Source organism: Shinella sp. BE166, from assembly GCF_051201095.1.
GTDB classification, from domain to species: Bacteria; Pseudomonadota; Alphaproteobacteria; order Rhizobiales; family Rhizobiaceae; genus Shinella; species Shinella lacus.
On sequence record NZ_JBPEHL010000015.1, the window covers coordinates 110,633 to 153,290 of the forward strand.

At 60.6% G+C, this 42,658-nt stretch carries 38 protein-coding genes and 3 pseudogenes (1 of these 41 only partly in view); 26 read left to right on the forward strand and 15 right to left on the reverse strand.

The genetic code is table 11. From position 1 onward, the window contains the following. From J2Y63_RS27775 to J2Y63_RS27805, 7 genes are all read left to right on the forward strand, one after another. Positions 1-934, forward strand: partial view of an ABC transporter permease gene (locus J2Y63_RS27775; RefSeq protein ID WP_435268747.1) — the 3' portion only. It extends 23 nt beyond the left edge of the window; 934 of the gene's 957 nt are visible here — the last part of the coding sequence; its start codon lies beyond the left edge, outside the window; it ends in the stop codon at positions 932-934. A 17-nt stretch (positions 935-951) separates the two neighbouring features. Further along, the gene (locus J2Y63_RS27780; protein WP_435268748.1) at positions 952-1,725 is read left to right on the forward strand and encodes an ATP-binding cassette domain-containing protein; all 774 of its coding nucleotides are present in this window, start codon (positions 952-954) and stop codon (positions 1,723-1,725) included. A 137-nt stretch (positions 1,726-1,862) separates the two neighbouring features. Further along, positions 1,863-2,699: an ABC transporter permease gene (locus J2Y63_RS27785; protein ID WP_435268749.1), complete on the forward strand. Its 837-nt coding sequence runs from the start codon at positions 1,863-1,865 to the stop codon at positions 2,697-2,699. Positions 2,700-2,959: 260 nt separating this feature from the next. Then, positions 2,960-4,069, forward strand: coding sequence for a phytanoyl-CoA dioxygenase family protein (locus J2Y63_RS27790; protein WP_435268750.1), 1,110 nt, complete (start codon positions 2,960-2,962; stop codon positions 4,067-4,069). A 64-nt stretch (positions 4,070-4,133) separates the two neighbouring features. Beyond that, entirely contained in the window at positions 4,134-5,078 is a 945-nt protein-coding gene (locus J2Y63_RS27795) for a sugar ABC transporter substrate-binding protein (protein WP_435268751.1), read from the forward strand. A gap of 76 nt (positions 5,079-5,154) precedes the next feature. Next, positions 5,155-6,276 (forward strand): ABC transporter permease, encoded by a 1,122-nt coding sequence (locus J2Y63_RS27800; RefSeq protein ID WP_435268752.1) that lies wholly within the window; start codon positions 5,155-5,157, stop codon positions 6,274-6,276. After that, entirely contained in the window at positions 6,276-7,052 is a 777-nt protein-coding gene (locus tag J2Y63_RS27805) for an ATP-binding cassette domain-containing protein (RefSeq protein ID WP_435268753.1), read from the forward strand. Before J2Y63_RS27800 ends, J2Y63_RS27805 begins: the two co-directional genes overlap by 1 nt. 41 nt (positions 7,053-7,093) lie before the next feature. Here J2Y63_RS27805 and iolE read toward each other — a convergent pair whose 3' ends face one another. After that, positions 7,094-7,993: a myo-inosose-2 dehydratase gene (iolE, locus tag J2Y63_RS27810; protein ID WP_435268754.1), complete on the reverse strand. Its 900-nt coding sequence runs from the start codon at positions 7,991-7,993 to the stop codon at positions 7,094-7,096. A gap of 114 nt (positions 7,994-8,107) precedes the next feature. Here iolE and J2Y63_RS27815 point away from each other — a divergent pair, with 114 nt between their 5' ends. From J2Y63_RS27815 to J2Y63_RS27850, 8 genes are all read left to right on the forward strand, one after another. Further along, entirely contained in the window at positions 8,108-9,229 is a 1,122-nt protein-coding gene (locus J2Y63_RS27815; protein ID WP_435268755.1) for a Gfo/Idh/MocA family protein, read from the forward strand. A 210-nt stretch (positions 9,230-9,439) separates the two neighbouring features. Then, positions 9,440-10,876: an NAD-dependent succinate-semialdehyde dehydrogenase gene (locus J2Y63_RS27820; RefSeq protein WP_435268756.1), complete on the forward strand. Its 1,437-nt coding sequence runs from the start codon at positions 9,440-9,442 to the stop codon at positions 10,874-10,876. Positions 10,877-10,886: 10 nt separating this feature from the next. Further along, a complete protein-coding gene (locus J2Y63_RS27825) occupies positions 10,887-11,702 on the forward strand; it encodes an HpcH/HpaI aldolase family protein (protein ID WP_435268757.1) in 816 nt (271 codons plus the stop codon). Further along, positions 11,703-12,689 (forward strand): hydroxyacid dehydrogenase, encoded by a 987-nt coding sequence (locus J2Y63_RS27830; RefSeq protein ID WP_435268758.1) that lies wholly within the window; start codon positions 11,703-11,705, stop codon positions 12,687-12,689. It abuts the gene before it with no gap. A 2-nt stretch (positions 12,690-12,691) separates the two neighbouring features. Further along, the gene (locus J2Y63_RS27835) at positions 12,692-14,200 is read left to right on the forward strand and encodes a sugar ABC transporter ATP-binding protein (protein WP_435268759.1); all 1,509 of its coding nucleotides are present in this window, start codon (positions 12,692-12,694) and stop codon (positions 14,198-14,200) included. A 5-nt stretch (positions 14,201-14,205) separates the two neighbouring features. Then, on the forward strand, positions 14,206-15,213 hold the full coding sequence (locus J2Y63_RS27840; protein WP_435268783.1) for an ABC transporter permease: 1,008 nt from the start codon (positions 14,206-14,208) through the stop codon (positions 15,211-15,213). Positions 15,214-15,247: 34 nt separating this feature from the next. Beyond that, positions 15,248-16,195, forward strand: a complete 948-nt coding sequence (locus J2Y63_RS27845; protein ID WP_435268760.1) for a substrate-binding domain-containing protein — start codon at positions 15,248-15,250, stop codon at positions 16,193-16,195. Positions 16,196-16,391: 196 nt separating this feature from the next. Next, positions 16,392-17,303, forward strand: coding sequence for a MurR/RpiR family transcriptional regulator (locus J2Y63_RS27850; RefSeq protein WP_435268761.1), 912 nt, complete (start codon positions 16,392-16,394; stop codon positions 17,301-17,303). 45 nt (positions 17,304-17,348) lie between these two features. On the opposite strand, the gene iolG is transcribed toward J2Y63_RS27850, so the two are convergent. Further along, entirely contained in the window at positions 17,349-18,350 is a 1,002-nt protein-coding gene (iolG, locus tag J2Y63_RS27855) for an inositol 2-dehydrogenase (RefSeq protein WP_435268762.1), read from the reverse strand. A 108-nt stretch (positions 18,351-18,458) separates the two neighbouring features. Here iolG and J2Y63_RS27860 point away from each other — a divergent pair, with 108 nt between their 5' ends. From J2Y63_RS27860 to J2Y63_RS27880, 5 genes are all read left to right on the forward strand, one after another. Next, complete coding sequence (locus tag J2Y63_RS27860) at positions 18,459-19,652, forward strand: Gfo/Idh/MocA family protein (RefSeq protein ID WP_435268763.1); 1,194 nt, start codon at positions 18,459-18,461, stop codon at positions 19,650-19,652. A gap of 93 nt (positions 19,653-19,745) precedes the next feature. Further along, positions 19,746-21,587: a 3D-(3,5/4)-trihydroxycyclohexane-1,2-dione acylhydrolase (decyclizing) gene (gene iolD / locus J2Y63_RS27865; RefSeq protein ID WP_435268764.1), complete on the forward strand. Its 1,842-nt coding sequence runs from the start codon at positions 19,746-19,748 to the stop codon at positions 21,585-21,587. Positions 21,588-21,632: 45 nt separating this feature from the next. Beyond that, positions 21,633-22,685 (forward strand): sugar phosphate isomerase/epimerase family protein, encoded by a 1,053-nt coding sequence (locus J2Y63_RS27870; protein WP_435268765.1) that lies wholly within the window; start codon positions 21,633-21,635, stop codon positions 22,683-22,685. Between the two features lie 53 nt (positions 22,686-22,738). Next, on the forward strand, positions 22,739-23,872 hold the full coding sequence (locus J2Y63_RS27875; RefSeq protein ID WP_435268784.1) for a Gfo/Idh/MocA family protein: 1,134 nt from the start codon (positions 22,739-22,741) through the stop codon (positions 23,870-23,872). Positions 23,873-23,931: 59 nt separating this feature from the next. Beyond that, positions 23,932-24,738, forward strand: a complete 807-nt coding sequence (locus J2Y63_RS27880) for an SDR family oxidoreductase (protein WP_435268766.1) — start codon at positions 23,932-23,934, stop codon at positions 24,736-24,738. Positions 24,739-25,100: 362 nt separating this feature from the next. Here J2Y63_RS27880 and J2Y63_RS27885 read toward each other — a convergent pair whose 3' ends face one another. Further along, positions 25,101-26,654: a hypothetical protein gene (locus J2Y63_RS27885; RefSeq protein WP_435268767.1), complete on the reverse strand. Its 1,554-nt coding sequence runs from the start codon at positions 26,652-26,654 to the stop codon at positions 25,101-25,103. 409 nt (positions 26,655-27,063) lie between these two features. Next, a pseudogene (locus J2Y63_RS27890) lies at positions 27,064-27,559 on the reverse strand (recombinase family protein); the annotation flags it as partial. A 135-nt stretch (positions 27,560-27,694) separates the two neighbouring features. On the opposite strand from J2Y63_RS27890, the gene J2Y63_RS27895 reads away from it, so the two are divergent. Further along, positions 27,695-30,670 carry a Tn3 family transposase gene (locus tag J2Y63_RS27895; RefSeq protein ID WP_435268768.1) on the forward strand — a complete coding sequence of 992 codons (2,976 nt, stop codon included), beginning with the start codon at positions 27,695-27,697 and terminating at the stop codon, positions 30,668-30,670. Positions 30,671-30,690: 20 nt separating this feature from the next. Here J2Y63_RS27895 and J2Y63_RS27900 read toward each other — a convergent pair whose 3' ends face one another. From J2Y63_RS27900 to J2Y63_RS27915, 4 genes are all read right to left on the reverse strand, one after another. Then, positions 30,691-31,038: a hypothetical protein gene (locus J2Y63_RS27900; protein ID WP_435268769.1), complete on the reverse strand. Its 348-nt coding sequence runs from the start codon at positions 31,036-31,038 to the stop codon at positions 30,691-30,693. 50 nt (positions 31,039-31,088) lie between these two features. Continuing rightward, positions 31,089-31,412, reverse strand: a complete 324-nt coding sequence (locus tag J2Y63_RS27905; protein WP_435268770.1) for a helix-turn-helix domain-containing protein — start codon at positions 31,410-31,412, stop codon at positions 31,089-31,091. Then, positions 31,402-31,761 carry a type II toxin-antitoxin system RelE/ParE family toxin gene (locus J2Y63_RS27910; protein ID WP_435268771.1) on the reverse strand — a complete coding sequence of 120 codons (360 nt, stop codon included), beginning with the start codon at positions 31,759-31,761 and terminating at the stop codon, positions 31,402-31,404. Before J2Y63_RS27910 ends, J2Y63_RS27905 begins: the two co-directional genes overlap by 11 nt. A gap of 174 nt (positions 31,762-31,935) precedes the next feature. Beyond that, positions 31,936-32,382: an erythromycin esterase family protein gene (locus J2Y63_RS27915; protein WP_435268785.1), complete on the reverse strand. Its 447-nt coding sequence runs from the start codon at positions 32,380-32,382 to the stop codon at positions 31,936-31,938. 263 nt (positions 32,383-32,645) lie between these two features. Between J2Y63_RS27915 and J2Y63_RS27920 the strand changes: the two genes are divergently transcribed. Then, positions 32,646-32,900 carry a FitA-like ribbon-helix-helix domain-containing protein gene (locus tag J2Y63_RS27920; RefSeq protein WP_435268772.1) on the forward strand — a complete coding sequence of 85 codons (255 nt, stop codon included), beginning with the start codon at positions 32,646-32,648 and terminating at the stop codon, positions 32,898-32,900. Then, positions 32,897-33,316, forward strand: a complete 420-nt coding sequence (locus J2Y63_RS27925; protein ID WP_435268773.1) for a type II toxin-antitoxin system VapC family toxin — start codon at positions 32,897-32,899, stop codon at positions 33,314-33,316. Before J2Y63_RS27920 ends, J2Y63_RS27925 begins: the two co-directional genes overlap by 4 nt. A 145-nt stretch (positions 33,317-33,461) precedes the next feature. Here J2Y63_RS27925 and J2Y63_RS27930 read toward each other — a convergent pair whose 3' ends face one another. From J2Y63_RS27930 to J2Y63_RS27950, 5 genes and pseudogenes are all read right to left on the reverse strand, one after another. After that, positions 33,462-34,385, reverse strand: a complete 924-nt coding sequence (locus J2Y63_RS27930) for an ABC transporter ATP-binding protein (RefSeq protein ID WP_435268786.1) — start codon at positions 34,383-34,385, stop codon at positions 33,462-33,464. Next, positions 34,382-34,756 (reverse strand): oligopeptide/dipeptide ABC transporter ATP-binding protein, encoded by a 375-nt coding sequence (locus tag J2Y63_RS27935; RefSeq protein WP_435268787.1) that lies wholly within the window; start codon positions 34,754-34,756, stop codon positions 34,382-34,384. The genes J2Y63_RS27930 and J2Y63_RS27935 overlap by 4 nt, the downstream gene beginning before the upstream one ends. Before the next feature lie 25 nt (positions 34,757-34,781). Beyond that, positions 34,782-34,877, reverse strand: a pseudogene (gene tnpB, locus J2Y63_RS27940) (IS66 family insertion sequence element accessory protein TnpB); the annotation flags it as partial. Beyond that, on the reverse strand, positions 34,874-35,260 hold the full coding sequence (gene tnpA / locus J2Y63_RS27945) for an IS66-like element accessory protein TnpA (RefSeq protein ID WP_435268774.1): 387 nt from the start codon (positions 35,258-35,260) through the stop codon (positions 34,874-34,876). The pseudogene tnpB and the gene tnpA, both read right to left, overlap by 4 nt. A 264-nt stretch (positions 35,261-35,524) precedes the next feature. After that, a complete protein-coding gene (locus tag J2Y63_RS27950) occupies positions 35,525-35,692 on the reverse strand; it encodes a hypothetical protein (RefSeq protein ID WP_435268775.1) in 168 nt (55 codons plus the stop codon). Positions 35,693-35,955: 263 nt separating this feature from the next. Here J2Y63_RS27950 and J2Y63_RS27955 point away from each other — a divergent pair, with 263 nt between their 5' ends. Beyond that, a complete protein-coding gene (locus J2Y63_RS27955) occupies positions 35,956-36,318 on the forward strand; it encodes a DUF6641 family protein (RefSeq protein ID WP_435268776.1) in 363 nt (120 codons plus the stop codon). Positions 36,319-36,931: 613 nt separating this feature from the next. Here the strand turns inward: J2Y63_RS27955 and J2Y63_RS27960 are convergent. Continuing rightward, positions 36,932-37,324, reverse strand: coding sequence for a FliM/FliN family flagellar motor switch protein (locus J2Y63_RS27960; RefSeq protein WP_230640152.1), 393 nt, complete (start codon positions 37,322-37,324; stop codon positions 36,932-36,934). A gap of 377 nt (positions 37,325-37,701) precedes the next feature. Between J2Y63_RS27960 and J2Y63_RS27965 the strand changes: the two genes are divergently transcribed. Beyond that, positions 37,702-38,133, forward strand: a complete 432-nt coding sequence (locus tag J2Y63_RS27965; protein WP_435268777.1) for a hypothetical protein — start codon at positions 37,702-37,704, stop codon at positions 38,131-38,133. Positions 38,134-38,557: 424 nt separating this feature from the next. Here the strand turns inward: J2Y63_RS27965 and J2Y63_RS27970 are convergent, their stop codons facing one another. Then, positions 38,558-40,786: a bifunctional diguanylate cyclase/phosphodiesterase gene (locus J2Y63_RS27970; RefSeq protein WP_435268778.1), complete on the reverse strand. Its 2,229-nt coding sequence runs from the start codon at positions 40,784-40,786 to the stop codon at positions 38,558-38,560. A 684-nt stretch (positions 40,787-41,470) separates the two neighbouring features. Here J2Y63_RS27970 and J2Y63_RS27975 point away from each other — a divergent pair. Continuing rightward, positions 41,471-42,574 (forward strand): annotated as a pseudogene (locus tag J2Y63_RS27975) (IS256 family transposase); the annotation flags it as partial. Positions 42,575-42,658 lie beyond the last annotated feature (84 nt).

Genomic DNA, 42,658 nt, shown 5'->3' on the forward strand with positions numbered 1-42,658 from the left:
GGGTTTTGGCGCGACCGTCGGCGTCATCGCCATGTTGGCCGTCTTCACTGTTATCGATTTTTCCGGATGGTGGACGGCACAGACCTTGTCCAACGTCACGCAGTTCACAGCCATTCTCGCTTTGGTGGCCTTGGGGCAGGCTCTCGTGATCATGACGAAGGAGATCGATCTGTCCGTCGGGTCGATCTACGGGCTGACCGGCGTGGCCTTCATAACGCTGGAGCCGTCCCTCGGCGTGCCCGGCTCTCTGGTCGTGGCTCTGCTCATGGCGGCGGCGGCCGGGTTTATTCAGGGAACCGCTGTCGTCAAAGGTGAGCTTCCATCGATGATCGTCACACTTGGCGGCCTGTTTGCAGCGCGTGGCATCATCTACGTCTGGACGGGCGGATCCGTTCACAATTTCTCCCCCGATGCCCGCACCCACGCCCTGACCCGCCTGCTGGGCGGAGAGCTCTTCGGTGTGGCAGCGGCCGTCTACTGGGTCGGTGTCATTTCCGTCCTGCTGGCAATCATGCTCTGGGGCACCCGCTTCGGAAATCGGTTGCTAGCGACCGGCGGCAGTCGGGAAAGTGCTGAATCGCGTGGTGTCCGCACTGACCGCGTCAAGACGGCAGCCTTCGTCCTCTGCTCGCTGCTTGCGGGCTTTGCCGGCATCCTGACGCTGTGCAACCAGCCGCAGACCCATGTGACACTCGGCGAGAACATGGAACTCGAGGCCATCTCGGCGGCAGTGATCGGTGGTTGCCTGCTGACCGGCGGGCGAGGGTCGATCCTCGGGGTCATCCTCGGCGCCTTGATCGTTGTCAGTTTCCGTTACGAGCTGATCGCGCTCGGCGCACCATCGTCGTGGTACATCACATTCGTCGGCGCCGTTCTCATCGTGGCGGTTATTTTCAATCAGAAGCTTGCCCGCTTTCTCGGGCACAGCGTTTGACGCGGGAGGACGCTCAAATGACCCAGCAACCCCTGATCCAGGTGAAAAACCTCGACCTCTATTTCGGTGCCTTCCACGCTCTGAAGAACGTTTCGGTCGATTTCAACGCCGGCGAGCTGATCGGCTTGGTCGGCGACAACGGCGCCGGCAAGACCACGCTGATCCGCGTCCTCTGCGGCATTCACGCCCCAACGAAAGGGGAGGTGTTCTTCGACAGCAAGAAGGTCGAAAAATTCCACCCGAAGCTCGCCATCGACCAGGGCATCGAGACCATCCAGCAGTCGGTTGGCCTTTGCGACAACCTTTCGATCGCGCGGAATTTCTATCTCGGCCGGGAGCCGGTCAAACGCATCCTCGGCATACCCTTTCTCGATTTCGCCAAGATGCGCGAGAAGTCCAGCCGCGTCATCCGCCAGTTCGGCCTTCGCGAAAACGTGTCGGCCGATGACGAGGTGGAGCGGCTGTCGGGCGGTGAACGCCAATCGGTCAAGATCGGCCGGGCCGTCGAGTTCAAGAACCGCGTCGTCATCATGGACGAACCGACGAACCACCTCTCGGTGCGCGAACGCGAACACGTCAATGAACTGGCGGTGCAGTTGAAGGAGCAGGGCCTGCTCGTCATCTACATCACGCACGACATCTTCCAGGTCCACAAGCTCGCCGATCGTATCGTCATCATGGAGAATGGCGAAAAGGTTGCCGATGCATCGACCGACAGCATGTCGGCGGAAGCGCTCGAAGATGTCATCCGCCAGGGTGGTCGTGTGGTCGAGAAGCAGGAGGCGGTCTGATGGCGCTCTCCGCGGCAAAACCCCTCATTCGGCGCCACACGGAAATTGGCATCTTCCTGATCGGCGCCATCCTGATCGTGATTTTCGCATCGACCTCGGACGGGCGATGGGCCAACCTCTATAACATCGGCACGATCATGCAGGTCACGGCAACGCTCGGGCTGATGAGCCTGGGTGTCGCGATCGTGATCGGGACCGGTGAAATCGACATCTCGGTCGGCTCGACCTTCGGCATGGGCGCGCTCGCTCATCTGTGGCTTGCCGCCCGCATCGATCCCGTGTTTGCAGCTTTGGCCGCCATCGTCGTTGGTGCGGCGATCGGCTACGTGAATGGCTGGCTTGTAACGAGGACCAAGACGCCGTCGCTGATCATCACGCTTGGCACGTTGATGATTTTCCGTGGCATCGCGATCGCGCTGACGGACGGCTTTTCCTTTTCCATTCCCTATGCCGCGCGAAACGGCTGGACGTACTTTCTTCTCGGCGGGGGCGATTTTCTCGGCTTCAATACCGCCCTGTTCTGGTTGATCGCAGTCTTTGCGGTTCTCATCGTCGTCCTGAAGGCCATGCCATTTGGCAACCGGCTGCTGGCCGTTGGCGGCTCGGCCGATAGTGCGCATTCGCGAGGTGTGCGTGTCGATCGCATCAAGCTGTCCGCATTCGTCATTTGCGGAATGCTTGCCGCCTTTGCTGGCGCGCTTGAGGCCGGAAAGCTCGGTTTCGCGGATGGTTCCATGGGGCGGCTGATGGAATTGCAGGCCATCGCGTCCTGTGTTCTGGGCGGTTGCCTGTTGGCCGGCGGACGGATTTCGCTGATCGGCGCTTTGATGGGCGCGTTCGTCCTGTCCTCCATCCAATCCTATCTGGTCGTAACCGGTGTTCAGCCGCAGTGGTTCATCCTTATTCTGGGGCTCATCGTCGTGGGGGCGGCCTATGGCGACAAGTCTCTGCGGAACTGGGCGATCCGAAAGTAGCGACGTTCTCTTCTTGCCTGATCGCATCGGCGCCGCTCACCGGCGCCGATTTTTTTGGGGTCGTTCCGCAGCGTTTTGCCCTTTCTGCGCCATCGGCGCGAAGTGTGTTGACATTCCGTTATCTGCAATTAATGTTGCTCCTTGAGGATAAATGCAATTATTCAATCCGGGCAGTGACTTGCAGCGCGCGAACAGCGGCGTTGCGAGAGCGTCGAGTGCTGTCTTGCGCGGGATTAAATTCAGATCGGGAGGAGAATCTTATGGGTGACATTGCAACGGTGATCGATCTTGCGCAGTTCCGGCGTGAGGTCGAAACCGAAACCACGAAGGCGATGTGCCCGACGGCCGTTGCCATCGAGAAGAATATCCCGATCTATGACGGCGCGTCCGTCAGCGATGCCATCGGTCCGGAATGGGCCTCGGTCATCGGCGAGGGGCCGGGTGTCTTCGTGGTCAAGCGCGCTTTCACCGATCCGGGCGCCATTGATGCGGCAAGCGACGTCTTTCGCCAGATCATCGCCGACGAGCGCGCGGCGGGCACGGCGGCGGGTGACCACTTTGCAAAGGCCGGCGCCAATGACCGTATCTGGAACAGCCTGCAGAAGCTGTGCCTGCGCAATCCCGCCGTCTACGCCCGCTACATGGCCAATCCCGTGATCGATATTGCCTGCCGCGCCTGGCTCGGTCCGGGATACCAGATCGCCACGCAGGTCAATCAGGTCCGTCCCGGTGGCAAGGCGCAGGCGCCGCACCGCGACTACCATCTCGGCTTCATGAAGCCGGAGCAGATGGCGGAGTATCCGACCCACATCCACGCCACCGGTCCTACCCTTATCCTGCAAGGTGGCGTCGCCCATTGCGACATGCCCGTCGAGAGCGGCACGACAAAACTGTTGCCGCATTCGCAACGCTACCTGCCGGGCTACGTCGCCGCCACGCGGCCGGAATTCCGCGACTATTTCGAGGCGCATTGCGTCCAGCTTCCCCTGGAAAAGGGCGACGCCATCTTCTTCAGCCCGGCGCTGTTTCATGCCGCGGGCGAGAACCGGACGACGGATGTCGTGCGCATGGTCAACCTCATCCAGACGGCGTCGGCCTTCGCCCGCCACATGGAAAATCTCGACCGCACGGCCATGGCCCGCGCCGTCTATCCGCATCTGGCGGCGCTTTCGCCTGAGGGACGGCGTGCGGTGATTGCCGCGACCGCTGACGGCTATCCGTTCCCGACCAATCTCGACACCGATCCGCCGCTTGGCGGTCTCGCACCGGAAAGCCAGCAGGAGCTGCTTGCCCGGGCTGTCGCGGAAGGTTGGGGCGAGGCGCAGCTCGACGCGGCCCTCGCGGCACAGGGTGCCAAGCGCGCTGCTTGATAACTACCCGCAATGGCTTCGGGCGGGGAGGAAACAGGAAGCCAATTTCGGGAGGACGTCACTTATGAAGAAACTTCTGCAATCCTTGGCCCTTGGCGCGCTGCTCGCCACGTCGGCATTTGCCGGTGTCGCCAATGCGGACGGCGAGAAATTCGTCTGGATCAGCCATGGCCCGGATAGCGACAGCTGGTTCAACGTCATCAAGAATGCGATCAAGGTCACGAACGAGCAGATGGGTGTTACGACCGAGTACCGAAACCCGCCGAGCGGTGATCTTGCAGATATGGCGCGTCTCGTCCAGCAGAGCTCGGCGGCCGGCGTCGATGGCATCATCGTCACGATCGCCGATTTCAACGTGCTGGAAGGGCCGATCAAGGATGCCGTCGCCAAGGGCATTCCAGTCGTCACCGTCAATTCGGGCACGGTGGAAGAAAGCCAGAAACTCGGTGCGCTGATGCATGTCGGCCAGCCGGAATATGAAGCGGGTCTCGGTGCGGGCAAGCGCGCGAAGGAAGCGGGCATCAAGAGCTTCCTCTGCGTCAACCACTACATCACCAACCCCGCGTCCGTTGAGCGGTGCCGCGGTTTTGCCGAGGGCATCGGTGTCGAACTCGGTAACCAGATGGTCGATTCCGGCATCGACCCCTCGGAAGTGCAGAACAAGGTGAAAGCCTATCTCACCGCCAATCCCGATACCGGCGCGATCCTGACGCTTGGCCCCAATTCGGCCGAACCGTCGATCCGGGCGGTGAAGGAGATGGGGCTCGACGGCGACATCTATTTCGGCACGTTCGACCTCTCGGCTGAAATTTCGGCAGCCATCAAGGATGGCACCATCAACTTCGCGATCGACCAGCAGCCGTTCCTGCAGGGTTCGATTCCGATCCAGGTGCTGACGAACTTCGTTCGCTATGGCGTGACGCCCTCGAACTCGATCTTCACCGGCCCAGGCTTCGTGACGAAGGACAATATCGCACTCGTCGAGTCGCTGGCAGGCCAGTACCGCTGATCCGACGGATTTTTGGCGCGCACCGGGCCGCCGCCCGTGCGCGCCAAAAAATGTTTCTGAGGGAGGAAATGCATTCATGACGGACGTCATTCCGGACGCGCTGAAGGACGAGCGCATCAAACCCGTCTCGCCGCTCAGGCGCGCGCTGATCCGGCCCGAGCTCGGCGGTATCTGCGGCACCATCGTGGTCTTCCTGCTGTTTGCGGTGATTGCCGGCGATAGTGGCATGTTCGCCGCCGAGGGCGTGATGAACTGGACGGTGGTTTCGGCCCAGTTCATGGTCATTGCGGTCGGCGCCTGCCTTTTGATGATCGCCGGCGAGTTCGATCTTTCCACCGGCTCGATGATCGGCTTTTCCGGCGTCATGATGGCCATCCTGTCGGTTCATCTCGGCGTGCCGCTCTGGCTTGCCATCGTCGCGACCTTCGTCTTCTGCGTCCTGCTTGGCGGTGTGAATGGCTGGCTTGTTATCCGCACCGGCTTGCCGTCCTTCATCGTGACACTTGCCTTCCTCTATATCCTGCGTGGACTGACCATCTGGAGCTCGGTCTACTTTACCCGGCAGACGATTATCGGCGGCGTTGCCGAAAAGGCGGCAAATGACTGGCTCGCGCCGATCTTCGGCGGCAAGGTTTTGGGCTGGCTCTTCACCTGGATGGGCGAGGCGGGCTGGATCGCCACCTTCACGCGCGGCAACCGCGCCGGGCAGCCGGTCATCGACGGCATCCCGATGCTCGTCATCTGGGCGATCGTGCTTGTGGTCTTCGGCCACTGGCTGCTCACCCGCACCAAGTTCGGCAACTGGATCTTTGCCGCCGGCGGCGATGCGCTTGCCGCGCGCTACGTCGGCGTGCCGGTCAATCGCGTAAAGATCCTGATGTTCATGTTCTCCGCCTTCTGCGCCGTCGTCTTTGCCACTTGCCAGGTCATGGAGTTCGGCTCGGCGGCGGCCGACCGCGGCCTGTTGAAGGAGTTTGAGGCGATCATCTGCGTGGTGATCGGCGGCGCGCTGCTCACTGGCGGCTACGGTTCCGTCATCGGGGCCGCTCTCGGGGCGATTATCTTCGGCGTGGTGCAGCAGGGCCTGTTCTTTGCCAATGCGGAAAGCTCGCTCTTCCGGGTGTTTCTCGGCGTCATCCTGCTGACGGCCGTGATCATGAACACCTACATCCGCCGCATCATCACGGGAGAACGCTGATGTCCGCCATCGTGGAGATGAGAAACATCACGAAGCATTTCGGCCATGTCATCGCGCTGGCCGGTGTTTCCTTCGACGTGAAGGCCGGCGAATGCCACTGCCTGCTCGGCGACAACGGTGCCGGCAAATCGACCTTCATCAAGATCATGTCCGGCGTTTACAAGCCTAGCGGCGGCGAGGTTCTGGTTGAGGGCGCGCCGACGCAGTTCCAGAGCCCACGCGACGCCATGACGGCAGGCATCGCCACGGTCTATCAGGACCTTGCGATGATCCCGCTGATGAGCGTCAGCCGCAATTTCTGGATGGGGCGCGAGCCGGAGCGGGGCGTCTGGCCGTTCAAGACCTTCGATACGGCCAAGGCCGATGACATCACCGTCAAGGAAATGCGCAAGATGGGCATCAGCCTGCGCGGGCCGGACCAGGCGGTCGGCACGCTCTCCGGCGGCGAGCGCCAGACGGTGGCGATTGCCCGTGCGGTCTATTTCGGCGCCAAGGTGCTGATCCTCGACGAACCGACCTCCGCGCTCGGCGTGCGCCAGACGGCGAATGTGCTGAGCACGATCGATCGGGTGCGCAAGCAGGGCATCGGCGTCGTCTTCATCACCCACAACGTTCGCCACGCTCTCGCTGTCGGTGATCGCTTCACGGTGCTGAACCGCGGCCAGACGCTGGGCACCGCCGAACGCGGCACGGTGGATGCGGCAGCTTTGCAGGACATGATGGCCGGCGGCCAGGAACTGGCGCTGCTGGAATCCTCGCTCGGCGGGACGATCTAAACGGGACCCGCCGGCTTTGGGCCGGCAGGTCCGACCCTAGGTTAGCGGACCACCGCGTAACCGACGGCCGCCATGACGCGCAGGAGTTCCTTATGGCCGATCTTCGCCATGTTGAGCGGCGGGTTGTGGGTGGGGTCCTGCTCCGCCTCGACGACGAACCAGCCTTCATAGCCATAGGAAGCAAGGCGTTTGACGATCGCCTCGAAATCCAGGCTGCCATCTCCGGGAACCGTGAAGGCACCCTTGATGACGGCGTCGAGGAAGCTCTCCCTCGTGCGGTCGAGCGCGTCGATCACCGGCAGGCGAACGTCCTTGGTGTGCACATGGGTGATGCGGCGGTGATGCTTGTCGATGACGCGCAGGACATCGCCGCCTGCAAAGGCCATGTGGCCGGCATCGAAGAGCAGCGGCAAGCCTTCGCCGGAATGTTTCATCAGGAGGTCGAGTTCCTCCTCCGTCTCGATCGGTGCCGCCATGTGGTGGTGGTAGGAGATCGGCATGCCCTGCTCGGAGCACCATTCGCCGAAGGCGGTCATCTTGCGGCCGTAGGCCTTGATTTCGTCCTCGGAGAGATTGCGCTTGGTGGCAAGCGGCGCGCTGCGGTCGCCCTGAATGGTGCCGGCCGTCTCGCCATAGACGATGCAGGGAGCGTCGACCGCCTTGAACAGCGCCATCTGCTCGGCGATCCGGTCTTTCTCGGCTTCGATGTCGCCATCGAGCAGCAGGCCGGAGAACCAGCCGCCGCAGACCTGGATGCCATGCTTGTCGAGGATGGGGCGAAGGATCTTCGCATCCATCGGAAACCGGCGGCCGGTCTCCATGCCGGTGAAACCGGCTTCCGCGGCTTCGGCAAGGCATCCTTCCAGCGAAATGTCGCTGCTAATTTCCGGCAGGTCGTCGTTCCACCAGGCGATGGGGGCAATGCCGAGTTTGGCTTTCATGGTCGGGCTCCAGATAAGGGGTTTCGGTGTCTTGAAAACAAATATTGACAATTATACAATATTGCAATGATAATTGCAGATAACAAACCACGCATCATCCAGGGAACGGCGAAAATGAAAAAGAAGCTCCGTCTTGGCCTCATCGGATCGGGTTTCATGGGCAAGACGCATGTCTTCGGCTTCGCCGCCGCCGAGCGGGTCTTCGACCTGCCCTTCGAGGTGGAGTTCGCCACGATCGCCGATGTGACCATGGCGCAGGCGGAAGCCGCGCGCTCGGCCTTCGGTTTTCAACGCGCCACGGATGACTGGTGCAGCCTGGTGACGGATCCCGATATCGATGTCATCGACATCACGGCCCCGAATGCGCTGCACAAGGAGATGGCGCTATCGGCCATCGCCGCCGGCAAACACGTCTATTGCGAAAAACCGCTTGCCCCGCTCGCCGCAGATGCCCGCCAGATGGCCGAGGCGGCGGAGAAGGCCGGCATCAAGACGCAGGTCGGCTTCAACTACCTTTGCAACCCGATGCTCAGCCTCGCCAGGGAGATGATCTCCGGCGGGGAACTGGGCGAAATCCGTGGTTACCGTGGCCTCCATACGGAGGACTATATGGCCGATGCAGGTGGCCATTTCACGTTCCGGCACGACCCCGCCGGTGGCGGTGCTCTGGCAGATATCGGCAGTCATGCGCTGGCGACCGCAGAGTTTCTGATGGGACCGATTACGAAGGTCATGGGTGACTGCATCACGATGATCGCGAGCCGCCCCGATGGCAAGGGCGGTGTGCGGCCGGTCGAGACGGACGATGTCGGTCGCGCCTTCCTGCGCTTTGCAAACGGCGCGACCGGCTCAATCGAGGGTAACTGGATCGCAACCGGCCGCAAGATGCAGCATGATTTCGAAGTCTACGGCACGAAGGGCGCGCTTGCCTTCTCGCAGGAGCGCTTCAACGAGCTTCATTTCTATTCGACGGCCGATACGAAGGGGCGGCAGGGTTTTCGGCGTATCGAGGCCGGCCCCGACCACGCGCCCTACGGCCGCTTCTGCGTCGCCCCCGGCCACCAGCTCGGCTTTAATGATCTGAAGGCCATCGAGGTCGCCGGCTATCTGGAGGCGATTGCAGGCCTTAGGCCCGAGCCGTTCAATTTTCGCGCTGGCCTGCGCATCCAGACGCTGGTGGAGACGATCCAGCAATCGTCGCGTGCCGGCGCATGGCTTGATGTGAAGGGTGATTGACCGCGGGCGATGGTGGCGCAATAATAATTGCATATGGAGTTGTTCCGGCAATTCGTGCCGCGTTCGCCGGCATCGCGTCCGGCGCTCCATTTATCCCGAACAAGCTGCCCAGCGTGTCGATTACGCTTGACGTGCAATTAAAATTGCGTCTTTGTAATAATGAAAACTAATATTGCTGATTGGTTCCCATCAGCAATCCGAGGAGGAAACATGTACGCGTCCTACGGCTTGTTCATCGATGGCGCCTGGTCAGGTTCCGCGACTGGTGCGTCGACTGAAATCACGGATCCTGGCAATGGCGACGTCCTGGGTGTCGTTCCCGTAGCAAGCGTTGATGACACCAACAGGGCGATCAGCGTTGCTGACAAGGCTTTTGACGCTTGGAAGAAAACGCCGGCCTGGACACGCGCGGACCACTTGCACAGGGCGGCCGACGTGATGGCGGCGCGCACGGCCGAGGCTGCGCGCCAGATCACGCTCGAAACCGGAAAGCCGCTGGCGCAAGCGGGTCGTGAATGGGCGCTCGCCGTCGACCAGTTCCGCTGGTACGCGGAGGAAGCCCGCCGCATCTACGGCCGCATCGTCGAAAGCCGTGTGCCGGGCGGTCGTCTGGAGGTCACGCATGAGCCCGTCGGCGTCGTTGCGGCCTTTACCGCATGGAATTTCCCGGCGGCGCTGATTGCCCGCAAAGTCGCGCCCGCGCTTGCGGCCGGTTGCGCCGTCATCGTCCGTCCTTCCGTCGAGGTGCCGGGCGTGGCGATGGTCCTGTTCGATTGCCTGCGCGAAGCCGGCCTTCCGGCGGGTGTCGCCAACCTCCTGATCGGCCCGACCGGCAATACCTACAAGCCCATCATGGCCTCGCCGGTCGTGCGGAAAGTTTCGCTGACGGGATCGACGCGCGTTGGCCAGCAGATGATCCGCGACAGCGCCGAGACGGTGAAGCGCATCAGCATGGAACTCGGCGGTAATGCGCCGATGATCGTCTTCGACGACGCCGATCTCGACAAGGCGCTCGATCTCGCGGTGCCGACGAAATACGCCAATGCCGGCCAGGTCTGCGTGACCCCGGATCGCTTCTACGTGCACGAAACTCTGCACGATCGCTTTGCCGATGGATTTGCTGCCCGCGCCCGCGCGCTCAAACTCGGCCATGGCCTCGATGAGACGACGCAGATGGGGCCGCTGATCAACGAGCGGCGCATGGCCGCAATTGAAGAGATCGTTGCCGATGCCAGCGACCGCGGCGGCAAGATTCTCGCGGGCGGCCGGCGGCCGAAGGACATGAACTCCGGCTACTTCTTCGAGCCGACCGTCATCACCGGCTTGCCGGACGATGCCAAGGCAATCGCCGAGGAGAATTTCGGCCCGATCGCCGCCATCACCGCCTTCTCCAGCACGGATGAGGTTTTCGAGCGGGCGAACGCATCCGAAATGGGCCTCTCGGCTTACGTCTTCACCCGCGATGCCGGCCGTGCACGCGATGCGGCGGCGCGGCTGGAGGCGGGTATGGTCGGGGTTAACAGTTTTGCGCTGGCGGCCGCCGAAGCGCCGTTTGGCGGCATCAAGGCGAGTGGCATGGGTCGTGAAGGCGGCACCGAGGGCATCCTCGACTATTCTAACGTCAAGCTCGCGCAAATGCTGGTCTGAGGAGGCAGTCATGATCAAGAACGGTGTCAAAAAGCGCTGGGCTGAAGGCAAACCTGTCCTCAATGGTTGGCTCTCCATCGCTAATTCCTTCAGCGCCGAAATCATGGCGGCGCAGGGCTACGACTCGCTCACCGTCGACATGCAGCACGGCATCGTCGGTTACGACGGGGCCGTGCCGATGCTGCAGGCCATGCGGACAAGTGGGGTAACGCCGCTGGTGCGCGTGCCGTGGCTCGATCCCGCCGACATTATGAAAGCGCTGGACGCCGGCGCCTATGGCGTCATCTGCCCAATGATCAACACGCGCGCGGAGGCCGAGCGGCTCGTCTCCTACATGCGCTATCCGCCCAGCGGCGTGCGTAGTTTCGGTCCCAGCCGCGCACTGTTTTCCGCCGGTGCCGGATATGCCGCGGAAGCCGACGACGAAATGATCTGCCTTGCCATGATCGAGACCGCGCAGGCGTACGAAAACCTCGAGGACATCCTCGCGACCCCCGGTCTCGATGGAGTCTATATCGGCCCCGCCGACCTGACGCTCGGACTTCAGGGCAAACGCTATGCGCCCGGATTCGACCGCCGCGAGCCGGAAATGATCGAGGCGATCAAGACGATCCTTCATGCTGCCCACCGGGCAGGCAAGAGGGCGGCGCTGCACAACGGCACGCCTGATTATGCGGCGGAAGCGGTGGGGTGGGGTTTCGATTTCGTGACCGTCACCAACGACGTCCGCCTCCTTGCAAGTGCCGCCGAGGCGAGTGTGCGGAAATTCCGTGATCTCGTGCAGGAGGTTGCTCCCGCCAACACGATCGATACGGGAGGGTATTGAATGCCCAGGATCCTGGTGGCAGGCAAGATCCACGCGGACGGCCTTGCCGTTCTCAATTCCGCGCCCGGCGTGACGATCGACTATGTCGAGGAGGTTTCCGCGGCAAGCTACGCGCCGTTCCTCGCGACCGCCGATGCGCTGCTCATCCGCACCCAGCCGCTCTCGGCGGCGTTTATTGCCGATGCGCCGAACCTCAAGATCGTTTCGCGCCACGGCGTCGGCTACGATTCGGTCGACGTTACAGCCCTGAACGGCCGCGGCATCCCGCTTGCCGTCGTGGGGGATGTGAATTCCCGCGCCGTCGCCGAGCACGCCGTTATGCTGATGCTCTCGGCCGCGCGCCGCACCGTCCTCTTCGACCGCAAGATGCGGGAAGGCGACTGGAACTATCGCAACAGCCTGGATGCCGATGAGTTGGACGGTGGCACATTGCTGGTGGTCGGTTTCGGCCGCATCGGCAGGCGGCTGGCGCAGATCGCGACGGCGCTCGGCATGACGGTGCTTGCCTTCGACAAATTCCAGGCCGCGGACCAGATCGCAGCGGCCGGCGCAACGCCGGTGGATGACTTGCTCGATGGCCTTTCGCGCGCCGACGTGGTGTCGCTGCATGTGCCCAAGTCAGGTGCCGAGCCTTTGATCGGTGCTTCGGAGTTGGCCGTGATGAAACGCTCGGCCATTCTCGTCAACACGGCGCGCGGTGGCCTGATCGATGAAGGGGCGCTGCTGGCGGCGCTCAACGAGGGGCGGCTTGCCGCGGCCGGTCTCGATGTGCTCGATGCCGAACCGCCGGCGAACGACGACCCCATGCTCGGCTGCGACCGGGTGGTGCTTTCCCCGCACAATGCCGGACTGACCGAAGCCTGCGCGCGGCGCATGGCCATCTCGGCGGCGGCAAACATCCTCGATTTCTTCAGGGGTACGCTCGACCCGGCACTCGTCGTCAACCGTGCCGAGATTGCTCCGCGTCTTTCTCCGGTCGGCGGCTGATCATGACGCTGCTGGTATTTCGCGATATCGCCAAATCCTATGGCATCGTGCCGGTGCTGAAGGGTATCGATCTCGTCGTAAAGCCGGGCGAAGTCTTGGCGCTGGTCGGCGAAAACGGCGCGGGCAAATCCACCCTCATGCGCATTGCTGCCGGGCTGGCGCCGCCGTCTTCGGGCACGATGCTGCTGGACGGCGCACCGGCGCCGGTAGCGCTGCATGCCGCCGAGCGCGCGGGCATCGTCATGGTGCACCAGGAATTCTGCCTGGCGCCGCACCTGACGGTGGCGGAAAATGTCTTTCTCGGGCGGGAAATGACGCGTGGCCTCTTCACTGACCGCAAGGCGATGGAGGCGCGGGCACGAGACCTGCTGGCTGAACTCGGTTCGGCGGCTCCCGTTCGAGCGCGGTTGCGTGATCTGCCTGTATCGGACTGGCAGATGATCGAGCTCGCCAAGGCTTTCGCCCGGCAACCGAAGCTTATCCTGATGGATGAGCCGACCGCAGTGTTGTCGGCGACCGAGGCGGGCAACCTTTTTGCCCGTGTCCGCGCGTTCCGTGAGATGGGCGGTTCGGTGATCTTCACCTCGCACCGCCTTGATGAGGTGAAGGATATCGCCGATCGCGTCGCGGTCCTGCGCGACGGCCAGATCGTGCGCGTCGAGAACACCAGCGATATCTCCGAGGATGCGATGGCTGAGGCGATGGTCGGGCGGCCACTTGCGGAAATCTATCCACCTCGCCGCGGTGCGGCGGACCGCAAGGCACTGCTCAGCGTCGCCGGGCTCACATCGCCGGGCGCCGTCGACCAGGCAACGCTCGATATCCGTGAGGGCGAAGTGCTGGGTATTTCCGGGCTCGTCGGCTCCGGCCGCACGGAACTTGTCGAAGCGCTCTTCGGGTTGCGGCCGGCACACTGCGGGTCCTTCGTGCTGCGTGGCGAGGCACGCAAGTTGCCGGAGGCGCGCGAGGCTTGGGGGCTTAAGCTCGCCTACCTAACAGAGGACCGCAAGGGCAAGGGCCTGCTGCTCGGCAAGTCGCTCGACCAGAACGTGGCGCTCACCAAGGGGGCGATCAACGGCGCGAGCTGGATCGACCGGCGGGCGGAGCGGCGTGATCTCGAAGCGGCCGTCGGGCGTTACGACATCCGCACAGGACGGCTCGACGTGACGGCCGGCGCGCTCAGCGGCGGCAACCAGCAGAAGGTTCTGATCGCCAAGACGCTTGCCGTCGAGCCAGATCTGATCGTCTTCGACGAACCGACGCGCGGCGTCGATATCGGCGCCAAGCAGCAAATCTACGAGATCATCGCCATGCTTGCCGCCGAGGGCAAGGCGATCGTCGTCATCTCATCCGAGATGCAGGAGATCGTCGGCCTGTCTGACCGGGTGCTGGTCATGCGGCGCGGGCGCATCGCCGGCGAGCTGTCCGGCGACGCGATCACTGAAACCGACATCATTCGATTTGCCATGGGCCTGGAAGATAAGGCCCCGCAGGAGGAGGCAAGCCATTGACCGACATTACCGCCACGTCCGCCGGCAACGCCACAGCGTCGCCGGGCCGCACCCTTGCGGGCATTTTCGAGGCTGCCGGCCCGCTGATTGCCCTCATCCTGCTGATGCTCATCGGTTCCCTGATGAGCGACAGCTTCCTCGGCGCGGAAAACCTCTCGAACGTTTTCACGCGCAGCGCCATCATCGGCATTATCGCGGTCGGTGCCACTTTCGTCATCACGGCGGGCGGGCTTGACCTTTCGGTTGGATCGCTCTCGGCGCTGGTCGCGGGCGTGACGATCATGTTCATGAATTCGGCGGCCGAGGTGCTGGGGCCGGGTTGGCAGCTCGTTGTCGCCGGCATCGTCTGCTCTCTTGTCGTCGGTGCGGCTGCCGGTCTCCTCAACGGTGTCATGATCGTCAAAGGGCGGGTGGAAGCCTTCATCGTGACGCTCGGCGCCATGGGCATCTTCCGCTCGGTCATCACCTGGCTTGCGGATGGCGGCTCCATCTCCCTTGATTTCTCGCTGCGCGATGCCGCACGCCCGATCTACTACGGCCAGGTTCTTGGTATCGCCGTGCCGATCCTCGTGCTTGCCGTTATTGCCATCGTCGGTGAACTGGTGCTGCGGCGCATGCGCTTCGGCCGGCATGTGGCCGCCATCGGCTCAAACCGGCATGTCGCCTTCTATTCGGCGATCCCTGTCAACCGCGTGCGCATCCTCACCTACGTCATCCAGGGTCTCTGCGTCGCCGTCGCGACGGTGATCTACGTGCCGCGCCTCGGTGCCGCGACGCCCTCGACCGGCCTGATGTGGGAACTGGAGGCGATTGCCGCCGTCATCATCGGCGGCACGGCGCTCAGCGGTGGTTTCGGCCGCATCTGGGGCACCATCGTCGGCGTGCTGATCCTCGGTTTCATCAGCAACATCCTCAACCTCACCGGCTTCATCAGCCCCTATCTCAACGGCGCATTCCAGGGGGCGATCATCATCATCGCCGTGCTGCTGCAGCGCGACCGTTCGCAGGGCTGACACCTTCTTTTCACTTCAACAGGGAGACAAGTGAATGTTCGACAGATTGAAATCCATGCTTGCCGCAGGCGCGGTCGCCGTCGCAGCGTTGGCGACGCCAGCTCTTGCCGCCGACGCCGTCATCGGCGTCTCGATCCCGGCCGCCACGCACGGCTGGACGGGCGGCCTCAACTACCACACCAAGCGCACCATCGACCGGATGAAGGAAGCCTTCCCGAATATCGACTTCGTGCTGGCGACCTCGTCGAGCGCCACGCAACAGGTCAACGACATCGAGGACCTCATGGCGCGCAACATCAATGCGCTCGTCGTTCTGCCTTTCGAATCTGACCCGTTGACCGAGCCGGTCAAGGCCGCCAAGGCCAAGGGCGTGTTCATCGCGACCGTCGACCGGGGTCTTGCCGAAGAAGGCATCGAGGACCTCTATGTCGGCGGCGACAACCCGCAATACGGCACGGCGGCGGCCGAATACTTCAAGAAGAAGTTTCCGGATGGCGGCAAGATCGTCGTGATGCGCGGCATCCCGACAGCGATCGACAACATCCGCATCGACGCCTTCAATGCGGCGCTGAAGGATACCAAGATCGAAGTGCTCGACATGCAGTACGCCAACTGGAACCCGGACAAGGGTTTCGAGGTGATGCAGGACTATCTCCAGCGGTTTCCTGAGATCGATGGCGTGTGGGCCGGCGACGACGATGCCGCACTCGGCGCCATCGAGGCTATCAAGCAGGCGGAACGCAAGAACGTGACGGTGCTGGGCGGATCCGGCATGAACAAAGTGATCAAGCTGGTGATGGACGGCCACGACATGGTCGATGCCGACATCTTCTACCCGCCGACGCTGATCATCCCCGCCATCGAACTCGTCACCATGAAGTTCGCTACGCAGGCGCCGATCAACGGTCGCTACGTGCTCGGCAGCCCACTGATCACAAAGGACAATGCGGCGGAATACTACTTCCCCGACGCCCCCTATTGAAAAATGAAAGGGGTGCGCTCGTCAGGGCGCACTCCGTATAGTCGCCCCTGGAAGGGCGGTTGGATAGGTCCGCCGCGACAAGCGTTGCGGATTGTCGATTTTTGCAATACTGCACTGATCAGGCGATTGGAACGCGCGGAAGACAAGTACGAAATGCCGCGTCCTCTTGCACATCACACTTCAGGAGTTGCGCTGCATGCCACGGGTAAAACAGTCCGATCAGCCGCCACCGCGCACAGCCAACTACGAAACATTCGTCAACCTCGTCACGGAGGCTTACCCAAACCTCAGTGACCGTTTCCAGCAGGTTGCCCGCTTCATCACGCAGAACCCGAACGTGGTCGCGATGCAGTCGATCAACGCGATTGCCGAGCAGTGCGGCGCTCACCCGTCCATCCTGGTGCGGTTCGCCCAGAATTTCGGTTTCTCCGGCTTCAAGCAGCTCCAGGCGGTTTTCCAAAGCCGGCTCTCGACGGCAGCACCCGGTTATCGCGAGCGCATCAGCGCCTTGGACGTCGATCTGGAGAAGAACAAGCGGAAGGGAAACCTCGGCTTCCTCCACGATCTGGTCGTTCGCGATATCGCAACGCTGCAGGAACTGCTGAGCGCGACGCCCGAGGAAAGCCTGTCCCAGGCCGCCAAGGCGATCAAAAACGCGAATACCATCTTCATCGCAGGCCAGTTGCGGTCTGAGCCGATCGCAAAATTTCTCCGCTACGTGCTCTCCATGCTTCAACTGCGGGTCATTCTGCTCGACCCGGCGGGCGGGCTGGCACCTGAAATGGCGCAGGTCATGGGCAAGAAGGACGTGCTCGTCGCAATCGCCTTCCGCCACTATGCCAAAGAGGTGGTGACGATCGCCGATGTCGCGGCACACAACGGTACGCCGATGGTCGCCATAACGGACAGCCAGTTGTCGCCACTTGCGAAGAGCGCCAGCGTTCTCTTCACGATTCCGGAAGATGAGTATTCGTTCTCGCGCTCGCTTGCGGCACCCATGTGCCTGACCCAGGCCATCGCGGTCGCGGTCGCAGCGCTGCTCCAGGAAGACAAGAAGGACTCGCCGCAGATCCCGACGGTCACGGGAAACCAGCGCCGCAAGCCCTGAGAGGGGAATGCCCGCCATATCGGTTAGGAATGGCGGGCAGCGCTCTCACCCGACGATTTCGCGGATGTTGACGAACCGCCGCTCGGCGCGCGAGAGATTTGCGGCCTCGGCAAGTGCGAGGGACTTTTCGCCGTCCTCAAAGGTGGCATCCGGCGTCGTGTTGGATTCGACGCAGTCGATGAACGACTCGAGTCCCAGCGCATAGGCTTCCGCATAGCGTTCGATGAAGAAGTTGAGGAAGGGCTCGCCGGCGCCCGTCGCTGTCGGGCCGAACCGCTCGAGGCCATGCGCCCGGCGGTTTCCGGAGATGAGCATGCCGTTCGATCCCAGGATCTCGACCCGCTGGTCGTGACCGTAGATTGCGGCGCGGGAATTGTTGATGTGGCAAAGCTTGCCGCTTTCCGTGCGCAGAACGACCATGGTGGAATCGACGTCGTTCAGTTCGGCGAGCGTCGGATCGATCAGCGCGCTGCCGGTGGCGAACACCTCGACGGGTTCCTCGCCGAGCATGAAGCGCGCGAGGTCGAAGTCGTGGATGGTCATGTCCTTGAAGATGCCGCCCGATGCCTTCAGATATTCGCGCGAGGCAAGGCCGGGATCGCGTGAGGTGATGATCACCTGGCGGATATCGCCGATCTCGCCGGAACGGGCAGCATCGCGCGCCGCCCGGTGGCCCGGATCGTAGCGACGGTTGAAACCGATCTGGATAGGCTTGTCGAAGCCCTTTAGTGCCGCGCGGCAGGCCTTGACCCGGGCCAGCGACAGGTCGATGGGCTTTTCGCAGAAGATGGCCTTGCCGGCCTTTGCGGATGCCTCGATGAGGTCCGCGTGTGTCGGCGTGGACGTCGCGATCAGCACGGCATCGGCCTGGGCGATCGCCTCTTCCGCGCTACCCGCAACAAGGCATCCGAACTGACGGCCGACCTCTTCCGCTGCCGCGGAAACGGGATCGTACACGGCGGCGAGTTCGGCTTTGCTTGAACGCACAATCGTGGCAGCATGCATCTTTCCGATGCGCCCGCAGCCGAGCAATGCGATCCTGATCATCAACTTCCTCCTGATGGTTATGCAAAAAAAGTTGCACATTTGATATTCCGTCAATATTAATTCTGCAAGCCTGTTTTCAGGCCATGGCGGATTTTGAGGGAGGGGATCATGGCAGAGGTTTCCGGCGGGCAAGAATTTCCATTTGCCGAGCGCCGTTTGCGGCTTGGCATCGTCGGCGGAGGGCAGGGTAGCTTCATCGGCAAGGTGCATGCTCGGGGTGCCCGGCTTTCCAACCGTTGGGACGTCGTCGCGGGTGCACTGTCGTCCCGGCCGCAGGTCGCAAAGGAATCCGGGCGGGCCTGGCTGCTGGCGGATGACCGCATCTACACGGACTACCGCGTGATGGCCGAGCGCGAGGCGGCGCGGCCGGATGGCATCGATGCCGTGGCGATCACCACGCCGAACAACTCCCACCATGCCATTGCCTGCGCCTTCATGGAAAAGGGCATCGACGTCATCAGCGACAAGCCGCTGACCACGACGCTTGCCGATGCGCTCGATCTGGTCCGCCACCAGAAAGAGACGGGTCTCGTCTTCGGCGTGACCTATGCCTATGCCGCGTCCGCAATGGTTCGTCAGGCGCGCCAAATGATCCGCGAAGGCGCGCTTGGCACACTCAAGCAAGTGCATGTCGAATATTTCCAGGAATGGGCGCTGATCCCGCCCAAGGATGCCGGTGCCGGCGCGCAATGGCGCGTCGATCCGTCGATCGTCGGTCCCACCTTCACCACCGGTGATATCGGTACCCATTGCCACCATCTCGGCGCCTTCGTCTGCGGCCGTCCCGTCACGGCGGTTCGGGCGGAGTTTCACACACTGGGTCCGCCGAAGGCGCTTGAGGACACGGCCTTCATGCATGTGCGCTACGAAGGCAACATTCCCGGCACCATCATGATCTCCCAAGTGGCGCCCGGCGCCCATTGCGGGCTTCGCATCCGCGCCTTCGGCGATAAGGCGAGCTTGGAATGGAACCAGGAGGAGCCTGAGATCCTGCATTTCCGCCGCTTTAACGAACCGACCCGCGTGCTCACGCGCGGCGAAGGCGCCGGAATCGGCATGCATGCGGCGCGTTTCGTGCACATGCCGCGTGGCCATCCGGAGGCGCTGAGCGACGCTTGGGGCAATCTCTACGAGGAATTTGCGATTGCCGTCGAGGCACGCCGCCTTGGCAGGACCCTGCCCGCCGGGTTGCTCGAATATCCGACGGTGATGGACGGTGCGCTTGGTGTGAAGTTCATCGAGGCGGCGCTCGCATCGAGCCAGTCGGGCGGGCAATGGATGGATTGCGCACTACCGATGTGACGTTGCAATAAGTATTGCAATAATCCGAAAAATGAAATAATGGTTCTGGGCATAAAGCCGGCCCTGCAATGCCGGCTCAGGGAGGTTTTTTAAATGGCTACCATTCGTCTTACCATGGCGCAGGCCCTGGTGCGCTATCTCTGCAACCAGTTTACTGAAATCGACGGCCGACGCGAGCCGCTTTTCCCGGGCGTGTTCGCTATCTTTGGCCATGGCAACGTGACCTGCCTCTCGGAGGCGCTGGAGGCGGTCCAGGACACGCTGCCGACCTGGCGTGGCCAGAACGAGCAGTCCATGGCGCTGGCCGCGATCGGCTTTGCCAAGGCGACGCGCCGGCGCCAGATCATGGTCGCGTGCAGCTCCATCGGTCCGGGTGCGCTGAACATGGTGACGGCTGCGGGCGTGGCGCACACCAATCGTCTTCCCATCCTGCTTCTCGCCGGGGACAGCTTCGTCAACCGCCGCCCCGATCCGGTGATGCAGCAGGTCGAGCATTTCGGCAATCCAACCATCACCGTCAACGATGCCTTCAAGGCCGTGACGCGCTACTGGGATCGCATCACTCATCCCGAACAGATCCTCTCGTCGCTGCCTCAGGCGGTTGCCGTGATGCTGGACCCCGCCGATTGCGGCCCAGCCTTCCTCGGCCTGCCGCAGGATGTGCAGGAGATCGCCTGGGACTATCCGGAAAGCTTCTTCACGCCGACCGTGCACAAGGCGCCGCGCCCGCGGCCCGACCGCGACAGCCTTGCGGAAGCGATCCGCGTGCTGAAGGCAGCCAAGCGCCCACTGATCATCTCCGGCGGTGGTGTGCGTTATTCCGGCGCGGAAACGGCGCTCGCCGATTTTGCCGAAAAGCACGGCATCCCGCTTTGCGAGACCATTGCCGGCAAGGGCACCGTCACGCATGACCATCCGGCCCATGTCGGCCCGATCGGCATTGTCGGCTCCACTTCGGCCAATGCGCTTGCCGGTGAGGCTGATGTGATTCTGGCGGTCGGCACACGACTCATGGACTTCACGACGGGCTCATGGACGGCCTTCTCGCCCGACGCCCGGTTCGTCTCGATCAATGCCGCACGCTGGGATGCCAACAAGCATCGCGCCGTCGCCGTGGTCGGCGACGCGCTGGAAACGGTGAACGAGTTGGAAGCAGCGCTCGGCGATCACAAGGCCGATGGCGCTTGGACGGAAAAGGGCCGGCTAGAATTCGCCAAGTGGAACGATGCGCTCGACGGCTACCAGAAGCCGACCAACGCGCCCGTGCCGACTTACGCCCAGGTCGTCGGTATCGTCAATTCCAAGGCGAAGGACCGTGACCTGATCATCACCGCCGCCGGTGGCCTGCCGGGCGAGGTGATGAAGAACTGGCGCGTCAAGGCACCGAACACCTTCGATTGCGAATTCGGCTTCTCCTGCATGGGCTACGAGATCGCTGCCGGCTGGGGCGCGGCCATGGCCGATCCCAGCCGCACGCCGATCGTCATGATCGGCGACGGCACCTACATGATGATGAATTCGGACATCTATTCGACCGTGCTCTCCGGCCACAAGATGATCCTCATCGTCTGCGACAACGGCGGCTATGCCGTCATCAACCGGTTGCAGAATGCCAAAGGCGGCGCCTCCTTCAACAATCTCATCAAGGATTGCCGCGTCAAGGAGCCCTTCGCTGTCGACTTCGGCAAACATGCTGAGTCGATGGGTGCGCTTACCCGCCATGTCGAAAGCCTTGCCGATCTCGGCGATGCGGTCGAATGGGCGCAGACGACGAACCGCACGACCGTGCTCACCATCGTCTCCGACGCCTTCACTTGGACCCCCGGCGATGCCTGGTGGGATGTCGGCGTGCCGCAGGTCAGCGAGCGGGCGGAAGTCAATGCCGCCGCGAAGGACCAGCGGGAAGGCCGCAAGAACCAGCGCGTCGGCGTCTGATCGCGCCACGGCCTCGGCACCATACTCATCTGAAGGACGACAAGCATGAGAACCATCAAGGGTCCCGGCGTGTTTCTCGCGCAATTTGCCGGCGATGACGCACCGTTCAACTCGCTGAAGGGACTGGCCGGCTGGGCCGCAGACAAGGGGTTCAAGGGTGTTCAGATCCCCACCTGGGACAGCCGAGTGATCGATCTTGAACGGGCGGCGGACAGCCAGGATTATGTCGACGAGATCAAGGGAACGCTGGACGAGCATGGCCTCGTCGTGACGGATCTCGCCAGTCACCTGCAAGGGCAGCTCGTCGCTCTCCACCCGTCCTTCAACCTGCCGGCCGATTCTTTCGCGCCGGCCAAGGTCCACCTTGATCCAGCAGCCCGGCAGGAATGGGCCGTCAACCAGTTGCTCTGCGCGGCCAAGGCTTCGCGCCGCTTTGGTGTCGATCGCCATACGACCTTCAGCGGAACGCTTCTGTGGCCCTATTTCTATCCCTATCCGCAATGGCCGGACGGGCTGATTTCCGACGGCTTCGATGAACTGGCGCGCCGCTGGCGCCCTGTCCTCGATGCTTTCGATCACGAGGGGGTCGACGTCTGCTATGAAATTCACCCAACCGAAGACCTGCATGACGGCCTGACCTTCGAGATGTTTTTGGAGCGCGTCGACAACCATGCGCGCTGCAACATCATGTATGACCCGAGCCATCTGGTGCTTCAGTCGATCGACTACCTCGCCTACATCGATCACTACCACCAGCGCATCAAAACCTTCCACGTCAAGGATGCCGAGTTCCGGCCCACGGGCAAGACGGGCGCCTATGGCGGCTATCAGCCCTGGGTCAGCCGCGCCGGCCGCTTCCGTTCCCCCGGAGACGGACAGGTCGATTTCGGCGCGATCTTCTCGAAACTGACGGGCTACGGTTTCGACGGATGGGCCGTGCTCGAATGGGAATGCTGCCTGAAGAACTCGGAAGACGGCGCGGCAGAGGGTGCACGCTTCATCCGCGATCACATCATCAAGGTCTCGGATCGCGCCTTCGATGACTTCGTGAAGTCCGGCGCCGACCGATCCGTCAACAATGAAATCCTCGGGATCTAAGGACCTTGGCCGTGTCGAACACAAACCTGTCCAACCGTCGTCTTCGCCTTGGCATGGTCGGTGGTGGCGAGGGCGCCTATATCGGCGGCATCCATCGCTTCGCCGCGCGCCTCGATAACCACTATGACCTCGTGGCGGGTGCGTTCGATGTCGATGCCGAACGTGGCCACAGCTTCGCCGCGAAGAACTTTATCGACCACGACCGCTCGTATAGCGATTATCTCGCCATGGTCGCGAGAGAGGGTGCACGGGACGACCGGATCGATGTGGTGGCGATCTGCACGCCCAACCACACCCATTTCCCGATCGCCAAGGCGTTTCTCGAAGCGGGGTTCGACGTCATTTGCGAGAAGCCGATGACCACGACCGTCGAGGACGCGATCGCGCTGCATGATCTCGCGCAAACAACGGGGCGTTTCCTCGGGGTGACGTACACATATAGCGGCTATCCGATGGTCCATGAGGCGCGGGCGATGGTGGCACGCGGCGACCTCGGCAAGGTCCGTGTGGTGCAGGTCGAGTATCCCTTGGAATGGATGGCGACGGGCATCGAACTGCAAGGCAACCAGCAGGCCGCCTGGCGCACCGATCCGAAGAAGAACGGGCGCGGCGGCTCGATCGGTGACATCGGCACGCATGCCTATCATCTCGCGGGCTTCGTAACCGGATTGAAGGCCGGGGCTGTCGCCGCCGACCTCGCAACGTTTGTCGAGGGCCGCGCGCTCGACGACAACGCCCATGTGATGATCCGCTACGAAGGCGGCGCGCGCGGCCTTTTGTGGTCCTCCCAAGTTGCGATCGGCCAGTCGAACGGCCTGCGGCTGCGGGTCTTCGGTGAGAAGGGCAGCCTCGCCTGGCATCAGGAGCAGCCGAACGAACTGGTCTTCACCGGGCTCTTCGGTGCTCCGGAGACGATCAAGCGCGGCCGCGACGATCTCACCGACGGTGCGCGCGTCCGAACCCGCACACCGCCCGGCCATCCCGAAGGCTATATCGAAGCGTTCACCAACCTCTATTCCGGCTTCGCCGCCGTCATCCGGGCGAAGGAAAGCGGAGCCTCGGCCGGGCCGTTCGGGGAGGGAATTCCGTCCTCTTATGACGGGCTCAAAGGTGTCGCCTTTGTCGACGCCGTGGTCGACAGTCATGAAAAGCACAATGGCGGATGGTTGCCGTTGCAGTTCGCGTAGCGCGCGCTGGACGAACCGGACCGCAGGAACAGCGCGCAGGCGCACGAGAGGAAGTCCAAATGGCACAGTTTGACAACAAGATCGTCGTCGTGACCGGCGGCACCCAGGGCCTTGGTGCCGCAACCGCAAAACTTCTTGCCGAACGCGGCGCGAAGGGGCTGGTGATTTGCGGGCGATCCGAAGAGAAGGGCGCGGCGCAGGCGGCCCAACTTGAAGCCCTGGGCGCAAGAACCGTTTTCGTCAAAGCCGATCTGTCTGATGTGGACGACTGCAAGTCCGTCATCGCGGCGGCCGACAACACATTCGGCCGGCTCGACAGCCTGGTGAATGCTGCCGGCATGACGAACCGCGGAACGATCCTCAACACCAGCCAAGAACTCTTCGACCAGCTGTTCGCGGTCAACACCCGCGCGCCGTTCTTCCTCATGCAAAGCGCAATCGAGCTTTTCAAGCGCGACAGCATTGCGGGAACAATCGTAAACATCTCGACCATGTCGTCGATGGGCGGACAGCCGTTCCTAGCAGCCTATAGCGCCTCCAAGGGCGCGCTCGACACGCTGACGCGCAACACCGCCTATGCCGCCCTGAGAAACCGCATCCGCGTGAACAGCCTCAATATCGGCTGGATGGCGTCGGACGGTGAGGACCGGACACAGCGCGAGCTGGACGGCCAGCCGGCCGATTGGCTGGAGAAGGCCGTCGTCGCACAACCCAATGGCCGCCTGATCGATCCGAATGAAGTCGCCCGGGCAATCGCATTCCTCGCATCGGAGGAATCCGGTCTGATGACGGGTGCGATCATCAATTTCGACCAGGCAATCTGGGGTGCCTATGACAGTCTGCCGCATGCAAGTGCGGCGCTATAAATGTCGTTCATCAGCTTACCGGAATAGGTAGGCCAACTAATTGACGATGTTGGATGATCACCGATGTTGTGCGCTCCTGGAGCTACACGTCAGCGGTTCAAATCTCTTCAAGGCGAAGCTGCTCCAGCACCTGCTTCGACGCCCTCTGCGGTTCTCGCTAAACGGCGGCTTAACGCCTCCATTCCGGCCGTTCACTCGGGCCGCAAATTTCTCCAAAGCAGCCGCACGGCCTGTTTGTGCTAAATGTCCCAGTTGGGGTGGGTAAGTGCCGCGCTTCAACGCGAATTCAAAACGCGAGAACGTCGCGAAAAACTCGAGCGCGATGGGAGCGAGGTTTTGCTCGATGCCGTTGCGATAGTCTTTCATCCGTTGGTCCCTTGCGGCCAGATGGCTACGGCAAGCGCTGCCGACTTTGCATTGTACTTCATGAAGTGCTTTCGGAACGCGGTGACGAGGCCGTCATCCTTCGTCCCCTTGCACAGTGTCAGCACCTCCGGTCCGAGACGCCAGCCAATGGTGTAGCGGGTCGGCTTGATCGATGCCTTGGCTTTTTCAAGGAACTGGATCGACTTCTCGGTCAGGGGCGCGGTTGTCCAGAATTCAAAATGAACCGGCAGGTTTTTCCAGTCGGCATGCTCTTTTGCGGATTTGAAGAAGATCGGCACGTTGTGCTGCAGCCACTTCTCGACTTCCTCGTGCGGCGTCTCGCCATAAGGCGAGTGGCCCTTGCACTCGATAAAGGTCAACGACAGGTTATCGCGCACTGCGATCACGTCGGCCTCGGCCTCCTTTGTCTCCTGCTTGAATATCCGGTTCATTCGCACTTGGTGGGCGCCGGTTTTTCGGAAGATGTCGGCTGCTAGGTATTCAAACAGGGTACCTCTCAACTGGTTGGCGGCGCCCTCGATCTTGCCGAACTTGCTGAACAGCTCATCGAACGCGGTCGGGTCAATCGTCGAGAGCGCGGCCGCTTTCGTCAGGACGCTTGAGAGCTGTTTCAATCCGGCCGCGATTTCCTCGCCGAATAGATTGGCGGGTGTCGCCGGCACGATGCCGTTTTCCTTGAGCAGCTTGAAAGCTTCGCCGCTATAGCCTCCGGCCACAAATATCTGCAAGCACGGCCCGATATTGCGAAGTCCTCTTAAGGTCCTGCACTTCGTGACGAACGGCCGGACACCCTCGACCGTGGCATAATCCCCCAAATACACATCGCACACGACGAACCCCGGCTTGTCCTTGCCCTCTTTGCCGGACTTCACCATCGGACCAAGATAGGACGGCGCGGTTAAGTCCCACGCGAAGGTGCCCACTCGAGGCAGGGGGTCCCCGTCGCGGGTCGCTACCTTCCCGTAGCTGACGATTCCGAGTTTCTTCAGCCAGTCGCTTACCGCCGTGAGCAGGAAACCTTCGGTGATAAGACGGGTGCGAACCATTTCGGCGAGGCCGTGATAGTAGCCCTCCGCCTGCACGATCACGATGCAGTCTCCGAGTCCTGGCAGCGCAACTCGCTGGAATAGGCCAGCCTCAATGAGATGCTTCAACACGCTCTCGGCGGACAGATGTTTGAGCTGTTTCACCGGCGAACCGCACACGATTGAAAACAGCCGCTCGGGCACTGCCCCGCCGCGCTGCCTCAACGCAGCAATGGCGTGGCCATAGGCGGACTTGGTCAGCATCAGAGCTTCGACCAGATTCTCCCAATACTGGGGCGAGCCGAACTGCTGCTCGAGATACATGTACCGGGCTTTGCGGGGAAAGGTGAGGTAGCCGAGCCGCCGCACATTGCCTGCAAGCCTAGACACTCGCTTTCGTGCCGCGACCGGCGAAATGCCTAGCGACTTTACGAGATACTCCGCGACCTCGCTCGATAGGCGAGGACCGTGCGTATCTAGGAAGCTTTCAACCACGTCACTCATGATTTTTCGCGCATGTCACACAGCGCTATTAATATCATGAGTACATGGCCGGGTCTCCTTTTTTGCGGGGTCCACCTTATGCTTTGAATTCGTTCGATAATTTCACCTCAAAAGAGCGGAAAACAATCAACTATGTCACAGTGGCCATGTCCGGTAAGCCCGCATCACGCTTCCACTAACTCAGGCGCAGGACCATCACCACCCGCCGCCGTTGTACATTAGTGATCTCATAGTGTCCGCTTTTCGCACGGCGCCAAACCTAGTCGACGACGGGAGGGGCGGCGAAGCTGATGTCGAGCGGTTCGGGTTAGAACGGCAGCTCTTGGGCTCTCCAAAAACATCTCCCACTGGGGGTCGGAACAAGAGCAGTTCAAAATCGTACGCTAAGGTCGAACGGATCGTGAACCCTCGTCGCGAGATCCTCGCGCACATCCTGCTTCTGTTTGTCGCTGAACGTCGAAGGGCGGCCGAGCGCCTTTCCTTCCAACTTGGCGCGCTTGAGACCGGACTGCGTTCGCTCAACCAGCAGACCGCGCTCGAACTCGGCGACGGCATTGAGCACGTTCATGTTCATCGTGCCGGCGGAGTTGGTGAGATCGGCGCCGCCGAGCGCGATACAGTAGACCTTGACGCCCATTTCAGCCAATGCTTTGACCGTGGTGCTGACGTCGATCGCGTCGCGGCCGAGCCGATCAAGCTTGGTCACGATCAGTACGTCACCTGATTCCAGCTTGTCCATAAGCCGGGAAAGCCGCAACGCTGCGCAATGGCGGTGCTGCCGGAAACCGTATCGGTTACAATCCGGCGCGGCTTGACCTGGAAGCCGGCGGCTTCGATTTCCCGAATCTGGTTTCGGTAGTTTGCCCGGTCGTGGAGACGCGGACATAGGCAAAGGTGCGCGGCATAGGTCAAACTCGTCCGAATAGGCTGTTCGACAGCCTGTCAAGATAGTTTGTGGACAGGTCGTTTCACCCCTGTCCCAAAACGTCTGTTTCCGTACAGAGGTGTGGCTATCAGCGCATGTTGTAAGGAGTAAAACGGTGGCACGGCGGACCCTACTCAAGACTCAGGATCGACAGGAGCTTTTCGACATTCCAGCCGATGAAGACAGCCTGATCCGCCATTATTCCTTGTCGCCGGCTGATCGGCTGGAAATTGAGCTCCGCCGGCGCAAACACAATCAGCTCGGCTTTGCAGTGCAGCTCTGCCTGATGCGCTATCCCGGCCGGGCACTCCTGCCGTACGAGGTCCCTCCGAGCGTGATGCTCAATTATGTCGCCGAGCAGATCGATACGGATCCCAGGCTATTTGCTTTTTACGCTCGCCGAGAGGAAACTCGCCGCGATCACATCGCACACCTGCTGCGCTATCTGGAAATCAGAAGCCCAACCGGCACGGACCGTCGCGCTGCGCTGCGGGCAGCCATCGAGGCAGCTTCAACAACAGACCAGGGGGCGGCGATTGCAAAAGCGATAATTGCCACCTACCGGGAACGGCGGGCCCTGCTGCCAGTGGCAACCATGATCGAACGCATGGGGTTGGCGGCCCGCGCCATTGCCCGGCGCCGTGCCGAGGCAGCTCTAATCTCGGAGTTGCCGCCCGAAAAGCTCGAAGCTCTTGATGCACTGTTGAACGTTGATCCGAAAATAGGCCAGACGCGCTTTCACTGGCTGCGTTCTGCTCCAGATGCACCAGGAGCGTGGAATCTGGCCGGATTGACGGAACGCATCGCATTCCTGCGCGCACTCGAGATCGATCCTCGCTTGCAAGCCCGCATCCCCTCTGGACGATGGGACCAGATGATCCGCGAGGGTGACGCCACCCCAGCCTGGCTCGCTGGTGATTTCAATGCTAGCCGTCGGCGCGCGACGATCGTGGCGCAGGTCATCAAACTCGGCCAGAAGCTCACCGACGATGCTTTGACAATGTTCATCAAACTGATCGGCCGCCTGTTCTCCCAAGCCAACAACCGCAAAAAACAGCGCCATATGAACGCCCGCATAGAAACATCGAAGGCGCTGCGACTGTTCCTCGATACGATTTTGGCCCTGCAGGCCGCCAATGACGCTGATGAAGACGCGATCGAGATGGTAAACCGGAAAGTCGGCTGGCATCGGCTGCTGCAGATCAAACCCGGTCTTGAAGCGATGGTGGAGGACGGGGATGTATCGCCTTTGGTGATGGCGGCCGAGCAGTATGGAAATGTGCGCAAATTCGCAGGAGCCTTCCTTCAAGCGTTCACATTCCACTCGCGTCGTCGACACGATCCGCTGCTTGCGGCGATCGCGGCCCTGAAAATGCTTTATGCAGAAGGACGGCGTGTTCTGCCGGATCGCGTGCCGGTCGGGCATCTTGGAGCGACCGAGCGAAAACTGATCTTCGAGAGCGGAAAGCCGGATCGGCGGCTGTACGAGGTTGCCACCCTGGCTCACTTGCGTGACCGGCTGCGCTCCGCGGATATCTGGGTTGACGGCAGTCGGTCATTCCGGCCGATAGACGAACACCTCATGCCCAAGCCCGCGTTCCTCACCATGAAGGAAGAAGGCAAGCTCGGTCTCGGCGTACAGGGCGATGGCGCCGCCTGGCTCGCCGAAGTGCGGCAGATGATGGACTTCAATCTCAAGCGCCTTGCCTATCGCGCGCGCAATGGAAAGCTTGATGGCGTCAGGCTGGAGGCTGGAACCCTGATCGTAACGCCGCGGGTGAGCGACATTCCCGCCGCAGCGGATGAGTTGAACGTCGAAATCAGCGAAATGTATCCTCTGGTCGAAGTGCCCGACCTCCTCAGGGAGGTGCATGAGTGGACCGGATTTGCAGATCAGTTCACGCGTGTCCGGACAGGCGATACGCCGCAGAACATCTCTGCCATGCTCGCCGCCGTGTTGGCGGATGGTACCAATCTTGGCCCGAAACGCATGGCGGGAGCCTCCAAGGGGATCAGTGCGCATCAGATCGGTTGGATGCGCACCTTCCATGCCCGATCCGAGACCTATCGGGCCGCCCAGGCCTGCGTGACGGACGCTCACACACGCAATCCACATTCGCTGCTCTGGGGAGACGGAACGACCGCCTCATCCGATGGGCAATTCTTCCGGGCCAGCGATCGAGCCGCCAAACGCGGCGACGTCAATTTGCATTATGGCAACGAACCGGGATCCAAATTCTACAGCCATCTCTCTGACCAGTATGGATACTTCGGCATATTGCCGATTAGCCCGACCGAAAGCGAGGCTGTCTATGTCCTCGATGGTCTGTTCGACCACGACACGATTCTAGAAATCGAGGAGCACTTTACCGATACCGGTGGCGCCAGCGATCATGTCTTTGCTTTATTCGCACTGATCGGGAAGCGCTTCGCGCCACGGCTACGCAACATCAAAGACCGAAAGTTCCACGCCTTCGAGAAGGCCGATGCCTACTCGGCGTTGGAAAACCACATCGGTGCCCCCATCAACACCGCTCTTATTCTCGAACATTGGGACGATCTGCTGCGTCTGGCCGCTTCAATCACGACGCGCACCGTCGCGCCGTCAACGATTCTCAAAAGGTTCTCTGCTTCATCAAAATCCAGCGATCTCACCAAAGCCTTGCGCGAACTCGGCCGCATCGAGCGCACCCTGTTCATGATCGAGTGGTATTCCAGCCCGGCGCTGCGCCGGCGTTGTCAGGCCGGACTAAACAAGGGCGAAGCCGCACACAAGCTTAAGCGTGCCGTCTTCTTCCATGAGCGCGGCGAAATAAGGGATCGATCCTTTGAAAGCCAGGCTTTCCGGGCTTCCGGTCTCAACCTAGTGATCAGCGCCATCGTCCATTGGAACACCGTTTATCTTAGCCACGCCGCCGCTCATTTACGACAGCAGGGCCGGAGTATTCCCAACGAACTGCTCAAACACGTCTCGCCGCTCAGTTGGGAGCACATAAATCTCACCGGCATCTACTCTTGGGACGCTGAGCAACAGATGCCGGAGGGCTTCAGGCCCTTGCGCCTTCCTGGCCGCCTCCTGCGCGCTGCTTGATGTTCACCGTCCGTTCGAACTTAACGTACGATTTTGAACTGCTCTTGTTCCGACCCCATGGTTGCACTAGCCGCTTCAAATGACGGGTTCTTTGCGAGCCACCTCGAAACGGCCTCCGCCAATGACATCTGCAAATTGAAGCGAGGTTGATAGCCCCTTATATAGGGTAGCCCAAAGCCGATCATTGCGGCCGATATGTTGCAGTTCTTAAACTCGATCGAGCCCTTGGATCGACCAAGGGACCGCTGAAGCCCCCTGTTGTTCATGGCTTTGTTGTAGGCGCGGCCAGCCAGATCATCCATCAGCATCTGGAAATAGACGGCGACGACCGCGTCGTTTTCCCGATCGGACCAATGTTCAGCGTTCATGTCACCACGCTATGGCGGCAAAGGTGCTTTGTCATTCAGCGGAGATCCAGTTACGCAAGCATCTGCAGCCCGTGCTTTTGCACAAGGGACAGGAGCTTGAGCGCCGGCCCGCTTGGCCGCTTGGCACCGGTTTCCCATTTCTGGACCGTCGACGGGCTCGTGTTCAGATAACGGGCAAAGAGCGGCTGGCTGACATGATTGTTCTCGCGCAGCGCCTTGATCTCGCCAGGCGACAGTTCCTGCGGGATCACAAGGCAATCCTCATCGAAGGTCCGCATCGTTTCCTTGTCGATGGTCCCAGCCGCAAACATGCCTTCGACAGCGCTATGGATTGCCTCGAAGGCATCGCTCTTGAACTTGCGTTTAGTTGCCATGATCAATCTCCAGTAAGGCGCCGATCTCAAGTTCCGCTTCGAGGTCGGCTTTCGCCTTGCCACGGTAGAGGTCTGCGAGTTTCCGGAACGCCAGAAGCTCGTCGTCGTCGATGTTCGCCCGATCCTTCTTGGCGAAGAGATAGGTGAACACCCAAAACTCCCCGGCCTTCGCCAGAACAATTGAACGATGCATGTTGTCGTTGAGGCGCTTCTTGAAGACGCCACCGCCAAGATCGTCGGCCTGTCCAAGGGCAACCTGACGGATTGCCTTCGACAATGCCTTGTCGGAGATGCGCGCCTTCTTTGCCGCCTTGGCAAACCACGCCGTTTTGAACACTCGTTCTGACATCGGTCTATATAGCACTAAGTGCTACATCCATCAAGATTTTAAAAGGAGAGCTATGCCGCCTCCCATACCTGATTCAGAATTCGAGCAGCAAGCGCGCCCTGTTTTGCGGCTTCGACGTCCTCTGGTTTCGAATGTTCACTGCAGGCTCTATAAGAAGCCCTCAAGCGCGCGGCGTTACGCGCTAGTCAATGCGAGATAGGTGGCATGAAGCAGCAGTTCGACTTGTTCGGAACGGGGGAGGCGAGAGAGCCGGAAGTGAAGGCCCAATCTCCGTCCACACGCGATGTGCGAGGTATCGGGGACGAAATCGACATGATCCGCCGCCTCGAAGAGACGGGTCGCTATCGCGTTCTGCGGAAACTGCAGCCTCGCACCATCGCGGGTCCACGGCATGGTTTCATCGAACCAGACATAGGCGTCGAACTGCTTTGTCAGTTCGGCATAGGCATAATGACTGAGGCGTTCGCTCTCCGGCCGATAGATCACGCCGATAAAGCGTTCCAGTCGCTCGGCGGAGAGCGCCTCGGCTATTTCGGTCTGGTGGGAGAAATCGAGGAGGAAGCTGGGCTTTCCCAATAGATGGCAGCAGCGCTCGATGCTCTCCTCAAGCGAGGGGCGGATCGTGCGTGCGTCGACCGACGACGGTTAGTCGAGCAGTACGGTGGGGACTGTCGGTTCGGCAGCCGGCACCGGTTGCAGCGTGGCCTAAGCGTGGGAGGATGAGGCGGTCGCAAGTGACGCAAGGCTGGTTTCTCTCGCGACGGAGAGCAGGCGAATATCCTGATGCGAATGCATCGACCGCATCCTCGTTAATGAATGTCTTGAATTTTGCGTCATTCTGTATATTTTGATATCAATGCCATCATTTTATGGAGGTGATACCAATGCCGGCAGTCACCATTCGAAATCTTTCTGACGAAACACATCGTGCTCTGCGGGTGCGGGCGGCTCATCATGGCCGGAGCACCGAGGCCGAAATCCGCGACATTATTGAAGCCGCTGTCCGTCCTCCTGAGCGTATAAAGCTCGGTTCCGTGCTGACCGCCATTGGTCGCGACGCCGGGCTTTCCGACAGCGACGTTGAAGCCCTGCAGAAAAGTCGCGACAAGACACCTGCCGAGCCAATGACCTTCGAATGATCCTGCTGGACACCAACGTTATATCCGAGCCTTGGAAACCGGTGCCTGATGAGGCAGTAATCGCCTGGTTGGACGCCCAAGCTATCGAAACGCTTTTCCTCTCCGCAATAACGATTGCTGAACTCCGATTTGGAGTCGCTGCTATGCCTTCAGGGAAACGGCAAACTATTCTTCGCGACCGCCTTGAGGGCGAAGTGCTGCCCCACTTTTCCGAGCGCATCCTGTCCTTCGACCTGGCTGCTTCTCAGTTTTATTCTGAACTGATGGCACGCGCTCGAGTATCCGGAAGAGCGATTGGCACGGCTGATGGCTACATTGCAGCCACAGCGGCGGCAAACGGCCTCGCGATCGCCACTCGCGACACAAGCCCTTTCGAGGCTGCTGGGCTGAAAGTTATCAATCCCTGGTCCAGATAACTACAGTATGCATGTTGGTGTCGTGAATTCGGGTCCCTTCAAAAGCCGGGTTGGCTGGCGTCTAGACCATCCCAACGTCATGCCTCACTCGCAAGTTCGACAGTGCGATGATGAGCTGCGGTTGCCGCGAGGCTGAGTAGATCTTTCAGGGTATCGTTTCCCATGAGCACGCGGAGCGCTGCTTCGGTGGTGCCGCCGGGCAGCCGGACGGCACGTCGAGTGGGGAGGGCAGTTCGCCCGCGATGGCCGGCTTCTTCCGCCGCTGGCCCGGATCGAGCGACGGCGCGGCGGCAAGCAGCGCGCGGGAATAGGGATGCTCCGGATTGGCGAAAAGCGCTTCCGACGGGCCGATCTCCACGATGGCGCCGAGATAGATGACGGCGACGCGGTGCGAGACATGGCGGACGAGCCGGAGATCGTGCGCGACGAAGAGCACGGTCAGGCCGAGATTGTCCTGCAACTCCATCAGCAGGTTGACCACCTGGGCCTGGACGGAGACGTCGAGCGCGGAGACCAGCTCGTCGGCGACGAGGCAGATCGGCTCCAGGGCGAGCGCCCGGGCGATGCCGATGCGCTGGCGCTGGCCGCCGGAAAATTCGTGCGGATACTTGTCCGCCGCACCGTCCGGCAGGCGCACGAGGTCGAGCAGTTCGTCGATGCGCCGGCCGACATCCGCGCCGCTGCGCATGCCGTGCACGGTGATCGCCTCTTCCAGCGTGTCGCGTACCGTCATGCGTGGGTTGAGCGAGGTGTAGGGATCCTGGAACATCATCTGGACGCGGCGATTGTAGGCCCGGCGCTTCGCCCCCTTGAGGCCGACGACGCTCTCGCCCTCGAAGAGGATGTCGCCGGCGGTCGGCCGGTTGAGGCCGGCGATGCAGCGGGCGAGCGTGGACTTGCCGCAGCCCGATTCGCCGACGATGCCGAGCGTCTCGCCCGCCATGACGTCGAGTTCCACGCCGTTGAGCGCCGAGACCACCTTCTGCGGCCGCCGCGCCACCGCATCGGCCAGCGAGCGCGGCTTGGAGAAGCGCATGGAGAGGTCGCGAATGGAGAGGATCGGGGTCATTGCGCGGCCTCGCGGAGGGAGAAAAAGGCCGCAGCTTCGGGGAGCCGGTGGCAGGCGGCAAGCCCGCCACCCGAAAGCGCGGCAAGGTTCGGCCGGACATCCCGGCATTCGGATCCCGCGACCGGGCAGCGCGCGATGAAGGCGCAGCCGGCGGGCATGGCGGCGAGGGACGGCGGCGCGCCGGGAATGGAATAGAGCGGCGTGCGCGGCGGCACGTCGCGCGGAATGGAGCGCAGCAGCCCGAGCGTATAGGGATGGCGGGCATGGCCGATCATCGTGGCCGTTTCCCCGGTCTCGCACAGCCGCCCGCCATACATTACCGCGACGCGGTCGCAGGTCAGCGCGTTTTCCGCGGAAGCCGAAGATGGCACCAGACCCCGGCGCCTCCTTTAAGACCCCTTCCACCAACGCCGACAGTCCATCAATGCCACGCCGCATGTCGGTTACCCCGCAGGCCAGATAGACCCGTACATTCCCGGAAGGTCCAATCATGCCGCCTCCACGCAAGCGATCAGCGTCGATAAAACCTCGAGATCAACGTCCGCTGCAATTCTCAGCAAGCGGCCATTCCTCAGGAGGATTTCAACGTCTTTACATCTCGACCGAGTCCCGTTCCTCTTAAAGCCGTCGTGCACGCTCTCCGATGTTCTGACAAGTGACACCGGCACGAACGATGGGGTATGCGATGGTTTCAACTCGGGCGGGAAAAGTTTCTTTCGCCAAGCGTAAATCTGCTGCGGAAGAACGTCATGCCGGCGCGCGACATCCGCAACGCTGCCATCCCCGCTGAAAGCTTCTTGCAATATCGAAAGCTTCAGTTCCGCGGACCATCGACGTTGTCGCTGGGCACCCGTCAGGATCTCAACCTTGGCCATTCATACCCTGTTACGTCATAAATGAATCATCTGTGCCGTAACTTGCGCCAATTCCGCACCCAACCAAAACCGGCTAACCGGACGCTCACCGTATTCCGACATACTCGACGTGGATATCACCGATCCCGCCAACGATCTCGACAACTATCTGCTTGGCGTGGATGCAATGGTGGAGAAGGTCATATCCGGGGCCTGCACGCTTTGGTCGGCCTCTGACGCAACAGGTCCGCGTCAGATGTTGGCTCTTTTTTGTGCGGCAGAGTATCATTCAAATGTTTCCGGACGTGCGCCCGCGATAGTAGGTTTCCGAGGAAATCCGCCGTCCGCAATGATCTGCCTTGAACTTCCCTCTGCCTTGTAGACGTAGCCAATCAACAGAATTCCAAATACACCTATAGCTATTGCTAGTAGAAACCTACCGATCTTCTGCATGGCGACCTTCCGAACTTTTGCAGTAACAATTTTGAAATGATTCGCAAACGGCTCCAGCTGTCAGTTTTTGCAACTACACCCAATTGTCTGGTAACGTGGAACCAGGCTAAAAGTTCTCGCCCTTTTGGTAGACGGCTGTATCCGAGAAACACGTTCAACGGTTTCGGAAAGGATCATAGCATGTCTCACCTCAAGGCTCTCAAACTCACCTCCGCAGTCCCGGTTCGCGCTGCCGTCGATCCGGTGCAGCGTGCGCGGGAAAGATGATCGCGGCGCTGGCCGAGCAGAAGCAGATGGCAGAGGCGAAGATCACCGGTCAGGTGCTCACGCCCACGCATATCGTGCGCAGGAAGAATACCGAAGGTGTCCGCGTCGAGGTCGAAGCGCCCAAGCGCGTGCGTCAGGGCTGGTTCACCGATGGCAACGGCAAGGTGTTTTTCGCTCTGCGCTATGCCGGCAAGCCCATCGACTTCGCCAAGGACAAGAACGCCATCGAGGCCCGCGAGCTTTCGGCGCTGCCGAAGGTCATTTATACGCTGGTCGAGGCAGTGCGCGCGGACGAGCTTGATGCGCAACTGACCGCTGCTGCCGCCGAGAGCGGTCAGATGCTGCGCAAGCCGAAGTAAACCGCGTACTTTTCGCGGGACAAGCATCCGAAGGCCCTGGGATCATGGATGATCCCAGGGCCTTCGTGCGTTCCGGCCCTGCCGGAACGCTGTCAAAGAGCGCCACGAACACGCGTTTGGGGCGTGGTGCTGCAAGATACGTTATTGCCTGCGCCGCGCTTATTGACGCTTCTATGCGTCTGGAAGCGCATGCGCCCGGTAGGTGTCTGCCGCATCCGCGCCCATCGCGAGCCACTTCTTAGCCCGCAATCTGTCCTCGCATTCCCGACCGCTGCGGCACACCGAAAACATTAGGAGTATCCAATCAACTATCTCGCGCCGTATCGGGCTTGGTTATTACAAATCGGTCCAGGAGTGCCTGGGTGCGGCGTACGGACTCCACCTCAATCAGCGCCGCCTCAAGTAGCGGCAAGGCGGAATGTAGCTGAGAATTATCACGAGCGATCTCCAGAACAGTCTTGAGATGACTCGCAGCGAGTATACATGCCTTCATCGTCATGATGTTCTCTTTGAGCATTGCGTCGGTTATACCTATCAATAGGTTCGGCGAGACAGATCGACAAAGCGGAAAAATACACCCCAGTCGCCCAAGGTCGTCGTGTTCCGTCAAAGCTCACCGGGCGACGCGAATCATTCGGATGCCGATGACGTTTTCATACTTGTCGGAAACGATTTCGCCATATCCGAACAGGCGCCCATTGACGAGAAGCTCAACGGGCTCGCCAAAACGCTTGTCCAAGCGAAAGCTGTAGCCTGGATCAGCCCTCATCAACTCAGCAACGGAGATCTTGGCGCGTCCAATCACGACATCGATCTCGACCGGTATGGTATTGACCCGCTCCCTAACTTCTGGGCGCACCGCAGCTGTAGCGTCCGACCGCGCATCAGGGAACAATGAACTCGCTTCTTGGAACGCTTCCCCCGTCGCGTGAGGGTGGGCATTCGTCATCTCGGGAGTGAAACCGCCGTGGGAAACCGGCTGTTGCTCATCTGAAACGTTGCACATTAAGTACCCCAAAAAAAATCGTTGTTGCGGCTCGAAGCGTATGCCTCGCTTTCTAGAGCAACTAAGGAGGGGGGGTGGGAAAAGGACCGATTAGGTCGCAATGAACCTTAACAAGTGCTTACTTTCCACAGAATCGCGCGTAGGGCTTGAGCGTTTTGGAACAGACGCGCAGCCCCCAGTTGACCGCGCGACCGCAGTCGCACGGAACTGAACGCTTGTGGAGTCATCGAGCGATTCGCGGGGGTGTGCCTGGTCAATTGCGAGTCGGCGTGGAAAGCTATCGCCGCCTCACGAAAAGCACACGCAGCACACATTGCATTTCTCGCCACCAACGCCTAGATTACTAAGATGACGTTAACACAAGGGCGGAATCTGTGTTGGAAGCGGATGTTCATCGCAACTACCTGTCCCGGCTTGCTTTCGCCGACGATGCCGCAGAGGCCAGATACCATGCGGTCAATCTGCTGGCCAGGGCGCTATGTCCGGTCAAAGGGGTGCGATCCTTCGCCACGTATCAAGTTCGGATTGTCAGTATCAGCGAAACTGGCGCGGTCCTTCAAGCACGAAATATCACGAGCCTGACTGATCATTTTTATCTTTGCCTGGGTCAATTCGAAATCCTTCTTACCTGCACTCGGGTGAAGCGACAGGAAGGCAGTCTCTTTGTGCGGTTTTCGAAACCAGAGGAAAGCGGCTTTATCCACGCGCTAGCACTTATCGATTTCCCTCTCACCACGTTGCAACGACTTCGCGGACAGTCCTCTCGCCGCATTGAAATGAGGATAACGCAGCCAGGAATCAACATCTAAACGATGAGTGCGATTGTGGGGCAATTGGGCACGAGAGACTCAGCGGATATAGGCTTGCGGTTAGGTTGCTTGCTTGTGTGTGGCTTGGCAGTTCTCCTGCCTCTGTATTACGCGTTCACCGGAAAAGACGAAGGGTCAAGCCCCGTTCGCTCGGTTCCTCTACCAACCCCGTCAGTCCCAATACAATTCGAAATGTTATACAGCGAGAATCAGCGCGGTTTGATGTTATTCGACGGTTACATCTATCTCCTCCGTCAGGGCGACGTGTTGCCGGATGGGAGTCGATTCGGGAACGCTAGTAGCCAGACAGGTGAAAGTCCCGTCAAAGAGCAGGAGCGGGCTGGCGGCGATGAACTTTCGTAAGGTGAACAAAGAACCCACTTAGCGATTATTTTCATCCCCAAAAGAAATCATTGCACGCTCGCTATTCTTGAAATGGTGTAATGGAAGCAGTGCGTTCTGTACCGCTTGCCAGCAGAGCTTCGACTTTCTCAGCAACAATGGGCCGGGAGAACAGATAGCCCTGTAGCTCATCACAACCGATATCGTACAGAAACTCGCTTTGCACCGTCGTTTCGACACCCTCTGCGGTGATTTCCAGCCGGTTTGCTTTCGCAAGATCAACGATTGCCCGCACAATCGCCTCATCTCTGTCCGATTGTCCGATGCCCCTTACGAAGCTCTGGTCGATCTTGATACGGTCCACATGGCTTTCGCGGAGCCGCCCAAGTGACGAGAATCCGGTCCCGAAATCGTCTAGTGCAATCTTTACACCTAGTTCACGGAGCTCGCCGAGATTGGAAGAGGTATCGCCGCTATCGTCCAGCCAGGCGGTTTCGGTGAGTTCCAGTTCGAGTTTTCCGGGAGCAAGCTGCGTCAACGACAAAACCTCCGCAACACTTGCTGCGAAACTGGCCTCCTTCAACTGCACAGCCGAAACATTGACGGCAACCTTCGCAAGCGGCCACTTGGCTGCCGTCTGGCATGCCGTTGTCAGTACGTAATGCCCCAGGTCGTTGATGAGGCCTGTTTCTTCTGCAATTGGGATAAAGACTGCCGGAGAAATCGGGCCACGCGCCGGATGCTGCCAGCGTACTAACGCTTCGACGCCGGTGATCTGATGGGTCTTGGCTTCATATTTGGGTTGATAGACAACGGTAAACTGCTGCTTGTCGGCAAGAGCGGTGCGTAAGGCCCGTTCGACCTCTAGACGATCATGGATCAGGTTGTCCATATGGTGCCCGAAGACGGCGACCCGCGCCCCGCCTGCAGCCTTGGCAGCGTGAAGCGCGATTCCAGCCTTTCGCCCGAGTTCGCTGCGCGACTGATCATCGCTTGATACCATGACAACACCGACCGAGCCGCTGACGCAGGCATGGCTGTCACCGACGTCGAAGCGCTCGCCCAGTACCTCGACAACTTTCCTGGCGAGCGTTTCGCAAGTCGGCGTTTTTGCGCCTTTCATAATAAAAGCGAACTCGTCGCCGCCGACACGGGAGAGTGTACCTAGATCCCTCGTCAGGCGCCCGATCCGAGCGGCAGCTTCGCGAAGAACGTGATCCCCCATTTCAGGCCCGAGTGCGTCGTTCACCTGCTTAAAGCGGTCGAGCCCGACATAAACGAGACCGAACCCCTGTTCGCTGGCTCCATCCGCCAGTGTCTCATCGAGCAATTTTCTAAACCCCAGCCGATTGGGTAGCTGGGTTAACGGATCGCGCAGTCTTGATGCGCGTATGCGTTCCTCACTGTTTCTCGTCGCGATCAACCGATAGTAAATCGCAGCGAGAAGAGTGGTAACGACCACGAAAAATATGACACCTGTCAGAAAGAGAAGCCATTCTATTGATTTCAGGAAGGCTGCGCCGGGTTTATATGGCTCCCAGAATAAATACCCAAGCAGGTCCCCTTGCTCCGTCATCAGTGAAAGATTGCTCTCGCCAGGGAGAGGGGTCGGTGAAGGAGAGAACCTCATCTCGCCCAATGCATGCTCGTCGGCGAGCGTTTGCAGCATATCGCCATCCACAAAGCGCAAAGCCACATGCAAATAGCTCTCGCCAGCCGCTTTCAGATCGCCAGTTTCGGGCACAATCGGCTTGACGCTGAGGAACGCTGGGTGCCCGTCGACACGGACAAAATCCGAGGCCCCCGGTGATCGCATGCCGTCGCTTACCCCTCCTTCGTCCCCGCTGAGTAGTGCTTTGCGCAATTTGTTCACCAATGGCTGCGCACTCGTCTCCACCAGTTTATAAGCAGCCGGTGCCTGTCGTTCCCCTTTGAAGGAGGCAAAAATCGGGGTGTTCGTGGGTGAGAGAATATACGCCGCGTCATGACCGAAATAGGAGTGCATCCACCCTCCTAAATTTGCATCGAGCCAAGCTGATCTTTCTTCACCATCCGGCATATGCAGCATCTTGACTGCGTCACCCCAGATGGTGACGCTTTCCTGTTCGCGGGCAATGCCCGTGCGCAATTCCGAAATTATGTGCTCGGTGCGATGCGCTTCTCGCGCTGCTTCCGTCGAGTCGATGCTGGCGCTTGCCCATATCAGAACCATATAGGCGGCAACGTACAATCCGAATGTCCCAAGGAGGGTCGGAGCGGTGACGAATATCAGGAAATTCTTAATCGTCGTCTTTTTGAAATCGTCCGCCATTTTCGCTCTTCAACGTTGTAAGTCGCAACTCGCTGATCTCCGTTCATGGCGCTGCTAAACTCCGTGGGTTGGCAATTTGGTACAAAAAATCGCCAATTGCCGTAGCTATCGAAAAACATTGAGAACGTTGGTTAACGAAGTGCCGCGAATGTGATGATGGGGACGATCATATAAATTGGCCCGCCGCGAGAGGTGCGGAGGCGACGTTACACTCGTCAGTCCGCAGTTGTACGCGTTCCAGCCTCACCGGTATGGTGTCAAAGAGCGTCGCGGACACGCTTTCGGGGCGGCGCGCTGCACAGCGCTGTTGTCGGGTAGGAACGCGTTCCTTGATACTTCTATGCTTTTGCGCGACGTGCTCAACGTTTGCCGGATTACATTTCCGTTTTCTTCATCATTGATCGGTATCGATCATCGTAGGGCGGTGCTTTGGTTTTGCGTTCGCCGCCTCTTTTCATTTGGAGTTTTGTTTCCGCCGAGTTCGAGCGGAGACTTGATGCAAGGCCAGTCACCCGGCAATAGCGGCGACAGATCGTGTCCCGCCGAGTGGTGTAGCTGGGTGATAGCGAAGCCGCTCGCGAGTGCACCCTCCAAGGTGCTGTAGGGAGCGGGCGGCGTAGCGGTGGTCACCAGTGTTTTCCGGTAGGGTCGGGTTGCTTATGACCAACCTGAGGGACACCACCGATGACCGACGACATGATGAACCTGCGCTCACTCGTTGAGAAGAGCGCCGACGCCGATTTGCTGCGCGAGATGATCGGCTTCGCTGCCGAGAAGCTGATGGCGCTGGAGGTCGGCACAAAGACGGGCGCGGATTATGGCGAGAAGAATGGCTTCCGACTTGCCCAGCGCAACGGCTATCGCGACCGGGACTGGGAGACACGGGCGGGCACCGTCGAGCTGCGCATTCCGAAGCTTCGCACAGGCAGCTATTTCCCGAGCTTTCTCGAACCACGCCGCATGGCAGAGAAAGCCCTGACGGCGGTGATCCAAGAGGCCTATATCCAAGGCGTCTCGACCCGATCCGTCGATGACCTCGTTAAGGCCATGGGCATGTCGGGCATCTCCAAGAGCCAGGTATCCCGGCTCTGCGAGGAGATCGACGAGAAGGTGAAGGCCTTCCTCGACAGGCCCATCGAAGGGGAATGGCCCTACCTTTGGATCGATGCGACCTACCTCAAGGTCCGGCGCGGCGGGCGCATCGTCTCCGTCGCCGTCATCATCGCCGTCGGCGTCAACACCGACGGTCGACGCGAGGTGCTCGGTATGGAGATCGGCACATCCGAGGCCGAGGCGATCTGGACCGAGTTTCTTCGAAAGCTGACCAGGCGGGGTCTGCGTGGCGTCAAGCTCGTCGTCTCCGATGCCCATGAGGGCATCAAAGCCGCAGTATCGAAGGTGCTCTCGGCCACCTGGCAGAGATGCCGTGTCCACTTCATGCGCAATGCTTTGGCCCATGCCGGGAAGAGCGGACGCCGTGTTGTCTCTGCCTTCATCGCCACGGCCTTTGCCCAAGACACGTCAGAGGCTGCAAGTACCCAATGGCGCAACGTCGCCGACCAGATCAGGCCGAAGGTGCCCAAACTCGCCAGTCTCATGGACAGTGCCGAGCAAGACGTGCTCGCCTACATGACCTTTCCCAAGCAGCATTGGGCCAAACTCCACTCGACAAACCCGATTGAGCGATTGAACGGTGAGATCAAGCGACGCACAGAGGTCGTCGGCATCTTCCCAAACGACGACGCCATCGTGCGCCTAGTCGGTGCGCTGCTGCTCGAACAGAACGACGTGTATGGACCGCTCCCTGTTTGCAAGGAGTAATTTGAACGTCACGGCAGACACGGTGCTTGCGGTCGTGTATCCGGCCTGTTT

Coding starts and splice junctions, on each gene's coding strand:
- J2Y63_RS27900 (WP_435268769.1), bottom strand. CDS start 31,038: ATGAACGCTGAACATTGGTCCGATCGGGAAAACGACGCGGTCGTCGCC.
- iolD (WP_435268764.1), top strand. CDS start 19,746: ATGGCTACCATTCGTCTTACCATGGCGCAGGCCCTGGTGCGCTATCTC.
- J2Y63_RS27835 (WP_435268759.1), top strand. CDS start 12,692: ATGACGCTGCTGGTATTTCGCGATATCGCCAAATCCTATGGCATCGTG.
- J2Y63_RS27970 (WP_435268778.1), bottom strand. CDS start 40,786: ATGGCGGACGATTTCAAAAAGACGACGATTAAGAATTTCCTGATATTC.
- J2Y63_RS27820 (WP_435268756.1), top strand. CDS start 9,440: ATGTACGCGTCCTACGGCTTGTTCATCGATGGCGCCTGGTCAGGTTCC.
- J2Y63_RS27790 (WP_435268750.1), top strand. CDS start 2,960: ATGGGTGACATTGCAACGGTGATCGATCTTGCGCAGTTCCGGCGTGAG.
- J2Y63_RS27825 (WP_435268757.1), top strand. CDS start 10,887: ATGATCAAGAACGGTGTCAAAAAGCGCTGGGCTGAAGGCAAACCTGTC.
- iolE (WP_435268754.1), bottom strand. CDS start 7,993: ATGAAAGCCAAACTCGGCATTGCCCCCATCGCCTGGTGGAACGACGAC.
- J2Y63_RS27870 (WP_435268765.1), top strand. CDS start 21,633: ATGAGAACCATCAAGGGTCCCGGCGTGTTTCTCGCGCAATTTGCCGGC.
- J2Y63_RS27830 (WP_435268758.1), top strand. CDS start 11,703: ATGCCCAGGATCCTGGTGGCAGGCAAGATCCACGCGGACGGCCTTGCC.
- J2Y63_RS27905 (WP_435268770.1), bottom strand. CDS start 31,412: ATGGCAACTAAACGCAAGTTCAAGAGCGATGCCTTCGAGGCAATCCAT.
- J2Y63_RS27795 (WP_435268751.1), top strand. CDS start 4,134: ATGAAGAAACTTCTGCAATCCTTGGCCCTTGGCGCGCTGCTCGCCACG.
- J2Y63_RS27925 (WP_435268773.1), top strand. CDS start 32,897: ATGATCCTGCTGGACACCAACGTTATATCCGAGCCTTGGAAACCGGTG.
- J2Y63_RS27955 (WP_435268776.1), top strand. CDS start 35,956: ATGATCGCGGCGCTGGCCGAGCAGAAGCAGATGGCAGAGGCGAAGATC.
- J2Y63_RS27780 (WP_435268748.1), top strand. CDS start 952: ATGACCCAGCAACCCCTGATCCAGGTGAAAAACCTCGACCTCTATTTC.
- J2Y63_RS27815 (WP_435268755.1), top strand. CDS start 8,108: ATGAAAAAGAAGCTCCGTCTTGGCCTCATCGGATCGGGTTTCATGGGC.
- J2Y63_RS27845 (WP_435268760.1), top strand. CDS start 15,248: ATGTTCGACAGATTGAAATCCATGCTTGCCGCAGGCGCGGTCGCCGTC.
- J2Y63_RS27885 (WP_435268767.1), bottom strand. CDS start 26,654: ATGAGTGACGTGGTTGAAAGCTTCCTAGATACGCACGGTCCTCGCCTA.
- J2Y63_RS27910 (WP_435268771.1), bottom strand. CDS start 31,761: ATGTCAGAACGAGTGTTCAAAACGGCGTGGTTTGCCAAGGCGGCAAAG.
- tnpA (WP_435268774.1), bottom strand. CDS start 35,260: ATGGCCAAGGTTGAGATCCTGACGGGTGCCCAGCGACAACGTCGATGG.
- J2Y63_RS27875 (WP_435268784.1), top strand. CDS start 22,739: ATGGTCGGTGGTGGCGAGGGCGCCTATATCGGCGGCATCCATCGCTTC.
- J2Y63_RS27800 (WP_435268752.1), top strand. CDS start 5,155: ATGACGGACGTCATTCCGGACGCGCTGAAGGACGAGCGCATCAAACCC.
- J2Y63_RS27950 (WP_435268775.1), bottom strand. CDS start 35,692: ATGCAGAAGATCGGTAGGTTTCTACTAGCAATAGCTATAGGTGTATTT.
- J2Y63_RS27880 (WP_435268766.1), top strand. CDS start 23,932: ATGGCACAGTTTGACAACAAGATCGTCGTCGTGACCGGCGGCACCCAG.
- J2Y63_RS27920 (WP_435268772.1), top strand. CDS start 32,646: ATGCCGGCAGTCACCATTCGAAATCTTTCTGACGAAACACATCGTGCT.
- iolG (WP_435268762.1), bottom strand. CDS start 18,350: ATGATCAGGATCGCATTGCTCGGCTGCGGGCGCATCGGAAAGATGCAT.
- J2Y63_RS27960 (WP_230640152.1), bottom strand. CDS start 37,324: ATGTGCAACGTTTCAGATGAGCAACAGCCGGTTTCCCACGGCGGTTTC.
- J2Y63_RS27805 (WP_435268753.1), top strand. CDS start 6,276: ATGTCCGCCATCGTGGAGATGAGAAACATCACGAAGCATTTCGGCCAT.
- J2Y63_RS27850 (WP_435268761.1), top strand. CDS start 16,392: ATGCCACGGGTAAAACAGTCCGATCAGCCGCCACCGCGCACAGCCAAC.
- J2Y63_RS27930 (WP_435268786.1), bottom strand. CDS start 34,385: ATGACCCCGATCCTCTCCATTCGCGACCTCTCCATGCGCTTCTCCAAG.
- J2Y63_RS27860 (WP_435268763.1), top strand. CDS start 18,459: ATGGCAGAGGTTTCCGGCGGGCAAGAATTTCCATTTGCCGAGCGCCGT.
- J2Y63_RS27785 (WP_435268749.1), top strand. CDS start 1,863: ATGCAGGTCACGGCAACGCTCGGGCTGATGAGCCTGGGTGTCGCGATC.